Genomic DNA, 57671 nt, shown 5'->3' on the forward strand with positions numbered 1-57671 from the left:
CGGGTGCACCAGCACCTCGACATCGGTCAGGGCGAGGTCGACTGGGACGAGTTCTTCGCAACCCTCGGCGACCTGAAGTTCGGCGACCGTGACGACAACATCATGACCGTCTGCGTCTTCGCCTGGGAAGAACGCGCCCGCGAGTCTGCCGTGTTCATGCGCGAGCAGATCGCGAAGCACACCTCCACCTGGTGACCTGGCCCTCCGCACCCGCCCGGACACCGGTAACTCCTTCGAGCACAACGAAAGGCCTGCCATGAAGCTCGGCGTCTACAACGCGATCCTCCACGACCGACCGTTGCCGGAGGCCCTCGAGGTCGTTGCAGGTCTCGGCCTGACCGGCATCGAGATCAACTCCGGTGGCTTCCTCCCGCCGGTGCACATCCCCAGCTTCGACGACATTCTCATCTCCGACGCCGCCCGCGACGACTACCTCGCCGTCTTCGACGGCACCGGTGTCTCGATCGCCGGCCTCAACTGCAACGGCAACCCGCTCCACCCCAACCCCGTCATCGGTGACAAGCACGCCGAGGACGTCCGACGCTCCATCCGGCTCGCCTCCCGGCTCGGCCAGCACCGGGTCGTCACCATGTCCGGCCTCCCCGGCGGCGAGCCCGGCGCCACCCGCCCGAACTGGATCGTCAACGCGTGGAACTCCGCGGCGCTCGACGTCCTGGACTACCAGTGGTCCGTCGCCGCACCGTTCTGGGCCGACATCGACAAGCTCGCCCGCGACCACGACGTCAAGGTCGCTCTCGAACTGCACCCGCAGAACCTCGTGTTCAACACCGCCGACATCCTCAAGCTCGTCGAGCTCACCGACGCCACGAACGTCGGCGTCGAGCTCGACGCCTCCCACCTGTTCTGGCAGCAGATGGACCCGGTCGCCGTCGTCCGCAGGCTCGGCCCCCTCGTCTTCCACGCCGCCGCCAAGGACGTCCGGGTCAACCCTGAGCACGCCGCCGTCTACGGTGTCCTCGACAACAGCTTCCGCCGCCTCGACCCGTCCGAGAACCGGGTCAACCTCGGCGGCGACGAGTGGGCCAACGAGTGGCCACGTGAGTCGGCGTGGGACTTCGTCGCCCTCGGCAAGGGCCACGACGTCGCCTTCTGGACCGAGTGGCTGCGCGCCCTCCACGACGTGGACCCCGACATGCTCGTCAACATCGAGCACGAGGACACGGAGCTCGGCCGGCTCGAAGGGCTCGAGGTCGCCGCCGCCGTCCTCAAGGACGCCGACGCCAATCTCACCCGCGGCCTCACGACTGTCTGACGGGCACCGCCGGACGACCGCGGCCGATGTGTGGGAGCACGCGCAGGGGGATGTCATGCGGCTGCCGGGCCGCCACCCCAAGAGGCTTATCGGCAGACGGGTCTGAAGAACTCAGGTCGGCCCGGAGGGCGACCACCGCGTGCCGCCCGACCGGTGGAAGGCAGCTGTCGCGACAGGCAAGGCCGCGCGCCCTCGGATTCGGTCGGAGATCTTCTCGGCCATCATGACGATGGGTGCGTTGAGGTTGCCGGTGACGCTCTTGGGCATGATCGAGGCGTCGACGACGCGCAGCCCGGTGATGCCGTGGACGCGGCCCTCGTCGTCGACGACGGAGTCCTCGCCGGTGCCCATCCGGCAGGCGCTCGATGGGTGGTACGACGTGCCGACCCGCCGCCGCAGGTAGGCCAAGAGGTCAGCGTCGGTGACGGCGTCTGCTCCAGGGCTGAGCTCACCGGTGGTGACGCGGGCGAACGCCGGCTGCCGGGCGATCTCTCGGGCCAGCCTGACGCCGTCGAGAAGGTCGCGGGCGTCGCGGGGGTCGGCGAGGTGGTTGAAGACGATGGACGGCGCGTCGGCCGGGTTCGCCGACCGGAGGCTGACCTGCCCTCTGCTCTCGGGGCGGGACAGGTCCATCCAGAACTGGAACCCCGGGACCGGGACGACCTTGCCGCCGCGCAGCTGCCGGGTGAGGGGGAGGAACTCGTACTGCATGGTGGGGAAGTCGGCGTCGTCCCGGGTGCGCAGGAAGGCGCCGGCCTCGAAGAGGTTCGAGGCGCCGAGACCTCGGTGGGTGAGCAGCCAGCGCGCGCCGAGCACCGCGCGGCCGACGAGGCCGATCTGCGAGGTGAGGGAGTCGGCGTGCCGGGTGCCGAACTGGACGTCGACGCCGGGGTGGTTCTCGAGATGGCGGCCGACGGCGGGCACGTGCGCGGCGACGTCGATGCCGTGGCCGTGCAGGTCGTCGGCGTCGCCGATCCCGGACAGCAGGAGCAGTTTGGGGGAGTTGAACGGGCCCGCGGAGAGGACGATTTCACGGCTCGCGTGGACGGTGCGACGTCCGTGCGGGCCGCTGACGACGATGCCGGTGGCCCGCCCACCCTCGACGACCACCTTCTCCACGAGGGCGTGGGTCAGCAGCTGCAGGTTCGGGCGTTCGAGGGCGGGCCGCAGGTAGCCGCGGGCGGCGTTCCAGCGGATCCCGTTGTGCACGAACGCCTGCGCGATGTGCAGGCCCTCCTGCTTGTACCCGTTGTGGTCGGTGGCGACCTCGAACCCGGCCTGCTCGCCGGCGCGCAGGAAGGTCTCGAAGAGCGGGTGCTCCGCGCGGCAGCGGCTGACGTGCAGCGGGCCGTCGCCGCCGCGCCAGTCGTCGGCGCCCTCCTCCCAGGTCTCCATCTTCTTGAAGTACGGCAGCACGTGCGCGTAGGACCAGTCCGGCAGGCCGAGGGCCGCCCACCCGTCGTAGTCCATCGGGTTGCCGCGGTTGAAGATCATGGCGTTGATCGCTGACGAGCCACCGACGACCTTGCCGGTCTTCTCGTCGATGGTGCGGCCGTCGAGGTGCGGCTCGGGACCGGCCTGGTACCCCCACTGGATGCGGGTGCTCTGGTAGGTGAAGGGCAGGGCGGCGGGCATATCGAGCAGGAAGCTGCGGGGTCGGCCGCCTGCTTCGACCAGCAGGACCCGGACGCCCGGGTCCTCGGCGAGGCGGGAGGCGACGACGCTGCCGGCCGGGCCGGCGCCGACGACGAGGTAGTCGTACTCGTCAGGAGTGGTCATCGTGCGGCGCTCCTCAGATGATCCCGCGCTCGGGCAGCGGAGTGCCGTCGGCGATCCGCTGCCAGCCGAACCGGGTCAGGTCGATGGTCTCGTACCCGCCGGTGAGGAGGAGCTCGGCCATCGCGCGGCCGCAGCCGGGGGCGTGCATCAGGCCGTGCCCGGAGAAGCCGGCGAGCAGGTGGAAGTTGCCGTAGCCCGCGACCGGGCCGATGACGACGTTCCCGTCGAGGTCGTTCTGGTCGTAGAGGCCGGGCAGGGTGCTGAGGCACTTCGTGCGCTCGAACTGCGGGAACCGATGCGCGAGCGCCGGCCACACGACGTCCTCGAAGTAGCGGCGGTCGACGAAGAAGTCGACGCCCCGGGGCTGGTCGAGGGTGGGGACGCCGCCGGAGTAGCCGGTGCCTTCGGGCCGGAACGCGAGCCGCTGGGTGTCCTTGAGGTAGGGCAGCGGCTCGATCGGTTCCTGGGCCTCGAAGTAGTGCTCGTACCGCTTGAGCGGGGTGATCGGCACGTCGACGCCGGCCATCGCGCAGATGTCGGCGGCCCAGGCGCCGGCCGCGTTGACGACGTGGCTCGCGGTCACCGTCGTCCCGGACGCGAGCCGGGCGCCGGTCACGGCGTGCCCGGCGACGTCGAGCCCGACGACTTCGTCGGCGACGAAGCGCGCGCCGAGGGAGCGGGCCTTGTTCCGGTAGCCCATGAGGACGGCGTGCGGGTCGAGCCAGCCGTCGTCGGGGGAGAGCACCGCAGCCCCGAGGTCGCCGACGTACATCGACGGGAACCGGTCCTTGACCTCGTCGGGCGTCAGCCACCGGACGTCGCAGCCGAGCGAGAGCTGGGTGTCGTGGTTGGCGCGGAGCATGTCGGTGCTCTCCGGCGGGACGATGAAGATGTAGCCGTTGCGCTTCCAGCCGATCTCGGCCGGGACGCCGTCGACGGCCATGAGGTCGGCGAAGCCGGCGAAGACGTCGATCGAGTACTTCGACAGCTCGATGTTCTCCGGCAGCGAGAACAGGCGCCGGACGCCGCCGGAAGCGCGCGGCGTCGAGGCCCGCTCGTACGTCGGGTCGCGCTCGACGACGGTGACGGACACGGACGGGTCCGCAAGCCGCAGGTAGTAGGCGACGGCGGCGCCGACGGCACCGCCGCCGACGACGAGGACGTCGGTGCTGCTCGGGACATCGGTGCTGTTCGGGACATCGGTGCTGTTCGGGACGTCGGGGCTCGGCATCAGATCATCACCTCGGGGGACGGGACCCGGCCCGCGAACCGGGCCAGGGCGAAGGGGCTGAGGTCGTGGCCCGGGGGCCGGTCGAGCGTGAGGTCGGCGGCGGCCTCGCCGAGGGCGGGCGCGACGGCGAGACCGTGACCGTTGAGGCCGGCGACGACGACGAGCCCGTCGGCCCCGCAGCGGCCGTCGACGACGGGCAGCCCGTCGGGGCTGAGGTCGACGACGCCGCCCCAGGACCGTTGCGTGACAGCACCGGCTGCGGCGGGGAAGACCTCGGCGAGCGCGCGCAGTGCCGCGTCGAGGGACGCCCTGTCGCAGAACGGCTCCGGCGACATGTCGGGGACGAGCGCCGGGTCGAGGGCACGTCCGCGGCGCAGCTCGCGCAGCACCTGCCGGCCGTCGACGCGAAGCTGCAGGTGGGCGCGGAAGGCCGCCGCCCGCGGCAGCCAGAACCGTAGGCCGTGCAGGTCGGCCAAGGACGCGCGGCGGGTGACGCGCGCGCCGAGCCCGGCGCTGACGACGAGCCGGCCGTCCGGCCGCTGCCGGGCCCCGAACCCGGCGGCGCGCACCGTCGGGCCGAGCAGGGGCGGCAGCGGTGCGGTCTCGACCTCGGACAGGACGACCGGCATCAGGGGCAGCCGCACGCCCGCGCCGGCGAGCAGGTGCGCCGCCCAGGCCCCGGCCGCGACGACCACGCGGTCCGCCTCGACGTCCGCGTCCGCCGTCCGGACACCGGTGACCCGCCCGCCCGCCGTCCGTACCGCGGTGACCTTGCTCCCGTAGACGAACCGGGCACCGAGGCGGGCCGCACGCCGGACCCACACCCGGGTCGCGGCGTCCGGCTGCGCCTGCGCGTCGTAGGGGCTGACCATCGCGCCCAGCACCGGGCCGGTCGCGGCGGGCAGGAGCGCGCGCACCTCGTCGGCGCCGACCCAGCGCACGGCGTCGAGCCCCACCGCCCGCGCCTGCTCGGCGAGCGCCCGCAACCGATCCGGCTCGTCGGCGCGCGTTGCGAGGTAGACGTTCCCGCGGGTCTCGAGTTCGGCGTCCGCGGCGTCCGGGTCCTCGGCGACGGCCTGCCGCCACAGCCGCAACGCCTCGACCGCGAGCGGCAGTTCCGCCGGATGCCGGCCCTGGACCCGCAGCGACCCTTGCGCGCGGCCGGACCCCTCACGGGCCGGGCCAGGCTCCTTGTCGAGGACGACGACCCGCGCGCCACGGGCGGCGAGCGCCGACGCGGTGGCCGCACCGACGACGCCTGCGCCCACGACGACGACGTCCGCGGCGCGCGGCAGGTCGTCGGGTGTCGTCACAGGACCAGCCTGATGACCGGTTCATCCTGCTACCAGCCGCTTGTTATCGTAGGACTGTGAGTCCCACTCTCGAGGGCGACGGGCGACGGCTCCGTGAGCTCGCCGAGTTCCTCCGCCTGCGCCGCGCCCGCCTCGACCCAGCCGCCGTCGGCCTGCCCGTGCGGGCCCGCCGCCGCACACCCGGGCTGCGCCGCGAAGACGTCGCGGAGCGCGCCGGGGTGAGCGTCGCCTGGTACACGAGCCTCGAGCAGGGTCGGCCGGTCAGCCCTTCGCTGCGCGTCGTCGTCGCCCTCGCCGATGCGCTGCAGCTGTCCGACGCCGACCGACAGCACCTGCACACGCTCACCGGGCACCCGCCGCCGCAGCCGACGGACGGGTCCGCCGACACGGTGCTGCTCCAGCAGCTCGTCGACCATCTCGACGTCCCCGCCTACTGCACCGACGCGCTGACCAACGTCATCGCCTGGAACCCGCTCGCCGCCGAGGTCTTCGGCGACTACGGCCGCTGGCCGGCGGGGCGGCGGACCCTGCTGCGCCTGCTCTTCGAGGAGCCGGCGTTCGCGGGCCGGCTCGTCGACCGCGACGAGTACGCCGCACGCGTCGTGCAGACCTTCCGTGGCCGCTCCGGCGCCTACCTCGAGGACCCGGTCGCCATTGCGCTCGTCGACGACCTCGTCCGAGAGCATCCCCGCTTCGCCCGGCTCTGGGGCGCGCACACCGTGCGCCGCACCGACTCCGACACCCTCGAGGTCGACCACCCCGTGGGCCGGCTGACCCTGACGCTGGTCAACCTCCAGGGCGTCGCGACGCCGGGCACGCGGTTCAACGCCTACCTGCCCGCGGACGGCGTCACGGCGTCCCGGCTGCGGGCCGCGCTGCCCCCGCGGGTCGGGACTGACGCAGCCTCAGGGTCATGAGACCCGTCGCAGCGTCGACCTTGGCGTGCCAGCGACGCAGCGCGGCCGCCTCGTCGTGCGCGCGGAGGTGCTGCACCAGGGCGATGTCGTCCTGGCACATGTCGGGGATCGGGTAGGAGTAGCTCAGCCCGATGACGGCGACGTACAGCTTGATCTGCGCCGTCGTCGTGCGGAACATCGGGGCCGCGCTGCGCAGGCCGGTGACCCCGGCGAGGACGTCCTGCAGGTCGAGGTCGGCGTCGCCGGTGAGGTAGGAGTCGCTCGTCGTGCGGGCGACACGGAGCATCCGCTCCAGCGCCTGCTCGACGGGGGCGAGCGTGCTGGCCGGCATCTGTGCGGCGTGCCGGACCACGATGGCGCCGAGCGCCCGCCGGACGGCGTAGGTCTCGAGGATGTCGCTCACCAGGGGGCTGGGCACGAACGCGCCCCGGTGCGGCTCGAGGTCGACGAGGCCGTCGGAGGCGAGTGTTCGGAGGGCATCGCGCACGTGCAGCCGCGACGTGCGCAGAACCCGGGCGAGGTCCGCCTCGGTGAGCCGGGACCCGGCGCGCAACCGGCCCTCGACGAGCCGGCGGACGATGAGCCGGAACATCTCGTCAGCCACAGCCCGGGCCGTCGGCGGCGGACCCTGCATCGGCGGTCTCGGCTCGTAGGGTGCTTCGGCGTCGAGCCACTCGAAGCGCTGCGCCCCGCCGCGTGCCCACTGCATGAGCTGGTGCTGCAGACCGGTCAGGACCGGCAGCGCGGGTTCAGCGCACTGCCGGACGAGGGCCTCGAGCAGGCGCTGCCAGTCGGCGTCCCCGGCGACGACGATGTGAGTGCAGCCGTCATCCAGGGCGGGCAGCGCGCGCCGGCTGACGACGAGAACCTGTGCACCGGTGTCGACGACCGAGCGTGCGTTCCCGGCCAGTGCGGCGTCACGGGCCGGGCCGCCCGGGTCGACCGCGGCGCCGCTGGTGGCGTCGAAGCGCAGGTCGGATGCGAGGACGGTCTGCAGGGCCGGCCGTCGGACCGACCGCATGAACGTCCGCGGGCCCCCCGGGACGTGCGTCCCGGACGACGTCGTCGACGTGAGCACGAGCATGCTGTTCTCGGGCGAGACGGCGACCGCGAGCAGGCGCAGCGGCCCCGGTGGGAGCGGGCCGGCTCCTCGTGCGTAGCACCTCGCCCACACCCGGGCGACGTCCGACTGGCTCGTGCCGGTGAAGGCGGCCACCGATCGCGACGACCAGCGGGGCGTCGGCAGGTGCAGCGGTGCCGCGAGCACCGCCCGGTCGCGCTCGGCAAGCAGCTCGGGCGGAGGGTCTCGGCGCACCGGTCGAGTCTACGACGCAATGACTCATTGACTCATGGCTCGTGCCCGATCGGTCTGCTCACTCGGCAGGGCGCAGGTTCTGCTCCATCGTTTCCCCACCTGACACGACGGCGAGTCGTCAGTTCAGGGCTGTGGAACCCGCTGGTGGACAGGTGAAACTGATCCGCACGAGATGGAGCGCGGTGTGACCGTCGATCCTCTGCTGACGCCCTTCGAGCTGAAAGGGCTGACTCTGCGCAACCGCATTGTCAGCACTTCTCACGAGCCGGCGTACAGCGAGGATGGCCTGCCGAAGGACCGCTACCGGGCGTACCACGTGGAGAAGGCCAAGGGCGGCGTCGGCCTGACGATGATCGGCGGCAGCGCCATCGTCAGCCGGGGGAGCACGCCCGCCTTCGGCAACCTCCTGCTGTGGAAGGACGAGTCGGTGCCGTGGTTGCGCCGGCTCGCCGACGAGGTGCACGACCACGGTGCGGCCGTGATGACCCAGCTGACCCACATGGGGCACCGCACCCATAGCCACACCCACGACTGGCTGCCCGCGGTGTCTGCGAGCGCCGTCCGCGAGCCCACCCACCGCGCCTTCGCGAAGGAGGCCGAGGTCTGGGACCTGGAGCGGATCAGGGCCGACTTCGTCGCCGCCGCGCAGCGCTGCGCAGAGGCGGGCCTCGACGGCGTCGAGCTCATGATGTACGGCCACTTCCTCGACGCGTTCATCACGCCCTACTGGAACCACCGCGACGACGAGTACGGCGGCTCCTACGCGAACCGGATGCGCTACCCCCTCGAGGTCGTCCGGGCCGTCCGCGCGGCCGTCCCGGCGGGCTTCCTCGTCGGTGCCCGGCTCAGCTTCGACGAGGGCCGCGACCCCGGCGTGACCGTCGAGGAGTCGGTGACCGTCGCGCACGACCTCATCGACGCCGGCATCGACTTCGTCAGCGCGCTCACCGGCTCGATCGAGCTCGAGGCGAGCGTCGCCAAGCAGATCATCCCCCCGATGGGGACACCGTCGGCGCCCGCGCTCGCGTTCATCGGTGAGGTGAAGCGCAAGCTGTCCGTGCCCGTCATGCACGCGGCCCGGATCGCGGACGTCGCGACGGCCCGGTACGCGATCGAGGCGGGACTGCTCGACCTCGTCGGGATGACCCGCGCGCTGCTCGCCGACCCGTACCTGCCGCTCAAGGTCGCCCAGGGCCAGGAGGACCGGATCCGCCCGTGCGTCGGCGCGAGCCAGTGCATCGACAGCATCTACACGACCGGTGCGGCGTACTGCATCCACAACCCCTCCACCGGCCGCGAGCTCGAGCTGCCGCACGTCGTCGGGCCCGCCCCGGCGCGACGGAAGGTCGCCGTCGTCGGCGGCGGGCCCGCCGGCCTCGAGGCCGCCCGCCTGCTCGGCGAACGCGGCCACGACGTCACGCTGTTCGAGGCCGGCCCGCGGCTCGGCGGCCAGCTCGTCCTCGCCTCGGGGTCCCCGCGCCGGCGCGACCTCCTCGGTGTCGTCGACTGGCGGGCGCAGGAGCTCGCCCGTCTCGGCGTCACGGTGCGCTGCAACGCCTACGTCGAGGCCGGCGACCTGGCGGCCGGCGGCTGGGACGTCGTCGTCGTCGCGACCGGTGGTCTGCCCGCCGGGCTCCGGGTCCCCGGCGCCGAGCTCGCGGTCGACGGCTGGGACGTGCTGTCCGGCGCCCGGAGGGTCTCGGGCCGGGTGCTCGTCTACGACGACCACGGCGGCAACCAGGCACTCGACGTCGTCGAGGCGGTCCTGCGCGGTGGCGCGAAGGTCGAGCTGGCCACGCCGGAGCGCACGGTCGCGCCCGACGTCGGCGGGCTCGTCGCGTCGGGCTACTTCGCCGCTCTCGCCGAGAATGACGTCGCCCTGTCGGTGCTGCGTCGGATCCTCGCGCTGCGACGCGGACCGGACAGCGTCGTCGTCACCTTCGGCGTCGACGGCACCGACTGGACGCAGGAGCGCACGTTCGACGCCGTCGTCGTCGAGGCGGGGACGGCACCCGTCGGGGACGTCTACGACGGGCTCCTCCCAGGGTCGCGCAACGGCGGCGCGACCGACCTGGACGACCTGCTCGCGCTGCGGCCCCAGACGCAGGTCCGCAACCCCGACGGCGCTTACCAGGTCTTCCGGATCGGCGACGCCGTCGCGAGCCGCGGCGTGCACGCGGCGATGCTCGACGCCGCCCGCCTGTGCAGGGCGATCTGACGGCGGCCCGTGCCGGCGACCTGCCGGACGCAGTTCGCACGACCCGGGAGCGGTCCGCGCCCCCGGTCCACCCCAGGAGGGACACGCAATGAACCGAACGGTCAGGGTGGGCGCCGTCATCGCGCTCACATCACTCGCGCTGGCCGCGTGCGGCGGCGGCTCGTCGGCGTCGGACGCCGGTGGCGACGGCAAGACCCTCTACATCGGCACCGACCTGCCCTTGCAGGGTGCGCCGAAGGACGCGTCGGACGCCACGAACAAGCTCATCCAGCTCTACCTGGACAAGATCGGCAGCAAGGCCGGTGCCTACACGATCAAGCTGCGCATCTACGACGACTCGACGGCCGCGAAGGGCTCGTGGGACGACGCGCAGTGCGCCAAGAACGGCGCTGCCCACGTCGCCGCGACCGACGAGATCGCCGTCATGGGTGCGTTCAACTCCGGGTGCGCGAAGATCCTGGTCCCGATCCTCAACCAGGACCCGACCGGCCCGATGCTCATGGTGTCGCACGCGAACACCAACCCGGGCCTGACGAAGACGTGGGAGCCGGGCGAGCCGGAGAAGTACGCGCCGAGCGGCAAGCGCAGCTTCGGCCGGGTCATCCTCAGCGACGACTTCCAGGGCTCGGCGACCGCGAAGTACGCCAGCGAGAAGCTCGGCGTCAAGAAGATCTACGTCCTCAACGACAACCAGACCTACGGCCAGGGCGTCGCGAAGTCGCTCGTCGACGCGGCGCCGAAGTACGGCATCGAGGTCGTGGGCAACGAGGCGTGGGACGGCAAGCAGAGCAACTACACCGCGCTCTTCAACAAGATCAAGGCCACCAACCCGGACATGGTCTACCTGTCGGGGATCTACGACAACAACGGCGGCCAGCTCGTCAAGGACAAGGTCTCGGTCCTGGGTGACAACACCAAGGTCAAGCTCATGGCCCCCGACGGCTTCTCCGGCTTCCCGGAGATGGACAAGCTGCCCCAGGGCGAAGGCATGTACCTGACCTTCGCCGGCCAGCCGACCGACGCCGCGGTGGCCGCGGGCGGCGCCGCCGCCGACCTGCTCAACGAGTACAAGGCCAAGTACGGCGCCTACCCCGCGTCGAGCTACGCCTTGTACGGAGTCGCCGCGATGCAGGTGCTCCTCGCCGCCGTCGAGAAGTCCGACGGCACCCGCAAGGGCGCCACCGACGCGGTGTTCTCCGGCACGGGCATCACCATCCCTGCCGACACGTCGATCCTCGGCGACGAGATCAAGATCGACCCGGCGTCCGGTGACCCGATCGGCGGCAAGGTGTCCTACCTGCAGCTCACCGGCGGCACGGAGAAGTTCCTCGAGGCCCAGACCGTCTCGGCGTCCTGACCCGAGTGACGGCGTCCGGGCGGGCCGTCCCGCCCGGACGCCGTCCACACGGGTCGGCAGGACACGAACACCAGGAGGCATCGTGCGCAGCTCGCGGGTCGTCCACGCGATCGACACCCACACCGAGGGCATGCCCACTCGGGTCGTCACCGGCGGTGTCCCGCCGGTCCCCGGTGCGACCATGGCCGAACGCCGGTCATGGGCCAAGGAGAACCTCGAGGACCTGCGCGGGCTGCTCATGCGGGAACCCCACGGCCATGCCGCGATGTCCGGAGCCATCCTCCAGCCGCCCACGTCGCCCGACGGGCACTGGGGTGTGCTCTACATCGAGACGACGGGCTTCCTGCCGATGTGCGGGCACGGCACCATCGGCGTCGCCACCGCGCTCGTCGAGACCGGGCTCGTGCCCGTCACCGAACCGGTCACCGAGATCCGGCTCGACACCCCGGCCGGGCGGGTCATCGCATCGGTCGACGTCGAAGACGGTCGCGCTCGTTCGGTCTCCCTCACGAACGTTCCGGCCTTCGTCCTCGAGGACGAGGCCGTCGTCGACGTCGAGGGCCTCGGCGAGGTCCGCTACGCGATGGTCTACGGCGGCAACTTCTACCCGGTGGTCGACGCAGCCGCCCTCGGCGTCGAGCTCGACCTCGTGCGCAAGGACCAGATCCTCGCCCTCGGACTGCGCATCATCGACGCCGTCAACGAACAGCGCCCGCCCGTGCATCCGGGTGACCCGGCGATCCGAGGCATCCACCACGCCCAGTTCGTACAGCCCGGCACCGGCGGCGCGGACACCCGCAACGCCGTCCTCAACGTGCCCGGCTACTTCGACCGGTCGCCCTGCGGCACCGGCACGTCCGCGATCATGGCGCTGCGCTGTCACCGCGGCGAGCTCTCCGTCGGCGGCCGGCACGTGAACGAGTCCATGCTCGGCACCCGGTTCACCGGCGAGGTGCTCACCATGACCGACGTGGCGGGCCGCCCGGCCATCGTCCCCCGGATCACCGGCCGCGCCTGGGTGACCGGCTTCAGCCAGCACCTGCTCGACCCCGCCGACCCGTTCCCGGCCGGCTTCACCGTCTGAAGCCTCTGTCGCACAAGGAGTTCCTCGTGGACCGCAGCTCTGTGTCCTGGCGCGGGTACATCCCTGCCTCACCCACCCCCTTCACCGCGGGCGGCGCCGCCGTGGACGAAGAGGCCCTCGCTGCGCTCATGGAGCACTACGTCGCGGCCGGCGTCCACGGCGTCATGCTCAACGGGACGGCGGGGGAGTGGTGGACCCAGTCGGACGCCGAGCGCCGCCGCGTCGCCGAGATCGGGATCGCAGCGGTGGCCGGCCGGGTCCCGGTCATCGTCGGCTGCTCCTCGTTCACCGCCGCGGGCGTCGTCGCGCTCGCCCACCACGCACAGACCGCCGGCGCAGACGGCGTCATGTTCACCCCGCCCCCGTACGCGCACCCTTCGCAGCAGGAGATCCTCAACCACTACCGGCTCGCCGATGCCGAGATCGGCCTGCCGATCCTGGCCTACAACTGGCCGCGCGGGACCGGCGTCGAGATCGACGTCGAGACCGCCGCGGCCGTCGCGGACCTCGACCACGTCGTGGCGCTCAAGTGCAGCACCGCGAACACGGACGTCGTCCTCGACTACATCGAGAAGCTCTCGGACCGGGTCCGCGTCTTCGCCGCCCTCATCAGCCCGCGCGGCCTCGCGGTGCTGTCCGGCCTCGGCGGTGACGGCTACATCGACGGCGGCGGTATCGGCGCGCCGTTCGCCGTCCCCTACTTCGAGGCACTCTGGGCCGGCGACCTCGACACCGCCCGAGGGCACGGCCGCCGCTGGGCCGACCTCACAGGCGCGTGGGTGACACCGGACTTCGGCGGCCGGTTCGGCTCGCCGGCCGGACAGCTCAAGGCCGCGATGCGGATGCTCGGCCACCCCGGTGGCGACGTCCGCCAGCCCCAGCTGCCCGTCACCGACCCCGCGAAGCTCTCCGGGCTCGAGGCGGTCCTGAGGTCCGCCGGGCTCCTGGTGTGACCCCGGCCGTCCCGCCCGGCGGCACCGTCCTCGTCGTCGGGGGCGGAGTCGTCGGCGCCAGCGCGGCCTATGCCCTGACCGCGGCGGGGTACGGGGTCACGCTCGTGACCGCCGGCCGGGTCGGTGACGGTGCGAGCGCCGGCAACGCCGGCCTGCTCGTGCCGGCCGACTCCGTGGTGTGGCCCGGGCCGGAGAACGCCAGGGCCATACCGGCAACCCTGCTGGGCCGCAGCGGAACCATCAGCGTCAACCTCGGTAACCCGGCCACCGCAGGCTGGGGGCTGCGCTTCCTGGCAGCCTCCGGGCGGCGCCGATACGACGCGTCGTGCAGGGCGGCGCACACCCTCAGCGCCCACAGCCTCGCGGTGACGCAGACGTGGGCGGCGCAGCTGTCGGTGCCGTTGTACAACACAGGAATGCTGTTCCTCGTCGGGTCCGACAATGCGGTTGCCGCGGCGCGCCACGCCCGAGCGCCGCTCCGGGAGACCTACACCGAGCTGGGGCCGGAGGCGCTGGCAGCTCTCGACCCTGCCTATCAGGGCCTCCCGCCGCACCTGCGGGTGCTCTACGCGCCGCACGCGGCGCAGGGCGACAGCCACGCCTTCGCCCAAGCGCTCGCCGGCGAGCTGCGAATCTCGGGCGCGCAAGTGCTCGAGAACGAGCCCGTGACGGCGCTGTCCCTGCGCAGTGACACCGTCGTCGGTGCCGGCACCGCGACGCGCAGCCTGCGGGCCGACGCCGTCGTGCTGGCAGCAGGCGCGGCCTCGTACCGCCTGGCGCGCAGCGCGGGCGTCACGGCACGCGTGCTGCCCGTCAAGGGGTACAGCGCCACCGTGCCGCTGGCCCACCCTGCAGCCGGCCCGCGGATCGGAGGCGTCCTGGAGCCGTTCCACGTCGCCTTCTCCCGGTTGGAGGACCGGCTGCGGTTGTCGACCGGAGCAGAGATCGGTCGGGACGACCACCTCGTCGACCCCGCCGCCGTCGCGACCATCCGGCGGGCCGCCGAACTCCTGTTCCCCGACGCGCTCGAGTGGAAGAACGCCGAGTACCGAGCCGAGCACCGACCCATGACCCCGCACGGACTGCCGCTCGTCGGGGCGACCCGGCGGCGTGGGCTGTTCCTCGACACCGGTCACGGGTCGCTCGGCTGGACCCAGGCAGCCGGCTCTGCGGACCTGCTCGTCGATCTGGTCCGCGGAACGACGCCAGCGGTCGACCCTGCGCCGTTCCGGCCGGGGTAGACCGGAAGAGCCCTCCGGGACGGGGCCGACGAGTGGGTTCCAGGACCTGTCCCGCCTTCGCCCGTCTTGCGTTGTTGGGGCGGCCTGACGCGTGGATGACCGAGCCGCTGCTGTAGGCGCTCTATGGGCGGGATCTTGACCGTGTCCGCCGTCCGGCCTGTTTCGGCTGGCCACGGTCGGCGTGGACGGCACGGGCGGCCACATGCGACGAAGATCTTTGACCTGCGAAGAATAGGTTTCGTCTCCGCAGGTCAGCGGCCCTCTCCCGGCGGCCAGGGGCGGGGATGGGCCGCGACGTGTCAGTGCAGACGCAGAACCGATGCTCGCCCCGTTGGGGTGGGTGGTCGTAGGTGGGGTCCGGATGGGTGTTCGTGCTGGTCAGAGGCCAGATGACGTAGGAACGGCTCCGGTCTTGGAGGGTCGCTGCGGAAGGACGTAGTGACCACCAAAGTGACCACCGGCGAGAGCAGTGCTCTGGACGCTGGAGGGGTCGTTCCGTTCCCCGTCAACCGGCCCGCTCGCCGACCTGGACGTCGGCTTGGTGCGGGCTTGATGTCTGGAGCCTCGGACGTGATGACTCTTTCAGCATCCCCACAGATCGTAGGTCACGAAGAAGACGGTGCGTCGCTGGCGGTGCCGGCGTCAGCCGAATGCGGCGTCGGTGTCGGCGCTGTCGGCTCGGACGCCGATGAGGCGGGCGACACCGTCGTCGGTGCCGAGCGCGATCTGTTGGTCGTGGAGGGCCGGTTCGCGATCGTCCCGGAGTGGTTGCTCGACGCAGACGTCTCCGACGTCGCGGTCCGGTTGTACGCGGTGCTGCTGCGGTACGGGCAGACGTCGGGGGCGAGGATGCCGAGCCGGCGGCTGCTTGCGCAGCGGCTGCGCAAGCGGTCCACTGACACCGTCGACCGCGCGATGAAGGAGCTCGTGGCGGTCGGGGCGGTGGTGGTCGAGCGGCGCCGGCGGGGGCCGGTCAACCTGACCAACCGGTACGTCGTCCGGACCGACGTGCCCGGCTCGAGCGCCGGCGCGCCGGCAGGGGCACCAGGTGGGCGGGTAGGAGGAACCGCGTGCTCCGGTCTGCGAGGTGGTGGGGGAGGGGGTGGCCGCAGATCTGCGGCCACCCCCCTCCGAACCGGCGGTCGTCCATACGGCCTCGACCACGCGACCTCGCGCGGGTGTGGATGGGGGTGGCCGCATTCCTGCGGCCAGGGGTAGCCGCATTTCTGCGGCGAGGGTGGCCGCAAGATTGCGGCCCAACCCAGAGTTCTTGACCCAGAGGAAGCACCCTCCTCCCCGCCCCTCCACACCGTCGACGGCCGGCGGTCGCCGGCCGTGGCGTTCGAGCGAGCAGGCCGAGCAGCAGCGCGCCGCGGCTCTGGACGCCCTCGGACACCCCGACCTCGCCGAGTTGGCCGCCCGGTGTCACGACCTGCGTGCACAGCTCGGGCTACCCGCCCGGCTGTGGACCGAGACCACCCTCCTCAACGTCCTGACCGACGCCGTCCTCGAGCACGGCATGACCGCGAGCATCGCCGTCCCGGCACTGCTCGCGTTGGCCGCCGACCCGGCCACCCGCAGCCCAGCCCGCCTGACCTGCCCCGGCCCCTGGTGGGAACTACCGACCATAGACCGGCTTCGCGACGGAACGGACGACGCGTCGGGTGCTGAGCTGGCAGCGCTGGAGGCGCGGCTGGCGGAGGCCGACGGCGACCGGGTGCGGCTGCAACGGCTCGCGCGCGAGCAGCTCCGGGAGGAACGTCACCCGGTCACGCGGCTGGCGGTGGCACGCCGCGCCTGCGCCCTGCTCACGCGACCCTGCGAACGCCCTTGGGCACCGGCCTAAGGCCACAACGAACACGTCGCGAAGCGCTTGGTCCGTCGCCCACGGACTCCGGTGGTCGACATGGCGAGCCCGACCCCCGTCGGGTTCGGCGATCCGCGGGGTGCCTCGGCCGCCTATGAGTTGTCGGGTGGCCCCGGTGTCAACCTCGCAGGGAGCGCACTGCTACCTCGAGCAGTCCGCTAGCGACGGTGCTCGTGCCGTCTCCGCGGGCCAGCTCGACCAAGTCGACACCGCTGCTCCCAAGCCACGTCCCTATGCATAGGTCGATGAAGTATGTGTCGAGACCGACCGCTGCATGGCGTACCTGCGTGTAGTTGACGATGATTGTCTTCTGGTCGCTCGCAGCCCTCGCCTGCCTGATTGCATCCAGCAACTTCGCTGGAACGACGAGAACCGTGCCGTCATGGCACATCAGCCAGTATGCCGATGTTGGACTCTTGGCGAGCAGTCCGTGTAGTTGCAAAAGGTCAATCTTCCACCGGTCGTTCGGAGGCGGTGCCGTGGTGGCCCCGTTGTAGAGGGTCTTCTTGACCTGAACGAGATCGGCAACCTTGGTGCGCAGTTCGCCGAGGATGTCGATGTCGACGACGATCGCGAGGTCGGCGTAGACGGTCGCCTCTTCCGACTTAGGGATCCTCCTGTAGTCGCACCGGACGTCGACCGGCGTGGCGCCTGTTTCCAGCTCAGTCGTTGTGGCCGCCTGGCGGAGAGCAAGCTTGATGTGAGTGATGAGAGAGCCCAAATGACCCTCTTCCTCAGACCTCGCCTGGGCCGGAAAGTCCTGCGCCCACTCGCTGCGGGCAACGTTGAGGGCGCCGCGCAGGCGCGCCTCCACGTCCAAGCTCGACATCCACGTACTTGTAGGAGAGGCGAGTGGGCGCGGAAAGGCGTCGAGTAGGCTCCTGTCATAGTTGCGCGCGATCGCATTCAAAAGAGCGTCATCCGAGTCGCGGCCGCGCAGGGTATCCAGCAGTTGAGTTGCCCGGTCCGCGGCCGGGTTTATGGCGGCATGCTCAGTTGCGAGCAAGGCAGGTGTTGCGTCAACCTCCTGGCCGTGCGCCCATGTGATTGTTTCGACGAGGGTCCGCTCGTCCGTGCTCAACTGGAGTGCCCAAGGAACGAGCAGCAGCCAGTCCTCGGGGTTGGACTCGATGAGGGCCCGAAGTCGCTTTCTGCATGCCGCTTGAAGTGCGCCGTGCCCCCGCGCGAGCTGCATAGCTCTGAAATTGCTGATCATTGAGGCGCACGTGTTGGAGAGCTGCGGCGGGACTCTTCCTGCGATCATGCCGGACTTGACTTGTACCTCGGCGTGCTCCAAGCCGTCGGCCACCGCTGCTGCCATCTGAAGGGCGGCGGGCAAGGGGTCGGGGTTGTACCTTCGCCAAGTGGTGATGACGTAGTGGCCGGCAGCACGCGGGTTTGCCAGTGCGTCGCTGATCAGTATCTGTAGTCCCTCGCTCACCAATACTGGCCTTATCTGGCCGAGTCTTCGAAACGCTCTCGGATACTGTTGCACGCCAGTACCCATAATCTTGGCTTCGCCTGTCACCTCTGCAGCAAAAGCATCTATTTCAGCATCTTCTGCTCGGCCAAGAAAGTCCTCGTAGTCAGAGTCTCGGGGAACGAATAGGCTATCGTAAGGATTGTTCACGTGGGGATGCTTCTCGTTCGCGGGGCGCCGGTGATCGATTGCTCGACCATTCTCATCACATTTCCCGAGACGGGTCCATGACTTCCTGGGGACCGGGTCGCTCCACGAGTGCCGATCAAAGACCATGTGTAAGGAATCGCTCCTAGGTCGATGGCTTTCATGCTTCTGCTGATTGTGTCGGTGTCGGACGTCGGCATTCTAGCGATGTATGTGCCTGGCGATGCGTGGAGCGCAAGTAGCAGCGTGCCTCTGTAATCCTTGTTGGTGGCGGGTTCACCGGCTATCGAGATACCTTAGAAACATGCTCTGAGTGCTGAGAGGTGTCTCTATGGGCTCGCCTCGGGATCAACTCCGCCAGGACCGGCGCCCGGTTGCGCGCCTGGCAGCGGCCCGCCGCGCCTGCGCGCTGTTGCCCTGAGTGGGCGAGGCCGAGAGCGCCGGGCCACGACGGCAGGTGTGTGTCTCGTGGCGGCTCAGCGGCTCCGCGCAGGTCCAACGGTTGATGAGTTCAATTGAGTGGCGTCAGGACGCATCAACTCCTGAACGGCGGACAACGGAGCGCATCGGACGGCCCTGCCACTGCCCTCGTTGGCGCACCCTCGCCTCGCCACTTGAAGGCAACACTGGTCCCCCTTGTCGCCGAGCATGTGCATCGGACGGCCGGTCGTGAGGATGGGCGTCGGCTGCGTGGGGTGCACATCGGAAGCCGTCACCACTGGCGCGACGCCGCGCCGAAGCAGGCTTTCCTGATGGATCATGACGTTTGTCCACACGCCTCGACTACTTCAGGTAGCGTTCCAGGCACTGACAGTCAGAGGAGATCGAGCGTTGACGCCTGGAACCGCTGTCCCGATCGATTTGAGCACCGTCTACCTCGGAGCGCCGAGCGCTGAACGTGACATTCACAGTGGACTCGAGCACTACTTCGTGGAGAGTGAAGCGTTCCGTCGCGTCGCCTCAGGCCAGAAGACTGTCATCTTAGGGAACCGTGGCTCGGGCAAGAGCGCAATCTTCCAGATGCTGGGCCGTCAGGCCCAATCGCGCAACGATGTCGTAATCGAACTTGCGCCTGAAGACTACTCGTACGAGCTTCTTCAGAGCGCGCTGGCCAAGGAGTCTGACGGAGCATGGGCGAAACTTGGCGCCTACTCCGTAGCTTGGAAGTTTCTCATTTATGTTCTGGTCATGAAGGAACTCGTTTCCCGCAGTGGGGGCCGCCCTGGGCGCGGGCCGCTCGCGAAGATCACAGCTTATGTTCGCGACAATCACCCAAACACTGAGATGAGCAAGCTGTCCGCCCTGATTGGCTACATGAAGCGCCTTGAAGGAGTGAAGGTGGGCGGGGTGGAGGCCGCACTCAAGACTCGCGAACTTGAAAAGCTCTATAAGTTGGAGGAGATCCATGCAGTCTTGCCTGCGCTAAGGGAAGTCCTTGAGAAGCAGCGTGTTTACGTGTTTGTTGACGAGCTCGACAGAGGCTGGGACGCCAGTGAGGATGCTCAAGCGTTTGTCGCGGGCCTCTTCCAGGCTTGTATGTCCATCAACAACCTTTCGCGCGGCCTCACTGTCTACATGTCGCTTCGACAGGAGCTTTACGAGAATATCCCCGCCCTGTACGACGACGCGCAGAAGTTCCGGGATGTGATCGAGACGGTCTCCTGGTCGGAACCGGGGCTTCGTCAACTGATTGCCCGCAGGCTCAGGTACAACGTACGGGAGTTGAAGGATGCTGACGATGAGGGTTGTTGGAACTCAGTGTTCGCCGAGACGTTGAGTTACAGGCAGAACAAGTCGTTCAACTACATGGTTGATAGGACCCTCTTTCGCCCTCGTGAACTAATCCAATTCTGTGCGACGGCGATTGAAGGCGCCCAAGACAGTAGAATTGATCCCGCGCTCGACTATGGTGTCATTCTGAATGCCGAGACCACATATTCCGAGGCGCGTACGAAAGATATCGCCGCCGAGTATCGTTTTCAGTATCCTTCGCTTCTGAGTGTGTTCGAAGCGTTTCGCGGTCGGGTCTATTCATTTGATAGAGACGACCTTGAGTCTATCTGCATGGATCTGATACTTGGCGGACTGGTAATCGATGCCGAAGCCCAGGATTGGGTGACCAAACTTGGTGACCCGAGTGACCTCATCACCATCCTATGGCAGGTGGGATTTCTGAGAGCCCGCGCGCAGGGCGGGATCAAGGCGCAGCGAAGAAGTGGCAGTTCATACCTCGGCCCTCACCAAGTCTCGAACTTGCGCCTAGACAATATCTCGAGATTTCAGATACATCAGATGTTCCGAAGCTATCTAGGCCTGCGTGAACCGAAGAAGAGCGCCTCGGCGGACGACGAGTAGATGCGAGCGAAACGGCGCAGTGGACGGGGAGGCTTCCTCGACCCCGCAGCGAGCCTCGAGTCCGACACGCCGGTGAGCTACCCGAGCCCTTCCGCGAACCGCGCGACGGCCGCAGCGAGCGTCTGCTCAATGACGGCGTCGATCTCGGCCAGCCGTGGGGCGAGCGTCTCTTCGCTGACGAGAGTGACGGAGTCGGTGCTATCGGGAGTGAGCAGGGGGACAGCGACCGGTGCCTCAGGAGCGCCGTCTGCAGGGGCGTCACCGGGCGCTTGGCGGCCTGAGGCCGCCTGGAGCGACTCCGCGAAGACAGTTAGGGCCAGGACGCCAGTCTCGCCGTGGCCGACCTTCTGCACAACGGTTACGAAGCGTAGGTTCTGCCCGAGCGCGGTTAGCCGCAGGTGCGTCCACCAGGTCCCCTCGGAGATGTTCGCGAAGAAGCCGCCGTGCCTTGCGGCTCGAACGATCTGTGCGCGCCACCAACGAGCTGCTGGCTCTGGAGGACGCGCTGTGAAGACCACGGCAGTGGCATCTGGATCGACCGCGCGGAACTGGGTCGCAAGGTCACGCCCGACGGACTCCAACGCCGTCTCGACATGTCTGTGGATCTCGTCAGCGAGGCCTAGGGCCCTGGAGGCACGTTGTGTGGCGTCCTCGTCGCGCATCGCCCGCAACCGCTCCACATACGCCCGCGCCACGTCCACGGCGCCTGCGCCGACCGCAGGGGCTGCAGCGACGGCAAGGGGACGCTCGATCTCCGCGCGGAGAGCGACGACTTCGAGACGGGCGAACAAGCGCGTTAGCGCCCGTAGGTCGCCGTCGTTGGCGTTCTCCAGGGCCAGCAGGTAGTCCTCGCGCGAGTAGCGGTCCACGACCAACGGGGCATATCTGCTGCGTAGCAGAACGAGCAACGCCAAGGCACGCGCCACACGGCCGTTGCCGTCGTCGAAGGGGTGGATCGCCACGAAAGCATGGTGCAGCCAGGCCGCTGCGACGACGGGGTGGAGCTCAGATGCCTGGGGGTAGAAGGCGACCAGGCGATCGATCTCGGCGTCGACCTGGTCTGGGGGCGCGAAGAGGAGCACCCCACCGGATCGCATGTGGGCCTGGTTCGGTGACTGCTTCCACGAGCCGTGGCGAAGCGGTCGCTCCGTGACCCGGCCGAACTGGTCGACAGCCTTGAACGTCGACTGGGACCGGCAGAGTGCGGTGTGCAGCTCGCGGATGAAGTGGGCAGATAGGTCCCGGCCGTTCCCTGCCGCATCGGCGAGGAAGGTCAGCGCCTCGAACTGGGACCGGATCGTCTCCAGGGCACCCTCATCGATTCCTCCCTCACGAGCGGCTACTTCAGCGCTGAGCCCTTCGGCTACGAGCGCCTCGGTGACACCCCAGTCCACGTCGTAGAGCCGTTCGATGATGCCGGTTTCAATCGCATGCCGCCGCAGGTTTCGCTGGCGTGACTCTCGGAACTCGGCAGACGACTCGTCTCTTACCACGTCGGCCCAGGCTCGCTGGAGTGCGTCGACGGACGCCAGGACCTGCGCCAGATCGCCGTTCAGCGCCGCCGGCGGGCGGACTCGCCACCACGGCTCCGCATCGCTCTCCACGGGTGAAGACTAGCCGCCCTCATCCGGTGAGGTTCGGAGGTGCAGCACGCCCGGTGTCGGCGATTGCGGTCCCTCGATGTGGCCGTGTCCGGGCAGTGGTCACCCAAGTTGCGGGCTGTCCTGCGACTTGGAGGAGACGACGTTGCCATCGGCGTCCGTTTCCTGCTGTGTGGTCGTGGTGTTGCTGGTCTTCGCGCCGACCAGGTAGCCGGCGATGGTCCCGAGCAGCGTGTAGAAGGCTGCCACCGTCTCACTCTTGATCGCCAGGGCGAGGCCGAGGCCGAGTAGGCCCAGGACGGCGATGGCGATGAGGCCGATCAGACGAGCGAAGGTGGCGTCTACCTGACGAATGCCGACGAGGCGACCATCGTCGCCCTTCTGTCGAGAGTTGATGTACTGGCGGTTCAGCTGCCAGGCCACCAGAACCAGGACTCCAAACGCGGCGGCGATGGAGCCGACGACCAGGGCGACCCGCTCCGCCGAGACCGTCCCAGCATCAGCACTCGTGATGGCTGTAGTGAAGATCATGAGTGGTCGTCCTCCGTAGCTCAGGAGCATGGATCTGCTGTTGGATCGCATTCATGTCGCGAGCGGCACATGTCACCGCGTCGAGTACGCATCGCGGGAAGCAGGCGTTACTGTCGCCGAGACTGAGGACCGTCCGTGACGGTCGGGCGGGCCGAGCACACGGCGCAGCTTGGCCGGCAGCCCGCGCGAGTGCACCACGACCAGTTCCCGGTTAGCCCGTGTCAGGCTGGTGTACAGCGGCCCTTCCTTGTCGACGCTCCGCGGGAACAGCCCCGGATCCACGACCACGACGCCGTCGAACTCGAGGCCCCGCACATCACGCGGAACGAGCAGGCGAACTCGGGCGTCGTCAAGCACCCACTCGTCGCTCCCGCCGGGGACTGTCCGATCAAGGGATGCTTCTATGTTCGTCAACCGGTCCGGGCGAGCAGGAGCAGTGGGTGGAGCTCGCGGGCGATGTAGCGCTTGAGACATCGCAGGATCTCGGTGCGTGCGAGTCCTTCGCGGGTGCGTCGTTCGACGTACTGGCGTGTACGAGGGTCACTGCGCATGCGCACGACGGCGACGGTGTGCAGGGCGGAGTTCGCTTGCCTGTCGCCTCCTCGGTTGAGGCGGTGTCGGCGAGTCTTGCCCGAGGACGCAGGTAGCGGGCTGACGCCGCAGAGGGCCGCGAAGCCTGGTTCGGCCAGGAGTCGTTCCTGGTGGCCGCCGGCGGTGATGAGCAGCGCTGCGGCGACATCGGGACCGACTCCGAATTGGGCGAGGAGCTGGGGTGCTGCTTCCGCGGTGATCACCTTGATCGGCTCGTCCAGGTCACGGATCTCGGCGTCCAGGTGCTGCCATCGACGAGCCGCGGAACGCAGAGCGGTCTTGGTGGCGGTGCTGGCATCAGTACCGCGGCCGGGGCGCAGCGCGGCGCAGCGTGTGACGCGTTCACGGAGCGTGCCGGTGTCGAGGTTGGCGCGTAGATCTGCGGGGGCGGTGACCAGGAGGGCCTGGAGCAGGTTGGCTGCCTGGGTACGCGCCTTGATCGCGGATCGCCTGGCGGCACGGAGCTGGCGCAACGCCTCGGAGGCACCGATCCCTTGCCTGGGACTGCCGGAGGATTCGCCGGCAAGGAGTGCCCGGGCGGCCGCCTCGGCGTCGAGCTGGTCGGACTTGCCGCGCTCACGGCGAAGTCGCCGGCCCGGCCGGGAGACCTCCAGAACGGCCTCGCCCTGCTGGCGCAGGTAGCGGGTCAAGCCGGCGCCGTAGCTTCCAGGACCCTCGAGCCCCCACTGCCTGGCCGGTCCGAGCGCCCGCGCCCACGCCAGGAGTGTCTTCAGGCCGGCGCCGGTGGTCGGGACGCTGAGGTCACCCAGGCGGCGTCCCAGCCTGTCTATGGCGACGGCGACGTGGACGTCCTTGTGGGTGTCGACGCCGACGATGACGTCGTTCGCTGATTGGGCGGTCGTGGTGCCGGTGCTGGTCATTGTGAGGGTGCCACCTTCGCGAGCAGGGCCATGGTGGCGATCTGAGCGGGCCTGGTCGACAACACAGTGATGAGGGCTCGTGCGCCCAGGCTTCTATTAGGTCAGGCCCGGCCCGCTCAGAACGCGAGGCCCCGGACCGGTCGACGGATCCCTTGCAGGACAGTCCAGAGGACGTCGGTGTAACTGAGAGTCAGACCGGTCCGGAGCCATCGCCCATTCTCACTGTGTAACTGATCTTGCCTGACACGCCGAGCCTGCGGGCTTGGCGGGGAGGTATGGATCATGAGCGACACCATCGAGCCCGTGGCGAAGACCCGGGGATCGAAGCAGCAGCGTGAGCAGGATCAGGCGTTGGCGAGTGAGCTCGTCGAGCGGGCCCGCGCCGAGGGGGTGGAACTCATCGGCCCGGGCGGTCTGCTGACCGGGCTGACCAAGACGGTCCTGGAGACCGCGCTCGAGGTCGAGCTGAGCGACCATCTCGGCTACGACAAGCACGACCCCGCCGGCCGGAACGGGGAGAACTCCCGCAACGGGACCCGCCCCAAGACGGTGCTCACCGAACTCGGCCCGGTCGAGATCGACGTCCCTCGGGACCGAGCCGGAACCTTCGAGCCGGTCATCGTGAAGAAGCGGCAGCGCCGACTGGACTCGATCGACCAGATCGTCTTGTCGTTGAGCGCCCGTGGTCTGACGACCGGTGAGATCAGCGCTCACTTCGCCGAGGTCTACGGCGCCTCCGTCAGCAAGGACACCGTCTCCCGGATCACCGACGCGGTGCTGGAGGAGATGACCGAGTGGTCGACCCGGCCGCTGGACCGGGTCTACCCGGTGGTCTTCATCGACGCGATCGTGGTCAAGGTCCGCGACGGGCAGGTCGTCAACCGGCCGGTCTACGCCGCCATTGGTGTCACCGTGACCGGCGAACGCGACATCCTCGGTCTGTGGGCCGGTGACGGCGGCGAGGGCGCGAAGTTCTGGCTGTCGGTGCTGACCGAGGTCAAGAACCGCGGGGTCCAGGACGTCTGCATCCTGGTCTGCGACGGCCTCAAGGGCCTGCCCGACGCGGTGAACACCGCCTGGCCGCTGGCGCTGGTCCAGACGTGCATCATTCACCTGCTGCGCAACAGCTTCCGGTACGCCGGCCGGCAGGACTGGGAGAAGATCGCCCGCGCCCTTCGGCCGGTCTACACCGCCCCGACCGAGGCCGCTGCCAAGGAACGGTTCACCGAGTTCGCCGCCGAGTGGGGCGAGAAGTACCGGGCCATCGTGCAGCTGTGGGAGAACGCTTGGACCGAGTTCGTGCCGTTCCTCGACTACGACGTCGAGATCCGCCGGATCATCTGCACCACCAACGCGATCGAGTCCCTGAACGCCCGCTACCGACGCGCCGTCCGCGCCCGAGGCCACTTCCCCACCGAGCAGGCCGCGCTCAAGTGCCTCTACCTGGTCACCCGGTCCCTGGACCCGACCGGCAGGGGTAGGGCACGCTGGGCCATCCGCTGGAAGCCCGCCCTGAACGCCTTCGCCATCACCTTCGAAGGCCGCCTCAACCCGAGCACCACCAACTGACCGAGCGAGAGTCAGTTACACCGAAGATCGGACAGTCCCCTCAGACGGGCATGCGCGCGTGGTGGTCCTGGAGCAGGTCGTGGGCGTCGTCCAGCGTGGCGGTCTCGTAGACGGCGAATCCCCATGCCCGGCCGTGCTGCTGCCAGCGTTGGGTGCCCATCCTGGTGTGGGCGTCGCGGGGCAGGACCGTGACGATGGCGGCGAGGCCGCCTGCGCGGTAGCGGGGGTAGACGAACCGGTTGACGTAGTCGTGGTCGCGGGCGGACGGGGAGCCGGTGGCGGCCTGGACGTCGACGACGATGAAGCGGGCCCGGCCCGCCTCGACCAGGTCGGCCTGCGCATCGAGGCTGTCCCGGAACGTGGTGTGGTCACCGAACCGGGTCCAGCGCACCACGATCTCTGCGGGGTTCGCGTCGAACCAGACGCTGACCTCCCCGGGTGCCTCGTACACAACCGTCGCCGTCATGGTGGTGGTCCTGCTCCGTGTCCGCCTCATTCGCCGATGGTGGTCACCGGCTCTGACTGAAGGATGGAGCACAATGGTTCGGCGCGCATCGCCCACGAGAGTGAGGAACGGTGGCGTTCGGGTAGCGACGCCGCTGGGCCTTTCGAGTAGCTGAAACGGGCCCTGCGGGACGCGGTCGTCACCCAGCTCCTTCCGGTTACTACGAGCCCGACCAGAGCGGTCGGCGGGGGCCGAAGGCCGCTGTACGGGTCGCTGAAGATGTGGGGGCACCTGCGCCGTCTGGCCATCAAAGGGGTGTCGCGCTGCCAGGTCGAGCGGCCGATGCGGGCAACGGGCGCCGAGTCCACCGACGAGCGCATGCGGGATGTACGGCGGGCACCGTCGGACGGCAGACCCATGGACCGGAGATGATGGCGGGGCACGAGGGGACGGGTGCAGACCTCCTCGCGGTCGTCCGAAGGATCGGCGATTGCCGGATCGCGGCTATCGTGAGGTCATGTCGCAGTTGATGGCTGTCGTGGCAGCCCGCGACGCCGGTTCGGGCAACGCGACCCGTCCGCGGGGATCGGGTCCTCGACGGTGACCGTGTTGTGGGTCCTGTTCGGGGCCGGTTGGCTCGTCAGCGGTACGTCGATTCTCGTCCGTGAGGGTCGGCTGCTGCATCGCCGTCGGGGTTGTCGGCCCGCGGTCGGCCAGGTCCTGGCGGTGCGCAAGGACCGATCGACCGGGCAGTGGCTCTTTCGCCCGACCGTCAGCGTTCTCGACGCTCACGGTGCGACGGTGACGGTCGAGACCTTGAACCCGTCGCACCGCCCTGACATGGCACCGGGTGACTTCGTCAACCTGCTGGTCGACCCGATCAACGGCACCGCAGTGCAATTGGCGGACAGGACCGTGCAGATCATCAACATGGCCCTCGGCGCTGCTGCGGTGATGATCGGTGCCGGCATGCTCGCGGTCGTCACGGTGTGGGGTCTGCGGCGCTGAGACCCGTTCCCGCGGGCCGCGGGTGCTCAGCACGTCCGGTCTGTGCTGAACCTGCAGAGTGCTGCTGACACGCCGTCCGCGACCTGTTGCACGAGTTGCGCGGGGACGTCGCCGTCGCCGACGAACACCCGGGTCACCGACACCACCGTTCCGACCTGCTGCACGACGACGGCCCTGACCGCGGAGCCCTGCCCCGTCGCCTCACGCAGCGCGACGCCGTGGGGCACCGTCACGTCGGACCGCTCGGCCGGGGTGTCGCAGCCGGCGAAGGCACGCAGGTCCTTGACCCAGGAGGCCGCGCCGTCGGCCGAGTCGAAGCGCAGGAGCTGCTGGCGGGTCCCGGCCGGCAGCGTCGCGGCCGAGTCGATCAGCGCACCGGCGAGAGCCTGGCTCGGCGTCGGACGGGCGCCTGCCGGGAAGCAGGGGAGGTAGGCGAGAACCGGGTCCTGCGGAGGCGGGACGGCGGAGTCGGTCGTCCAGTCCGGTCCGAGGGCCGAACCGGGCATCAGGTCCGTGGTTCGCAGGCTCGTCGCAGCCGGGCCGGTGGGCAGGGTGCGACCCGTGGCGCGTTCGAGCAGCCGCGCACCGACGCGGACCGCGACGGCGTCCTGCTCGACGCTCTCACCGAAGGACGCCGTCGCCTCGATCCCTGTCGTCCCGGCCTGAACCGCGAACCGGTAGGTGGCCCAGGGCGTCTCGGCCTTGGCGGGATCGCCGTTGCGTCGCTGGAGCAGCAGGCCGGCGCTGTCCGTCAGAGTCGTCCATGTCGGCCCGGTGCACCGGCTCTCGGGCCGCAACCGGTCCGAGACCACCTCCTGGACCACGGGACCCTCGGTCGGCACAGGCCGGCCGTCGGCCCCGACCTCGACCAGCTGGACGACTTCGTCCGGGCCGCCTGCACTGCAGGTCATCGCAAGCGTGGCGTTCCCGATCATCTCCGGCGTGTACCTCGGTGTCGCCGAGGCCGCGTACACGGCAGCGCTGAGCATCGCCAGGGGCCGGGCCGAGGATCCGTTGCTGCAGCGCACGATCGGGCTCATGCGACACAGGCTGCAGGTCGCGCAGTGGTCGCTGGACGGCGCGCTGGCCGTCGTCGGGGACGACCCTGCCCCCTCCGCCGAGTGCTTCCTGGCGGCGATGGCGGCGAAGGCCGAGGTGGCCTCTGCGGGGGCGGACGTCTGCAGCTTGGCGATGGACGTCGCCGGCGGCCAGGCGTACTTCAAGGGGTCGGTCATAGAACGTGCCTACCGCGACATCCGCGCTGCGCCGTTCCACCCGCTGACGCCGGAGGTCACGCACGTCGAGGCGGGGCGGCACGCGCTCGGGGCGCCGGGACTACTTCGGTAGCGCCTGAAGGGCGGTGGCGTCCGGGCTCGTTCAACCCCGCGGCTCCGGATCGGCGCACACTCAGGCGAGCCGCCGGGCGGGACCGGTGTGCACCTGCCGTCCGACGAGGCCACGCCGGGGACGGCGCCCTGCGCGGTAGTTGGTCACGGGGAGCCATGGTCGCGCCATCGGCTTCGGACGTCGGTGATCGCGGCGTTCAGGACGTCACTGCCGTCGCGATCGCTCGAGCGCGCAGCAGGGTCTGCGCAGTAGTGCGCGTAATGTACGAGTACGTCGATCTGATCGTGTGGCCAGCACGAGTCGATGCCGGTGCGCACTGCGTCGAAGACGGAGCCGACGGTCCAGCCCGGTCTGCGGTCCGCGAGGATGATGACGAACTCTCCGCTGCTGAGGCGAGCGACGGCAGCGGCGTCAGGGACGGCGTCCGTCAGGGCCTTCGCGGTGTCCTTGAGAAGCCGGTCGCCCCGAGGCCGCCCCAAGGTGGCGTTGACGGTCTCGATCGCGAGGTCGCAGACAATGACGATGACGTGCCGGTCCGGCGGGCAGCTCAGCAGGATCTGGTGCAGCGCGGTCTCGAGTCCGAGCCGGTTGCGCAACCCGGTCAACGGGTCCCGGCGCGCGGCCAGCTCGGCGGAGTTCCGTTGCTGCTGCAGGCGTTCGCGTTCGCGCTCCTCGGCTGTGACGTCCCGGCAGATCACCGCGATCCGGCCGCCGGCAGTGGGGGAGGCGGTCACCAACATGACGACGTCCCGAGGAGGTTCTCCACCGGAGTCGGCTGGTGACCTCGTCGTCAGCCGGGCCTGGTGGCGCTGTCGTGAACGGGCCACGGTGCCGACCAGGGTGAGCAGCTCGCTCCTGCATGAGGCCGGGACCACGTGCTCCAAGGGAGCCCCGGCTGCATGCGACTCGTCGATATCGAGGAAGCCGGCCGCCGCCTGGTTGATGAACACGCATGTCGGGCCGTGCTGCCCGAGAGGGCTGTCCGACGTCGCGGCAGGGGGCCGGTGGTCGTGCCCGTCACTGCGGGCGTCGGAGCCATCGACGAGCAGGACCGGGTCCGGTAGTGACGCCAGGATGTCGTGCAAGAGGTCCCATGCGGTCTGCGCGCGGGCGTATGCGTCCATGAGGACGCCCTCGGCCTGCACCTGCGTGGAGATGTCCCGCCACGTCACGACGACCCGCGTCGGGTCCAGGCGGGCGGCGACGACATCCAGGATGCTCTCCCAGCCCGGCAGCTCGACCACGATCCGGCGTCGGTGCAGGCCGGGGCCGGCGCTCGACCTCGTGACCAGGTCCCGCAGCGGGATCGCGACCTCGGGCGGAGCCATCTCCTCGAGCGACCGTCCGCGCAGCAGCGGAGGGTCGATCTGGTACGCCGTGGCACCCACCTTGTTGATCATCTGCAGTGTGATCGACTGTTCTGTGGCCGGCTCGGGGCCGCGGCGATGGACCCTGAAGATCGCGAAGCCGTCCGGACTGGCGTCCAGTGCAGCCGGCAGCCACCGCCAGTCGGCGTCCTCGTCGAGGGTGTCCGACCTGTCGCTTCCGTCTGCGTGGCGGTCGTTCGAGGCATCGTGCAGTCGCAGCAAGGTCGCAGGTCGGCCGTTGTTGCCCGCATGCTGGCCTAGGACGACGCCCTCGACCCACCGATACTCACCATCGCTGCAGAGTAGTCTTCGCCGCTTGAACCGCCGTGGCGGCCCGGTCGATGGTGACGGTGGATCGACGAGCAGGGCGTCCGCGGGATGCACCAGCGACGCCACGGGGCGCCCGAGGAGCTGGCTGGCAGTCCATCCGAGCAGCCCCGACACCGATGGGGAGACCCATGTGATCGCCTCGGCCTCGACTACGACGAGGACTCCGACTGAGAGCACGGTGTCCGTCACCCATGGCGGGGCGCTCCGGGCGGCAATCGGTGAGCTCGACACTGTCGACCACCCTGCCTCTCGTGCAGTAGCGCCAGTCATGTATCGCTGCGGCGGCCGCCGCTCCGAAGCAAGGTAACGGTCACGCGCGCCTAACTTGCGGCGACACGGTCGTCACCACCATGATCGACTGTCGCCGGGGCGCGGCCATCAGTGCACCCGAGGTCGACGGGTCTCCGTCGAGCGTCCGTGAGCGTCTCTGCGACCCAGTCGCAGCCGTGGTGGCGGCCGGCTGCACGGCCGCCGGGCCGCCGCGCTCGCTGCCCGAAGGTGCACCATGAGGCAGCGGTCGCCGGCGGTGCTGAGCCGGGTCAGCGACCCGGGGGCGGCATCGAAACCGGTGGCGAAGATCATGGTGAACGGGGCGGCAGCAGCGTGAACCACCGCGGCGAGGTGTCCGCCCGCGGCTGTCCGTTCACCAGGCTCGGGAGCCTTGACGGTATGTGCTGGCGCGGAGCAGCCTCCTAGCATCGGCTGGTGCGGCTCCTTGAACGGGACCAGCAGGTCGCGGCGGTGCACGGCTACCTCGCCGAGGCCGCGGACAGTCATGGCCGGATGGTCTTCGTCGCCGGGGAGGCGGGGGTCGGCAAGACCTCGTTCGTGGGCCGAGTCGTGCAGGAGGCGGCAGACATGGCCCGCGTCGCCGTCGGTGGTTGCGACGGGTCCTCGACGCCGGCGCCGCTGGGCCCGCTGATCGAGATGCTGCCGCGGCTACCGGCGCAGGTGTGGCCTCCGGGGGCGACCAGGCACGAGGTCTTCGCCCGGCTGGTCACCGCTCTGAGGGAGCCCGGTCTCGGTGAGCCGTTCCTCCTGGTGGTGGAGGACGCGCACTGGGCGGACGAGGCGACGCTGGACCTGGTCCGCCATCTCGCCCGCCGCGTCCATGCATGCCGGGCGCTGGTGCTCGTCACGTACCGCCCGGAGGACGTCGTGACGGGGCACCCGTTGCGTGTGGTCCTCGGGGACGCCGCGACAGCGGCTGGTGCCCGGCGTCTGGATCTTCCGGGTCTGTCGCGCTCGGCGGTGGGGCACCTCGCACGGGAGTACGCCCTCGCGAACCCGGACGCCGCTCCGGCGGATGTCGACCGCCTGCACCGGGTGAGCGGGGGTAACCCGTTCTTCGTCACCGAGGTGCTCTCGGCCGGTACCGGTGCGGTTCCGCCGACCGTCCGGGATGCCGTCCAGGCCCGGGTGTCCCGGCTGACCCCGCCGGCCCGCGCCGCGCTGGACGCCGTGGCCCTGTGCGGGGCGCAGGCGGACATGCATCTGCTGGAGCACGTTCTGGACGACGGCCCGGAAGTGCTCGACGAGCCCCTTCAGCGCGGACTTCTCACCGCTTCCTCCGGCCAGGTGGCGTTCCGGCACGAACTGGCACGCTTGGCTGTGGCCGAGCCGATGCCGGCGTTCCGGCGCGTCGCGATCCACCGCCGGATCCTGGCCGCCCTGTTGGAGCGCGCGGCAGACGGCGCGCTCGATCACGCGCGCGTCGCGCACCACGCCGAGGCCGCCGGCGACACCGCGGCCGTGCTGAAGCACGCTCCTCTGGCGGCCGCACGAGCAGCAGACCTGGGGGCGCACCGCGAAGCGGTCCATCAGTACCGCCGCACCCTGCGATGCGCCCACGGTCCGGCGGACGGTCGCCGCGCGGACCTGCTGTGGGCGCTGGGCTACGAGTGCTACCTCACCGACCAGGTCGAGGATGCACTGCGCGCGATCCAGGAGGCTCTGGAGATCTGGGCGGCGTCCGGTGACACGGTCAGGGTCGGCGACGCCCATCGCTGCCTGTCCCGTCTGCACTGGTTCGCAGGGCGCAACGACGTGTCCGAACGGCAGGCAGAGCTTGCAGTGCAGGCGCTCGAGGGGTCGGGCACCGTCGAGCTCGCCATGGCCTACAGCAACGTCGCGCAGCTTCGGATGCTGTCGTCGGACGTGCACGGAACCAGGCTCTGGGGACGGCGTGCCCTGGCCGCGCTGGACGACCTGCCGGACGGGCGGAAGCGGGCCGAGGTCCGGGTGCACGCGTTGAACAACCTCGGAACGGCGGAGGTCGTGTCCGGCGACTTCGACGCGGGCATCCGGATGCTCACCACGAGCCTGGAGCAGGCCCGGGTGGCCGACCTGCACGAGCACGCCGCGCGCGCCTACTGCAACCTCGTGTCCTGTGCCGTCGCCCAGCGCAGGCACACCGACGCCGCGGAGCGGTTGGAGGCAGGGCTGGAGTACTGCATCGACCGCGACCTGGACGCCTGGACGCTCTACCTGCAGGGCCTGCAGGCGCAGCTCCTGCTCAACCGCGGGCAGACGACCGCGGCTCGGGACTGCGCCGAGAAGGTGCTGCAGCGCACCGAGTCCGCGCCGACCAGCCAGGTCGAACCGCTGGTCGTCCAGGCGCTGTCCCTGGCCCGGAGCGGCGACCACCGATGGCAGCAGCCGATGGAGCGTGCGGTCCGGCTGGCCGACGGGATCGGGGAGATCCAGCGTCTCGGGCCCGTCACCGCCGCCCGCTGCGAGATCGCCTGGTTGTCCGGTGACGCCGAGAGTGCGCGACGGTACGCCGCCGAGACCTGGCCGAAGGCGACAGCGGCCGACTGCCCGTGGAACAGGGGATCGGTCGCCACCTGGCTCGGCGACCCGACGGCCGGTGACGGCGCTGCGCTGGCTCCGCCGTACGCCCTCGAGGTGGCCGGTCGCTGGGGCGAGGCCGCGCAGCGGTGGAAGCAGCTGGGATGCCCCTACGAGCACGCCCTGGCGCTGGCGCGCAGCGGTGAGCGCGCGGCGATGACCGAGGCGGTCGAGTGCTTCGACGCGTTGTCCGCGACCGGGGCGGCCGCCCGGACCCGGGCGCTTCTGCGAGCCAACGGCTGGTCGGTTCCCCGCGTTCCGCGGGCCTGCGACCAGCCGCACCCCGACGGGCTCAGCGCCCGCGAGGCTCAGGTGCTGGAGCTGTTGGCGGAGGGCCTGCCGGACGCTGTGATCGCCGAGAGGCTCGTCCTGTCACGACGGACCGTCGAGCACCACGTCGCTTCCGTCCTGCGCAAGCTCGGGGTGCGGTCCCGTCGCGAGGCCGCCTCGCGCTCGCAAGCCCGACCCGGTCACCCCTGAGCCCGGGGCTGCAGCGGCTGTCACGCTCCTCGGTAGGTACCGCGGGCGGTCCGGATGGGTAGTCCTCACGGATGTGGCGCCGTCCCGTCGATCGGTAGACCAGAGGCAGGCGACCAGCGGTGCGTCCGCGCCGCGCCGCCACGAGGAAGGACCGCGAGATGCCTCTGTTCATGGACGTCCACCACCTCGGCGACGGAGTCACGATGGACGCCGTCGCCAAGGCCCATCAGGCCGACCTCGCCACCCAGGAGGGCCACGACGTGCGCTACCTGCGGTACTGGGTCGACGAGTCCGGCGGTCAGGTCTTCTGCCTGGTCGAGGCCCCGGACGCCGACGCGGCGAACCTGGTGCACCGCGAGGCGCACGGACTGGTCGCCGACGCGATCTACCAGGTGCGGGAAGGGGCCTGACCCATGCCCGCTCGCCGCACGATCACGCTCACCGGCGTCACCGCCGTCCTCGCCACCGCTGCCGCACTGACCGGCGGCCTGGTCCCCGGCATCGCAGCTGTCGGGGGCTCCGACCCGCTCGGCCAGGTCCGCCAGGCCACCCGGGCCTACCGCGACGTCGACCGGGCGGTCGCCGCCGGCTACGTGCAGTTCTTCGGCTGCGTGCACGAACCGCTGGCCGGCGCGATGGGCACGCACTTCGTCAACCAGGCGCTGGTCGGCGACGGAACGATCGAGGCCACCCGGCCCGAGGCGCTGATGTACGACGTCCGCCCCGACGGCCGGCTCGAGCTGCTGGGCGCCGAGTACGTCGTCTTCAAGGACGCGTGGGACGCAAGACACAGCGCACCACCACGCCTCTTCGGGCAGACCTTCGTCACTGTCGCGACGCCGAACCGCTACGGACTGCCCGCCTTCTACGAACTGCACGCATGGGCCTGGAAGACCAACCCGACCGGGGCGACCAAGGACTGGAACCCCAGGGTCCTGTGTGTCAGCACCGAGGGCCACACGACATGACCCAGCGAGCAGCCGGGCCGCTGCCGCGTGGACCGGGTCCCGTGCAGGAGGACGTCGGCAGGGGTACCGAGCGTGGGTGCATGCCTGCGTCGACTCCGGCGAGGACCCGGAGCCCGTGCTCCCGTAGCCGGCTGAGGAAGGCGAGGCGGGCGCCGTACAGCTTGTCGAGGGGCGCTGGGCCGACCCTGCCATGAGCGCGGCCAAGGGACGGTGGTGGTGGATCGGGCGCAGGCGCTGCGGGCTCTCAGCGGTGAGTGGAGCGTACGACAAGGCCGGCTCGATGTGCCGTGTCAGCCTTTGTGCGGATCTCGTTGCGGTGAACCGAGGGCCGGTCTGGTCGCTGCCGGGGTCGCGAACCCGCCGGAAGCCATCAACCGTCAAGACGTCGACACCGTGGCGGACATGTTCCTCGACCGCGGCTCGGGAGTCGCCGGCAACTTCTGCTCCGACGTCGTGGCGCTGCCCTCCGCAAGTGGTCAGCGGTGGGCCCGCCGCCACGACGCGCGGAAGACCCGGGCGGTCTCGGAAGTCCAGCACTCGGCAGTTGAGGTCGTCGAGGTCGCGGACGGTCGTGACGCCGGCGTGGGCATGCAGCGGAGACGTGCCGATTCAACGCGCACACAGGACGTGCAGGTTCACCCTGTTGAGGGCTTGGCTTCGGTGATCTTCGGTCGACGGTAGCTGTGTGAGCAGGGTCGAACTGGCGAGGGGGTACCACCGAGCACGGTCGTCAGCGGCGATCGTGCTCGTGGTGCTCCTCGTTGCGCTGGCCGCCTGGGGGACGTTGCGGCTGAAGCACTCCGGGGAGGCGGCGGTAGCTGCGGAGCGGGATCTGCAGTCCGCGTTCACCGAGCTGTATCGCCAGGACGCTCTGGAGTGGCGGATGGTGAGCGGGCGCGTGGATCCGCGGGACATCGCGGTCGGTCTGGAACAGTCACGAGACCGCCTGGCCGCGCTGGTCGAGACCGCCGAAGACTCGCAATCTGATCCGGATGGGGACGTGCGCCGCGTGGCGGCGCTGCAGCGCACGTATGCGGAAGCGGTCGACAGGGAGCTCGCCCTGTACGCCGCGGGGAAGGATCGGGAAGCGGAGGAGTTCGACGAAGACGCTGTTGATCCGGCGTTCGACGCTCTGGCGGACGCGATGGCTTCCGAGGGGCGGGAGCAGGCTGCCTACGGGCGGACGGCACGCCGTCTGAGTGACGTGGGGCTGGTCATCGGTGTTGTCCTCGCGCTGCTGGCCGTGGGGCTGCTGCTACGGCGTCAGCGTCGCTTGGACATTCACCGAGAGGCAGAGCGTCGTGGAGAGAGCCGGTACCAGGCGCTGATCGACCAGTCCGCCGATCTGGTGGTGGTCACCGATCGTGCCGGCCGGGTGCTCTTCCGCAGCCCTGCCGCCGAGCGTGCGACACCCAAGGGCCAGGAGACCGACAACCTGCTCGACGTCATCGTGGTCGAGGACCGCGGGTGTGCCAGGAACGCAGTGGCCGAGGTCGGCACGGCAGGTCCGGTCGCGCTGCAGTCACGTGTGGACACCGCAGCCGGCCACCGGGTGATCGACTGGACGCTGCGTGATCTGACCCACGAGCCGCAGGTCGCGGGGATCGTATGGACCGGGCACGACGTCAGTGAGCGACACCTCTTGCAGGCCGAGCTCGAGCACCGTGCGTTGCACGACGCGCTGACCGGGCTGCCCAACCGGGCTCTGCTGGCCGACCGGTTCGAGCAGGCGCTGGGCGCCGGCGCCGAGTCGGGGATGAGGACCGGCCTCCTGCTGATCGACTTGGATCGGTTCAAGGAGGTGAACGACACCCTCGGACACCACGTCGGTGACGAGCTGCTGATCCAGGTCAGCCGCCGCCTGGCGTCCACGGTCCGCGCCGGTGACACCGTTGCGCGGCTCGGTGGCGACGAGTTCGCCGTGCTGCTGCCGGCGATCGGCGACGCGAACTCGGCGCTCGGTGTGGCTGAGTCGCTGCACGAGGCCCTGACCGCGCCATTCGTCGTCACCGGCGCCGATCTGGACGTCGATGCCAGCATCGGAGTGGTCTTGTCCGGTCGTGACGGCAACGACGCCTCGGTCCTGCTGCAGCGCGCCGACATCGCCATGTACGCGGCCAAGCACTCCGGTCTACCGGTTGCGGTCTACGACCCAGGCGCGGACCACAACAGTCCGCAGAGACTGTCCATGCTCGCAGACCTGCGGCGGGCCCTCGCCGGTGACGACGAACTGTGCCTGGTCTACCAGCCCAAGATCGACCTGCGGACCGGTGATGTCTGCGGTGTGGAGGCCCTTCTCAGGTGGCAACATCCGACACACGGGTCCATCTCGCCGGAGGCGTTCATCCCGCTCGCCGAGAACACCGGCCTGATCGGTCTCGTTGCAGCCACCGTTCTTCGACTCGCCGTCGCTCAAGCCGCGCGTTGGGCGGCCGCCGGTCAGCCGCTGCAGATCGCCGTCAACCTCTCTGCTCGCAACCTGCTCGACGAACGGCTCGTCCCCCTGGTCGAAGATCTGCTCGCCAGCGAGCACGTCTCTGCCGGCCTCCTGAAGCTCGAGGTCACCGAGACCGCGATCATGGCCGACCCCGAGCGTGCCAGGTCCACCCTCGGACGACTGAGCAGCTTGGGGATTGCGTTGTCGATCGACGACTTCGGGGTCGGGTACACGAGCTTGGCCCAGCTCAAGCGACTACCCATCAGCGAACTCAAGATCGACCGTACCTTCGTGCAGGCCATGGCCACCGAAACCAGTGACCGGATGATCGTCCGCAGCGTCGTCGAACTCGGCCACAACCTCGGCCTCACCTGCGTGGCCGAAGGTGTCGAGTCCGAGGAGGCTCTGCGCACGTTGATCGGCTACTCCTGCGACGTCGCACAGGGGTATCACCTCTGCCACCCTCTCGCCGCCTCGGCCTTCGATGTCTGGCGAACGCAATGGCCCGGCATCCGCGACCGCTCGCTCTCCGACAGCACGGCCAGCACTTTGCTGCCCCGTCCCAGGACCGAACGAGCGCCGACGATCACGCATGACCTCGACTCGGGCCGAGCCTGAACTGGCATTCCGAGTCCAAGGCCGCGTCCCGGCTGGTTGATACGCGGGGCAAGCCCCGCGACGCAGCCGCCGGAAACCCCCTCGGGTTTAGATCGACGGACGCGGCGCAGGTTGAGGCGGTCTGAGGCAGGTGCGGGCAGCGGATGCTGCAGTGAGCCCCAGCTGGGCAGCACGCGCAGGGCGTGGGACGTTCGTCAGTCGCCGCCCTGCGTCCGTTCGCCACAAAATGTCTGTATATGCCGCCTCGGTGGTGGAGGTGTGTCATGGTCGGTCCAGCGCCGTTGAGGACGGTTCGCCCGGCGGGCGAGGATGTGTCGAGGCGTCCGAACGCCACGTGGCGGACCGTTCAATGGCTCGGCGTGCTCGCCGCGATCATGGGCGTGGAGCACGGGATCGGCGAGGTGACCCAGGGGTGGCAGCGGCTTCCGGAGCCGATGTTCACGGCCTGGGGGGATGCGGAGGCGTTCCACCTCGTGGGCGGCGAGCCGGCGCTGTCCGTCCTGCCGAGCTACACGGTGTCCGGCTTGGCCAGCATCGCGGTTGCCTGTGCCCTCGGGGTCTGGTGTACCACGCAGCTGCACCGTCGCAGGGCGGGCGAAGAGATCATCTTGTTGTCGGTCGTGCTACTCGTGGTCGGGGGAGGTTTCGGGCCACCGGTCATCGGTGTGCTCGTGGGGGCCTTCGCGACCAGGATCGGCGCTGCAACGCCAGGGACTTGGAGCGGCCCCGAACGGATAGCTTCTCTTCGACTGTGGCGGTGGGCCCTGGCTGCCGCCGTCGCCGGGTTCCTGGCGCTGGTGCCGGGCCTGGTCCTGCTCGCCCTAGTCGTGCGGACAGGCAGTCCGTCCATCGTTCTGGCCGTCACATCGTTCGCATTCGCCGCGACGGCGGCTGCGATGACCGCGGCCCGCGCCCACGACCGTCACGGTTGACTGGCCTCGTGGCGGCGCTGGCCGGTGACGAAGCCCGTTGCTCTTGGGCGTCGCGTGCCGGTGTCGGCGGTCTCGGGACCGTCAATGTTGTGGCGCGTTCTGCTCCAAAGCGCGCAGAGGGGCCTCGCGGACCCTGAATGGCAGATCGATGTACTCGCCCAACGTGCCGATGCTTCCCGCTTCCACCGTCGCTGAGCAGCGCGGCGAGCCGGCCGGTGCCCTCCCCTCAGCCACCAGCTCCCTGGGGCGCGGTCTACGACCTCGACGATTCGGCTTGAGGCCGCCTCGGGGTCAGAGCCCAATGATGCTGTGGATCGTGTGCAGCTCGTCCGAGGTGAGGTCAGTGAATCGAATGCCGACCTCTGCCTCCACATCGCTGGTGGTACGGGCGATGCAGCCTCTGATGCGCAAGGCGCGGCCGTCGATGACGAGTGCTGCCGTGAGCGGTGTCCCCGGGGGTGGGGCGGGCGTGTGCGGCTCGCTGTCGTCGAGGCGGCAACGCAGACCTGTGGTGCTCATGTCGATGAGTCGGGCTGGCAATTGGCGGCCGTCGATGTCGATGGTGGCGGTGCCGGTGACGCTGTGGCGCTCTGCGGCGCGGCGTTCCAGGCGTTCGGTGAGGGTGCCCATCTCGTGGACGCGGGTGATGGCGGTGGCTAGGGCATCGTCGAGGTGAGCGACGGCTTCGAACTGTTCGGCGGCAACCTGAGTGAGTGCGGCCGTGGCGTCGTCGAGGGTTCCGATGTTGGTGCCGACAGTACTGATGGCCAGCCCGACGCGGCCGGCGTCCGCCTCGAGGGCTGCCAGCGTGGTGCTGATGCGTTCGGTGGAGGAGGCGGCCGTCGTGGCCAAGCTCTTCACCTCGGTAGCAACGACGCTGAATCCTTGGCCAGCGGTCCCTGCGCGAGCGGCCTCGATGGTTGCGTTGAGTGCGAGCAGCTTTGTCTGCTCGGCGACGCTTCCGATGAGTGTCGCCATCGAAGCGACCTCGCGGAGGCTGTTGCCGAGGGAAGCGACGTCCTGGTCGGCGGCGCGAGTGTCCGCGACGACGCCCCGGGTGACGATGTCTGTCGCTGCGACCCGGGACTCGATGGCACCGGCTGCGCGGCGAACGGCGTCGACGTGTTCGGCGAGCGTCGACAGCTCGGTCAGGACTCCGGCCGCAGTGTCGTCGATGATCGCCTGGGCGCGCATGCGGACGAACTGCTCTGCGGCGCGTTGGTGCTCGAAGCCGGCGGCCATCTGGGCCTCGCGGTCGGCGTGCGCTGCGGAGATCTCGGCGTCCCGTGCCCGAAGGGAATCGAGCATGTTGTTGAATGCCCGCGCCACAGCGGCCAGCTCCTCGTCGCCCGATTCGGGAAGGCGATCGTGGCGGCCGGTCGCCGTGTCGGGCCCGGTGTCAGTTCCGTTGCGGGTCCCGGGTCCGGTCGTGGCGCCTGTGTGGGCGATCGCCAGCACACGGGCTCGCAAGAGCCGCAGCGGGCCAAGGACGGCGAACCGTGTCCCGAGAGCCAGGGCTGCGACCAGAAGCGTGCCCACGACCACCGAGCCGATGGCGAGCAGCCGCACCCGGGTCTGGCGCTCGTCGAGGTCGGCCAGGTCCTGCGTGGCAGACTCGGTCGCGGCGTCACGGGCCTGGTCCAGCGCGGCCATCAGGGTGTTCGACGCTTCCAGGTTGTCCCGGGTCGCTACCCGCACCGCGCCGTGCAGGTCACCGCTGCCGACCAGGCGCAGCGTCTGGTCGGCGTAGCCGTCGAACGCGGCCAGGGCGTCGTCCACTGCGGTCAGGGCGGCTGGCAGAGGGCCGGGATGATCCGTGATGGTGGCCAGCTGTCGGGCGGTCGCCAGGTCGCTGTGGAGCGCAGCACGTGCTGCCTGGGCCTGGACACGGGTCTCGGACGCGAGTTCGTCGATGCGGCCGTCCCGGTTGGCCTCTGCATCGAGCATCACGGCGACGTACATGTTCATCTGGTCGTCGTAGGCGTAGAACTCCGCTCGCATCGAAGCGACCCGAGTCTCGAGCGCCGCGGTGACCGAGCGGTACTCCTTGAGGTGCTGCGAGGTCCTGTCCGCCTGGTGGAACACCAGCCCCGACACCGCGACGGTGCTCAGGAACACGACGGAGAACCCGGTGTACGCCTTCCGTGCCAGTCCCACTCCTGCTCCTCCGCCTCGGTGACCCCCAGGCCGCGTCGCCGCGGTCACGGAGAAGATCTCGGCCGGAGGACGAGTGACCTTGACGTTCACACGCTCATGGCTCAAGGAGATCGTCCTGTATGGCGATGATCTCCCGTGTCCCCCGGTCGTGGAGCAGGATGGCGCCGGACGGCGGCTGTCCTCGGCGCTGCCGCCATGACCTTGTCGCTGTCTGCCCTGTCCGGGACGTCGGCGGTCTTCTCGGGGGTCACCGACGCCGGCGTGAGCAGTTTCACCGTCGGCTACTTCGCCTTCGACACCGCGGTGATCAGCACTTGGGCCGGCACGGGGGTCTCCGGCTACGCGGGCGACGGGGGGATCGCCACCTCGGCGAAGTTCCTTCAGCCGAGCCAGATCGCAGTGGACGCCGGGGGCAACCTCTATGTCGCGGACATCAGCAACAACCGTGTCCGCAAGATCACTGCAGCCGGCGTCATCAGCACGATCGCCGGCACCGGCGCGGCGGGCTACTCCGGAGACGGAGGCGCTGCGACCAGCGCGCAGCTCGACGCCCCGCGCGGCGTCGCGCTGGATGCCGCAGGCGCTCTGTACATCACGGATGGCGGCAACCACCGTATCCGCAAGGTCAGCCCCGCAGGCACGATCACCACCGTGGCCGGCAACGGAACGGCAGGCTTCTCCGGTGACGGCGGACCCGCCTCCGCGGCCATGGTCAACCTGCCCCGCGGCATCGCGAGCGACACCAGCCACGACGTCGTCTACTTCGTCGACAGCCTCAACTTTCGCGTCCGGAAGATCGATGCGAGCGGCAGCATCAGCACCGTCGCCGGCGTCGGGACCAGCGGCTTCTCCGGTGACGGTGGCCCGGCGACAGCGGCGCAGATCAGCGAGTCCTACGACCTGACCCTCGGCGGCAGCGGCTGCTTGTACCTGCCCGACACAGGCAATCATCGGCTGAGGACCTTCTGCCCCGGTGGGACCATCAGCACCGTCGCCGGCTCCGGTCTTGCGGGCTCAACCGGAGACGGGGGACCCGCGATCTCCGCCCGACTCAATGGTCCCTCCGGCGCGGCCGTCGACTCGGCCGGCGTCATCTACCTCGCGGATCGCTACAACAACCGGCTCCGGAAGATCACTCCAGCCGGGGTGATCACTACCGTCACCGGCAACGGGGCTGCCAGCTCGACCGGGGACGGCGGACCAGCCAGCTCCGCGACGGTCTACGGCCCGAGGTCGATCGTTCTCTACGGCACGTACCTGTACCTCGTCGAGCAGGACGGACAGCGGGTCCGCAGACTCGCGTAGAACCCGCGGTGCCGCGCGGTATCCCGGTCTCAAGAACTCGGGCCGCCCGTTCGATAACGATCACAGGGGTGTTGATCGGCTCACCGGCAGAGGAATGGAGCTGTGACCTACAGGGCACGGGTGCGCGGCAGGACGTCGATGCTGCGTCGGTGCGCCTCCCGGCAACGGTCAGGTGCATCGAGTCGCAAGGAGCGGTGGCAGACCAGTACCGGCCGGCACGTCCTCTGCGAACAGCCGACGGCCGCCGCGTGGCGTCGGATCGTCGCTGACAACCGCACAGCGTTCGGCGTGGGCGCCCTGGTCAGCCTCGGGCTCATCTGGGGCGGCACGACTGCGGCCTTCACGTCCTCGACGCCGTCCGGGAACAACTCCTGGACAACCGGGACGGTGACCCTCTCGGACGACGACGCAGGCACCGCCCTGTTCACCGCCACCGGTCTGGTGCCCGGCTCCGCAGGATCCAACTGCATCACCGTGAGTTACAGCGGCAGTGTCGCGGCGACCGTGCGGTTCTACGCCTCCGCTTCCACCGACGCCGCGGCCGTGGCCGCCTACCTCGACCTGACCATCCAGGAAGGAACCGGGGGAGGCTTCGGCACCTGTACCGGATTCACGCCGACCTCGACGCCCTACACCGGCACCCTCGCGACGTTCATCACCACGAAGGCCTCGTACGGCACCGGGGTCGGAGCATGGAATGCCACCTCGGGTACCGCACGCGTGTACAAGGTCACGTATGCGCTGAACGCGGCCACTCCCAACACCAAGCAGGGTGCGACCACCACCGCCACGCTGCAATGGGAGGCTCAGACGTGAACGCCCGAAAGGCCGTTCGAAAGCTCCTGATCGTCTACGTCAGTGCCATCTACGTCCTCCTGGCGGCGGCCAATGCTCCGCGGCTCATCGGCTGGACCCCGACCGTCGTGCTCTCCGGATCCATGCGTCCGTCCATCCACGCGGGCGACGTCGTCGTCCTCGAACCGGTCCGCAGGGGCGACGTCGTCTCCGTCGGAGACGTCATCACCGTGAGCGCACCGGACACGCCCGGAGGCACGTACCTGCATCGCGTCGTCGCCACATCCGTCACAGGAACGCTCGTGACCCGTGGGGACGCAAACCGCCAGGACGACTTCCCAGCCGTTGACCGGGGACTCGTCAGAGGCCGCACACGTCTGGTGCTGCCCTTCGTCGGCGCCCCCTACCTCGCGCTCCGCGACGGTGACCCCGCACCGCTGGTCGCTACGGCTGCCCCGCTCCTGCTTCTCGCCCGAGTACGTCCACCCTCACGCAGGCGACCGCGGACTGCGCAGTCACGGCGTCGTGCGGTCGGCATCGGCGATCGAGCGGCCAACGTGAGCGTCGCCGACCGAGGGGAAGCGCAGACACCCTCTAGGGCTTTGGTCCCGGGACGGCGGCCGGCTGGGACTACTGCGCACGACTCGGGCAACCTCCTGGTGAGCGTCACCATTCAAGCGCGCGACGCGTGGGGTCGAATGCTCACTGTGGATCGGAACCAGCCTGGCAAGGGGCCGCGATGACGCGCACGCGGAGAGCGGCCGCTCGAACAGACGCGCTGCTGACGGCCATCTCGACGATCACGGCCGTGGCCGGATCGATCGCGAACGGAGACCTTGAAGCGAGGATCCCGCCGTTGGGTCTCGCCGAGACCGACGCGGACGTCGAGCGTGCACTTCGCACCGCGGTCAACGGCATGCTCGATGTCGTCGATGCGTACATGCGCGAGACCGCGGCCGCGATCGTCGCCGCGAGCCAGCAGCAGTTCCACCGTCGACTTCTCGAGGAAGGACTTCGGGGAGCCTTCCTCGACGGTGCACGGATCATCGAGAGCGGTCGTGTGGCCATGGAAGCAGCCCACGACGCCGCAGTGTCCGCTGCCGAGTCCCGTCGAGATCTCGCACAGCAACTGGAGACGACACTGCTCTCCTTGACGGACGAGATGTCCTCGGCCGCGACTTCGATGGGCACGACCGCTACCGGGGTCGCAGCGTTCGCCGGGGAGGCACGCTGCGAGGCGCAACAGGCCCTCAGCACCGTGGAGTCGCTGCGTTCGAGCACCGACGACATCCGTTCCGCGGTCGACCTGATCACCCAGATCGCGGCGCAGACGCGTCTGCTCGCGCTCAACGCCACCATCGAGGCTGCCCGCGCCGGCGACCACGGACGTGGATTCGCCGTCGTCGCCACCGAGGTCAAGGCCCTCGCCGACGAGTCGACCGACTCCTCCCAGACCATCATCGACGGCGTTACCGCAGTCAGAGGAGCCGCAGAGTCCACCATCGGCGTCCTGGAGACCGTCACGAACCGGATCACCGACATGAGCCACCAGGTCGAGGAGATCGCCGCCGCCGTTCAAGGGGACGGCAACGGCGAAGGCCTCGTCCCCGTCGCCCAACGCCTGGCCACCCAGGTCGCCGGCTTCGTGGAGGCGATTCGGGCCGCCGAGCGGCGCGGTGCCCGCCGAGCGACCGTACGAAGCCCTGTCCAGGTTCACCTCGGTGACCGCAAGGTCAACGGGATCCTGAACAACCTCAGCCTGACCGGTGCGGCATTCGAACTGCCCGCGACCGCGGGCCCGCAGGCGGGCGCCAAGGCTCGCCTCACCCTCGACACCCCCGCCGGGCCGCTGGACTTCACCTGCGTCGTCCTGCGTGTGGAAGCGAGTGACCCTGACCAGGTCAGCGTCGCTGCCCGCATCGTCTACAAACGCCCACCCTACGAACAGGCGCTGTCAGCGCTCATGGGCGGGTGACGTGGGCCCATCCAGCAGGCAGAGGTCGGCTCCCGGACAAACCGGAGCCCGCCCTCAAGTAGGACCGGCGAGCGATCGATAACACATTCAGTGCGCCGGACCATGACGAGCCTGCGCAGGTCCGAGGGAGGGCCCAATGACCGGCGTGAATCTAGAGCAACTCTCAGTCGCACTGATCCTGTCCTGCGCCAACAGCGACACGAATGGATCAGCAGCTCTGCTCGTCTCTATGTCCCGTGACGAGCTCATGGCGGTCGCCACCTACTGTGCGCAGTTCGCGGTCGGTATGTCTCGACAACTGAGCAGCGTCATCGACGATGACCTTCACGCTGAGCTCGGGAGATACGCACTGAGACTGGCGTCCGCCGGTTGCCCGGACGGCCAGAACAGCCGGCCGTCGAACAGGTGAGAAGCGACCGATGCTGGTCCTCGCGCCGTCGACATCACTGGCGTCGATCGGAGCTGACCTGCCGTGCGGCCCAAGTCGGTGGCGCATCGGGGCGGCGAAGGCGTCATTCTCATCGGGGGTTGCAGCGCCCGGCTCGAGACTTGATCCAGACGGAGGTCGTGTGTGCTGTCGACTCCTGGTCGGGATGGTCAGTGTCAGTCATGTCACCGACTCGAGCGTGTGAATAGCTGGGTCGGCAGGAGAGAACGCGACCGGAGATCCCAGATTGTTGTGGTTGTGAACGTCGTCGACGGGCATGTCGCATAGCCTCCATGGGCTGATCCGGTTAGCCCATGGCGGTGATGATCGAAATGTCGGATTCATGTTCGGACTGTTCGAGCCGACATGCAGTTGAGAACGAGTGTGACGGCTGATCCAGCGTTGGCAGAGGCGGAGGTGCATCGCGTGCGGAGCGGACCCGTGCGTCAACGCGGCGTGACCTTCGGTAGCACCTGGTCGCTCTCTGCTGTGAGGGCCATCTCCTGGGCAGTCCCGTGCGCGGGGGTGGGGTGGATCCGCTTCTCGCCGCCGACAACTGGGCCCGAAGTTTCGAGCACAGTCGCCGTCGCGGTCGTCGGAGTTCTGTTCCTTCTGCTCATCGGCCGGGTGACGGTGACCGCGGCCCGCCGCCGCGCTGCAGGTGCCCCGTTGTGGGCACTGGCGTTCGGGCTCGTTCTATGGGCCGGTGGATCGGCTGTGCTCAACTCGACGGCCCAGCCCGAGACCGTGTCGTTCCCGGCGCCGGGAGAGTGGCTGTTCCTCGCCGCGTACATCGGGTTCTCCGCGTTCTTGGTCTTGGACCGCGCCGGCGCGACACAGGCCGCGGGCGGCGGATGGCTCGACGGACTGATCATCGTCGGAGGGACGGCCTGCGTCGCGCTCGTGGCGGTTCTGACTCCCTTCGCGGCCGATCCCGGTGGCGCCCTGCCGCTGCTCGTGGCGTTGATCTACCCGCTGCTGGACGTCACGCTGCTGCTTCTGGTGGTTGCGCAGATGGCGTTGCGGCAGCGGCCTGTGGGCGGGCGTGGCCTAGTGCTGGCGGCAGCGTTCGTCGTCCTCGGCATCGCCGACACCAGCCTTGTGGCGAGTGCCCGATCGGGGTCGTACCAGTCCGGTGAACTCTTCGACGTCACCTGGTGCGTGGGCTTCCTGCTGCTCGTCGAAGCGGCCTGTCACCGCGCGGGCAGAACCGTGCCGGACGACGTGACGCAGCCCAAGCCGGGGGCGATCCCGATCATCCTCGCGGCCACGGTTGCGTTGGTGACGCTGCTGCCTCAGCAGGCCACCGGTATCCGTCTCGTCGTGGTGGCCCCCGCACTGGTCACTCTGCTCGCGGCGGGGCTGCGGTTGGGGCTGGCGCTTCGCCAGGCCCAGCAGCTGAACGAGGCGTTGCTTCTGTCCAGGACCGACGACCTGACCGGGCTGCCGAACCGACGCGCGTTGAACGACCTGCTGGGCAGCGACCGCGACTCGGGCGGGCACGGTCTGCTGCTCCTCGATCTGGACGGGTTCAAGGAGATCAACGACACCCTCGGGCATGCGGCCGGCGACGCTGTCCTGAGAGCGATCGGCAGTCGGATCCGGGCCGCGGTCGACGCGTCCGCGCTGGTCGTGAGGCTCGGCGGTGACGAATTCGCCGTAGCAGTGCCCCAAGACGACCCGGTCCGGCTCACGGAGCTGGCCTTCCGGCTGCGGGACGCGGTCCGCAAGCCGGTGCGCGTGGACGGGCTCGAGGTCTGTCTCGACGTATCGATCGGCATCGCCGTCCGTGACGATGGCACCGCCGGAGTCGGTGGCCTCCTGCGTCGTGCTGATGTCGCGATGTACCAGGCGAAGACCGGCCGCGCCGGCGTTCTGGTCTACGACGCCGCGCGCGACGACTTCTCCCGGGAGCGGCTGCGGATCGCAGAGGAGCTGCGGCGCGGAATCGACTCCGGCGAGATCGTTGTCTGGTACCAGCCGAAGGTCGACGCAACCACAGGAGCGCCGACAGGCGTCGAGGCGCTCGTCCGCTGGTCGCACCCCAAGGACGGGCTCCTCCCACCGGCGGCGTTCCTCCCGGCCGCTCGTCGCACCGGTCTCATGCCTGCCCTGACCCGGGCGGTGCTCGCCCAGGTGATCAGCGACCTCGCGCGCTGGCGATCGGACGGCCTCGACATGCACGCGGCGGTCAACGTCGCCCCTGCCGAGCTGCTCGCGCCGGCCGTGATGTCCGACCTCTTCGGCATGATCGCTCGCGCGGGCCTCGGCGACGGGAGTCTGGTCATCGAGGTCACCGAGGACTCATTCCTCGCGGACCCGGACCGCGCCCGCGAGGTGATCGAGGCGATCGGAGCACGAGGCATCGAAGTGGCCATCGACGACTTCGGGACCGGCTACTCCTCCCTGGCCTACCTCAGGGACCTCCCCGTCCAAGAGCTGAAGATCGACCGATCCTTCGTATCGGACATCCTCACCAACCCTCGCAACGAGATGATCGTCAGGACCACCCTCGAGCTCGGGCGCGGTCTCGGTATGCGGACGGTTGCGGAAGGGGTCGAGGACGAAGTCATCGCAGAGCGACTGCGCGAGCTGGGCGTCGATGAACTGCAGGGTTACCACTTCGCGCGTCCCATGCCACCGGCACACCTGGCGACATGGCTCGTGGAGCGAACGGCCCGCACGGTCACACGTTCTTGACCTCCGACGATGAGCTCTCAGCGGCGCTGAGGTCGACGACATCGCGAGTGTCCAGGGCAAGGCCTTCGTCATCTGGTAGCAGAACGTCCGTCAGGCCGTGCCCCAGCGTGATCAGGCGATGTGCCTCAGGGTCCGATGCGCGCTGCATGTCGACAAGGGTCGGCATATGGGCATACACCGGCGCGCACGCCGGTGACCCCATGTACAGCTCGGGCGCCGTCCCCGGGATGGCGTGCAGCGGCAGACCCACCATGGACAGCAGGGATCGCGCGCGCCGGTCGATGATCGCGACGATCCATGAGCAGTCGTTGACCCGGGTGCCATTGATGAGCCCGTAGTACAAGGCGCCGGCGACGACGCGCCCGGCCGCTCCGAGCTCCCGACGCACCGTGATCGTCGCGATGTCCCAGGTGTGGTCAGGATCCAGTCCCGCGGCGGAGACGGCGCGAGGTGCGTCCACGGACCACGGCGGGGATCCGATGTCTGCCAGCGTCTTCAGCCCGCGCCCGCCCGGGATGATCACGCGGCTGACTCCGACCACCAATCCGTCGTCGCGCTCGACCGCCAAGAAGGCCGTCTGGTCGGCGTAGCCTCCGTAGGCCTCGTCCAGCAACTGCTCGGTGTCGCCGTACCAATGGGCAAGGACGTCCAGTTCGCAGCGACGGACCGATGCGTCCGCGGACCGCCCCATCGTCAGGCGGTACATGGGAGAGGGCTGAATGGGAGAGGGCTGAATGGGAGAGGGCTGCATGGGAGAGGGCTGCATGGGGCTCCGTTCAGGCCGGTTGGCGTGGCCAGTGTCCAGGCGGTGCAGAGACCGGGGACCACGGCTCGGGCGAGCAAGGTCAGGAGTGCGTGCGCCCTAGCCATCCGCGAGTCGTTCTGCCGTTGCGACGATGGTGGCCACGGCCCTGAGCAGGTGATCTTCGTGCGTGTAGGCGGATCCGATGGCCGCGCGTAACGTGACACGTCCCTGCAGGACGGTGGTCGTGACGTAGACCTGGCCGGACTGCTGGAGGCGGCGAGCCAGCTCCTGGTTGAAGGAGTCGCCGTCGATTCCGGCGGGGGCGGCACGGTAGGTCGCCACGGTGAGGTCCGGAATCGGGCCGACCCGGAACAGCCGGTGCTCCGCGAGCGCAGCGTGGAAGCTGCGGGCCAGGTTCAGCTTCTCGCTGAGAGCGTCCCGGAACGCTTGCACGCCTGACAGTTGCAGGGGCAACCACAGGCCGAGCGCTCGGAAGGGCCGTGTGAGCTCCATGCCCAGGTCGGCCGGCGACGGTACGGCCCCCGGACCGTCCTGAGCATCGGCACCGCAACCATGTGAGAGCGGGGGTCTGGCCGGGAGGTAGCTCGCGTCGTGCGAGAAGGTCGACGTCAGGACCTGAGGGTCACGCACCAGGATGGCGCCAGTCCCGTACGGCAGGAACAGAGTCTTGTGAGGGTCGACGGTCACACTGTCGGCATCACCGAGACCGCGCAGTCGCGGGCGGGCTTCGGGAGCGAGCGCGAACAGGCCTCCGTACGCAGCGTCCACGTGCACCCAGGCCCCGGCGTCGCGTGCGGCCGACACCACGTCGTCGAGCGGGTCGATGCTACCGCTGCCGGTGGTGCCGGCAGTGGCCACCACCAACCAGGGCCGTAGTCCGCTCGTGGCGTCGACCGAGAGGAGGCGGCGCAGCGCCACCGAGTCCATCCGATGATTCCCGTCGGACGGCACGACGCGGACGGGACAGCCTCCGAGCCCCGCGAAGCGAAGCGCCCGGTCCACGCTGTGGTGCCGGTGCTCACCCACGTACACTGAACATGCCCCGGCGTCCTGCGGTTGGACACCCATCCAGTCACGAGCGGCGACGACGGCAGTGAGCGTCGCGCTGCTCCCGCCCGAGGTGAGCGTGCCCGACGATCCGACGGGCAGGCCCACCGCCTCGCACAGCCACTGAACGACCACCTGTTCGAGTTCTGCCGCACCCGGCGAGATGGACTCCATCGCGCTGTACGGGTTGAGGACCGACCCCAGGAAGTCACCGAGCGCCGCCGCGTACAGTCCGCCCGCCGGAAGGTAGCCCAGATAGCCCGGAGATCGGGTGTTCACCCCTGACTGCCAGACCCGGCGGGTCAGCACGTCCAGCGTGCTGCTGATGTCGCGTGGGCTCTCCGTGACGCCCAGCTCCCTCGACGACGGCGGCTGGGAAGTTCGATCTTGCGTGGCGTCCGGGGTCTCAGGGCCATCACGGAGGACCACTCCTGCCGGCGTCGCGTGGACCTCTGGGTCTGAGGGCCAGACGGTGGGTGCCGACCGGCTCGTCACCAGCACGTGCTGAGCGAAGGCACCGACGGCTGCTGTCAGCGCGCTCACCTCGGTCGATCCCGGTTCGAGCAGGGCCGCCGCCTCGACAAGAACGGGGGGTTCGCGGAGGTCGACCGGCTGCGCATCCAGGCTGGGGCCTCTGCCTTCGACGTCGGTCATCGATCCCCCCGAGGTGGGCAAGAGGTGAGCGGGTGTCAACGAGGCGTCGGGCCTTGTGCGGGCGTCTCAGGAGTATCACATTGAGTGGTGTATTTCCTACCCTTGGTTACTGCAATCCTTGCATGTACTAGACCGCCGACACGGGTCGATGCGCGCTTGGTCGCCTCCCTCCGCGGGGTGGGGATCTCGGCCCGGCGGTCGGTGCCGCCGCGGCGCACCGGGCGGAGAGCGCCGTCGCAGGTCGAGCCAGCCGTGTTCGCCGGACTGCCTTGCGTCTGAGGATCAAGGTTCCCGAGATTCTGCCGAGAACCTTGTCACCGTGAAGGTTCACATGTCGGAGGAGTGGTCGATGGGCGTTGTCAGGCCTTCTGATGCTCCCGCCGGACGGCCCGGAGCTGCGCTGTCGAGGGCTGGTTCTCTCCCTGAGCGGGCCGCCATGGCCGGGGCAGTCCTCAGCACCGTCGTCTTCGCGGTGCTGACGCATCGAGAGAACTCGACGCTGATGCTGTGGCGGGACGCTGGCCTGTACCCCCTGGTCTTCGGCCTCGCTGCCGTGGCCGCCGGCCTGAGGGCCGCACGTCGCGGTCCCGTGCTGCCGTGGGCCGCACTCGCTGCGGGGCTTGCTGCGAGTACGGCTGCCAACGTCTACTACACCCTGGTTCTGGCACCTATGGCGACGCCGCCGTATCCGTCGTGGTCCGACGCCGGGTACCTGGTCTTCTTTCCCTGTGTCTACGTCACAGTCCTGGCCCTGCTGCGGCAGCGGATGCCCCGCTGGCACGCCAGTCTGGGCCTGGACGGCGCGTTGGCGGCGACTGTCGCCGCGGCCGGCTGCGCAGGATTCGTCCTTGCCCCAGTCCTGGACATCAGCGGGGACCGACCTGCGGTCGCCATCACGAACCTTGCCTATCCGATCGGGGACCTGCTACTCCTCGCCGTTCTCACAGCAGGCAGCCTGGTCATCGGCGGCCGGTTCGACCTCGAGCTCGCGCTAGTCCTGCTCGGTCTCACCTTCATGTCCATCGGCGACTTCGTCTACACGGTCGTGGACACCGCAGGCACCTACACCGAAGGTGGCTACCTGGACCTCACCTGGCTGGTCGGTGTCTGCCTGCTTGCAGCGGCTGCGACGGCCCGGAGTCGTTGCGGCTCAGCCGAGGGAAGACAAGACCGGCAGCCCACAACGGTGACGTCGTCCCCGTCCGCCGGTGTCCCCGAACATGCCTGGCAGTCCGACGCTTTCGGCGCGTGGTGGCGACTGCTGACCATGCCTGCGGTCGGCACGCTGTCGGCCCTGGCACTGCTGTCACCACCAGTGGCGGGCGTCATCAACGCGCCCGCGCGATGGCTGGCCATCGCCGCTCTGCTCGTAGCGTCGCTGCGGACAGCGCTGACCTATCGAGACCTGTACGCGTTGCAGGACGCCCGTCGCCAGGCTCACACTGACGACCTCACCGGCCTGACGAATCGCCGCGGGTTCATGGCAGCCGCCCAGATGCAGCTGTCGAGCGACACCCGGCCAACGGCGCTGCTGCTCCTGGACCTCGACGGGTTCAAGGAGGTGAACGACAGCCTGGGGCACAGCGCCGGTGACGCCCTTCTGGTCGTGATTGCCGGCCGGCTGGCGCGCGCCCTCGCCCCGCCGAACGTCCCGGGCTCATGCGCGCTGGGCCGTCTCGGCGGCGACGAGTTCGCCGTGCTCGTGACAGGAGCGGACACGCACATGGCGGAAGCCGCGGCCCAGCTGCTGCGCAACTCGCTGCTCGAACCATTGACGATCGATGGCGTGAAGGTCCATGTCACGGGCAGCGTCGGGGTGGCCGTCGCGGGCGACCCGAGCCACAGTTCCGCCGACGGGCTGCAGCGCGACGCTTCGCACCTGCTGCGTCGTGCCGACATAGCGATGTATCGCGCGAAGACCACACGCACGGGCGTGGCCGTCGATGCCGGTGACCCCGACGACGACAGCGAGTCCCGACTCGAGCGCATCGCCGCCCTGCGTGAGGGGCTGCAGCACGGACAGTTCGTCCTCCACTACCAACCCAAGATCCAGCTCGGGAGCGGCGACGTCACGGGGGTGGAAGCTCTCGTCCGCTGGAACCACCCGCAGCAGGGACTTGTCGCTCCCGGATCCTTTCTGCCGCTCGTCGAGTCCGCCGGTCTCATGCCTGAGCTCACCCGGCAGGTGCTCGAGCAAGCCATCGCGCAGGCCGGGTTCTGGCAGGCAGTCGGCCTTGACCTGACGGTGGCGGTGAACCTCCCCAGTTCCGTCGTCGTCGACGAAGACCTCCCCGAGAAGATCCGCTCGATTCTCGAGGCACACGGTGTGGCACCAGAGCGCCTCCAGATCGAGATCACCGAGGAGACGCTGCTGAGTGACCGACAACGGGCGCGGCAGGTCTTGGCTGCTCTTCGCACCCGGGGCGTGCGCGTGGCCATCGACGACTACGGTGTGGGCTACTCCAGCCTCGCCTACCTGCGCGAGCTACCTGTCGACGAGCTCAAGCTCGATCGGTCCTTCGTCGCACCTATGACGCAGGACCCGCGGGCCGCCGCCATTGTGCGGTCAACCGTCGACCTGGCCCACTCTCTCGGCCTGCACATCGTCGCCGAGGGGGTCGAGCATCTGGAAGCCGCTCAAGCGCTGGCAGACTTCGGTTGCGACTCGGCTCAGGGCTTTCATTTCGCCCGACCGCTCACCGCGGCGGACCTGACTGTCTGGCTGAGGGCGCGTCAGTCGAACGTGGTGGCTCGATAGGTTCGTGCAGGCACGCTTGTGCTGGCGGCACGGGGCAGTTGCACGGGGTGGCTGCCGGGGAGCCTCCGCGTCCAGGGCCCTCGACTCGTCCAGGTGCGAGAGCGCGTCCGCACCGGACAGCATGATGCGTGCCGGCCGGCCGCGGTGCAGGGACCGCCTGGTCGCCGTGCCGACACGATCATCGGCCGGCTTACGAGTCGATACGTTTGGGCCGTGACCGATCGATGGACGTGGCCGCCGGACTCGGCAGGCGCCGTCTGGGACGCGGTTCCGACCATTCTGGTTCTGGTGAGTCGGACAGGGGCCATCCGTTCGGTGAACAACGCGTTCGTCCAGACCTGTGTCATGGGCGTGGACGAGGTGGTCGGCAAGCCTGTGTGGGAGGTGCTCCCGGTTGAGGTCGGCGTCGCAGCGCTTGCACTGTGGGAAACGGCGATCATCGGATCGGTGAACGTGCCGGAGCAGGTGCTCACCGACCAGAATGGCGCCGTGCGCCGCATCTCCTGGTCGCTGACAAGAGTCGTGCTCGGGAGGATGGAGCCGCACTTGCTCGTGACCGGTGTCGACCTCACCGCAGAGCGCAGCGCCCAGGCCCGGCTCTTGGACCGTGTGGAACGAGATCCCCTCACAGGGATGGGGAACCGGCTGTACGTCCGCAGGGTCCTGACGGAATGGCTGGATGCTGTTCACGGCAGCGAGGTCGCGATCTTCTACTGCGACCTCGAGCGGTTCAAGGCTGTGAATGACCAACACGGACATCGTGCCGGAGATGTGGTGCTGCGATCCGCCGCAACCAGGCTCGCCGAGGCGCTCGGGCCCGAGGGGGTCGTTGCTCGGCTGGGTGGAGACGAGTTCGTCGCTCTGGTCCGTGCACGGGACTCCGCGGACCTGCGGCGCCTCACGCACGAGCTGCGCAACCGGGTAGCGATCCCGATCGACATCGGGCCGTCGACGGTCAAGGTCGGGCTCAGCGTGGGGTTGCACGTGGCCCAGAGAGGGGCGGATACCGATCAGGCGCTGCAGTGCGCCGACGAGGCTATGTACCGGAGCAAGCGTCCTTGGCGGTTTCGCCGTCGCAGATAGGCCCACTCACTCGATCCTGGGTGACATCGCCCCGTACGAGCCGAGGGGTGGCGTCCGCGCTTCTGCGCGGGCCTCAGGCGAGCGCGGTATGCGGCCGAATCAGATAGGTGCACGTCGGGTGGCCCATGGCTTGGCACTCCGTCTCCACGCCCTGCATGGTTCTGCCGTTGATGGCTTGAAGGGCTCCCACGAACACTCCCAGCGTGAAGACGCACATCGGCTCGTCGGTCTGAGCGAGGTAGGTGCACGCACCTTCGACGAGTTGCACGGTGTAGCCGCCACTTCCGTCCGACTCGACCCTGGTCACGGTGCACAGACGCGTTCCTTCGATCCCGAAGACCTCGAGGAACAGGGCGTGCAGCTTGTCGTCGGCCAGAGGAGAGTTGGCAAGACCGCGGTCTTGGATGACGGCCTGCCCACGCAACCTGCCTGCGCCCAAGATGGGCCCTCGGCCGGCGATGTCTTCGGTGTAGAGGCGCAACTGCTGAAGACACACGGCGGAGACCATCGGCCCCAGCGTAAGGCGCTCGTTGACAGCCATGGCGTACTCCTGGCGATTGGACGTTTTGGTGGACGGACGTTCCTTCGGCAGCCGGTCTTGCGGCTCAGCGTGCGCGGTCGGGGCTGACCGGCTTCTGCCGGCCAGCCCCGACCTCATCGAGCGGCCAGACCAAGCTCTGTGCGGGACTTGGCCAGCTCGGACTCGACCTCCTGGTCACGGAGCCTGCGCAAGAGACCCTCGGGCATTCCAGCGACCGAGTAGAGGGCCGACACGACGGCCTGGTCGTATCCGTAGGTGATGATCGAAGCCACTGTGGCGCACAGGCGCCGCACCGCGTCGACCAGGTCTGCTGCTGCGTCTGGCGGCATCGCCGACGCGTGGATCTTCGCGGTAGCCGTGCTGGAGACGAACTCCACCATCGGCAGCATCATCGGGTTGGTCACGTTCCGCACGACGTGGACGAGTCCGACCATGGCCATCCAGGCGAAGTAGTCCTCGTCGAGCGGGCCGTTCACCGTTCGTCGCCACCAACCGCTCAGGGTCTCCTCGCGGGAGGGGCGCTCGTCGATGCCCAGCACCTGCGCCGTTGGCGGGTGGGCGTAGAGCGTGTCGTAGAACCCCTTGATGAGGTCCGGCTCGATGGAGAGCAACAGGTCGCGGTGTTCTGTGATGGCGGCGGCGTCCTGCGGACGGAACCGTCGTTCGGCAGGGATGAGTCCGATCGCCTCGAGGGCGGTCTCGTGCATCGTCTTCATCTGCACGCGCCTTCGGCTCTCGCTCGACGGCTGGTCGTCACCGCAGGACCTGTGAGATCTGCGCAGACGCGGTCCGCGCCTCGATGCGCATCAGTCCCAGGTTGGAGTCGGTGGGACCAGACATGACCAGGACGGCGGAGGAACCTGCGCCGTACACGACGAGGTAGCCGTTGTCGCCGCGGACCACCGTCTCCTGCATCCCGCCGAGCGATGTGCGCTCGGTGATCCGCTGACCGAGGCCCAGCGCGGTCGCCGCCATCGCCGCGACACGCTCCGCCTCCGCTTCCGGGAAGTCGGACGCGATCGCCATCCCGTCCGTCGTCGCGATCATGACCCCGTGGAGCTCGGGGATCGAGCGCCGGGTCGTGGTGATCACCTGGGCGAGCTCTTCTTGCTTGCTCATCGGCTGTACTTCTCCTGTCTTGGCGGCGACTGGTGGTTGGGGCACTTGCGGTCCGGCGGGATCCCCGGGCTTCTGATCGTCCGTTGACCGTGGACGGGGCCTGCGGCTTGCGGTGGTTCCACGAGCAGTGGTGCCGATTCCGGGAAGGCCGGAGAGGGCTGCGTGGCTGCCCGCAGATCCAGCAGACACGTCCTGCCCTGGCGAGCCAGCCCCGCTGGCCGGCGTCGGGCGTCGGTCGAGCTCTGGATCAGGCGGCTTCTCAGGCGTGCCGGGCTCGTGGCGACGACGACCGAACAACCGGCTGCGGCGCGCAGGCTCAGACGGCTGTCCCTCGTTCCCCGATCGGGTCACGCCGGTGCGACCTCCCGTCCCCGAGCCGGGGCCGCACCCGAGAGGCGGCTGCGGCCAGGTACTGGCTCGTCCGCTCGGTGGTCGTGCGGATCAAGCCGCTGCGACGATATCGGCGTCCGCGGCGCGCGTGCACCAGAATCGTTGAGTCGTCACTCCTTCTGGGGCACCGGCGGATTCAGAGTGGCGATGCGTGCGCACTCGCGCACCTCGTGTGACCAGCCGGGTGTCACGTGCCGCTCCACCTCGTCGTGGTACCGAGTCAGTCGGCCAACATCGCTGTCAGCCTCGTGGACGCCTGCCGGACAGCGAGATGGAGCAGGGCGACGTTTGCGACCTCGCGGCTGTACACGAGCAAGATGCCTGTGCCCAGCAGAGGATGGACGGCGACGCATCCCCCCGCGGCTTGGATCACCGTGGTTGTCGACGCGCCGAAGCCCAGGCAGGCAGCGAACTGTGCACTCAGACCGGACGTCGCCGAGCACATCGCCGCGAGCGTGTCCGCCTCAGCCCCGGACACCGATCCTGCGAGCAACAGCCCGTCCGTCGTCGCCAGCAGCGCGCCGTCGATGCCGATCGCATCGCTGAGAATGGCGCGCAGTTCGTCGGCGAGGATGCGATTCATGGTGTCCTCCGCTTCATGGTGCCGCCGCGTCGGCGTCGTGCTCGCCGGCCGTGTGGGCTGCCGCGAGGATGGAACCGCTCGCTCTCCGTCCGGCGCCCGAGGCGCCGGGAACCCGCCGTGCGAGTGTGCCTTCGGGGCGTCCTGTGGCAGCGGGCGGGTGCGCGGTCGCGGGGGCAGGTCGCGGTTTCAGCAGCTCCTTGAGCGTGGACCAGTCCACCGCGGGCGACGCGTCGGCGCTCGTCGGTGCCGAGGGTCCTCGTGTCGCGGTCTTCTTGACCCGGGTCTTCCTTCGGTCGTTCATTCGCCTGCCTTCAGCTTCTGCAGGATGTGCGTCAGGACGGTGACGTCGGTCAGGGCGACGGGGGGGACGTTCGGCTGTGCCGCGTCCCAGGGCCGCGCCTGTGCGGTTCGGCGTGGGAGAAGACCAGGCGCACCGGCCGGGAGATGCTCGTCGTCCTCGGAGCCTGCGTGCTGTGCCAGAGGACCAGGGGTGCCCGCAGCAGCTGCAGCTTCGACACGGTCCGTGGCCGCCGGTTCGCCGTGTGTCGCCAGGAGCGACGACGTCTCGACCGGCGTCGGGCGGGGCGGCAGCTGCCCCTGCGCGGGCTCGGAAGGACGCGGGGAAGCCGGACGGCACAGGTCGGCAGCAAGAAGTCCGGCCGCGGCCCGGATGGCGTCGACAAGGGACAGGCCAGTCCGCCATGCCAGCTGACGCACCGTCTGGTCGCCGTCCAGGCCCCATCTCAGGAGCCACTCGGTGTGGGAGAGCACCACGGCACCAGCGGGGTCCTGCGGCACCAGGACGTCGTCCGTCGTCACGCGGCGCTGCAGCGCTGAGACCGCGGCGGCGGCTGCCTCGTCGACGACCGTGTCGATGTCCAGACGC

At 69.4% G+C, this 57671-nt stretch carries 46 protein-coding genes and 1 pseudogene (1 of these 47 running past the window's edge); 27 read left to right on the forward strand and 20 right to left on the reverse strand.

Annotated features, from left to right (window positions below; translation table 11 throughout):
• Nucleotides 1-195 (forward strand): annotated as a pseudogene (locus ECOMGDLI_RS00640) (sugar phosphate isomerase/epimerase); the annotation flags it as partial.
• Nucleotides 196-256: 61 nt separating this feature from the next.
• Complete coding sequence (locus ECOMGDLI_RS00645; protein WP_088312597.1) at nucleotides 257-1273, forward strand: sugar phosphate isomerase/epimerase; 1017 nt, start codon at nucleotides 257-259, stop codon at nucleotides 1271-1273.
• Nucleotides 1274-1384: 111 nt separating this feature from the next.
• Here ECOMGDLI_RS00645 and ECOMGDLI_RS00650 read toward each other — a convergent pair whose 3' ends face one another.
• From ECOMGDLI_RS00650 to ECOMGDLI_RS00660, 3 genes are read right to left on the reverse strand one after another with little or no spacing between them, the layout of a single operon-like run.
• On the reverse strand, nucleotides 1385-3052 hold the full coding sequence (locus tag ECOMGDLI_RS00650) for a choline dehydrogenase (RefSeq protein ID WP_088312599.1): 1668 nt from the start codon (nucleotides 3050-3052) through the stop codon (nucleotides 1385-1387).
• Nucleotides 3053-3065: 13 nt separating this feature from the next.
• Nucleotides 3066-4283 carry an FAD-binding oxidoreductase gene (locus ECOMGDLI_RS00655; protein WP_088312601.1) on the reverse strand — a complete coding sequence of 406 codons (1218 nt, stop codon included), beginning with the start codon at nucleotides 4281-4283 and terminating at the stop codon, nucleotides 3066-3068.
• Entirely contained in the window at nucleotides 4283-5596 is a 1314-nt protein-coding gene (locus ECOMGDLI_RS00660) for an FAD-binding oxidoreductase (protein WP_088312603.1), read from the reverse strand. The genes ECOMGDLI_RS00655 and ECOMGDLI_RS00660 overlap by 1 nt, the downstream gene beginning before the upstream one ends.
• A gap of 56 nt (nucleotides 5597-5652) precedes the next feature.
• Between ECOMGDLI_RS00660 and ECOMGDLI_RS34255 the strand changes: the two genes are divergently transcribed.
• Nucleotides 5653-6513 carry a helix-turn-helix transcriptional regulator gene (locus ECOMGDLI_RS34255; protein WP_158220809.1) on the forward strand — a complete coding sequence of 287 codons (861 nt, stop codon included), beginning with the start codon at nucleotides 5653-5655 and terminating at the stop codon, nucleotides 6511-6513.
• Here the strand turns inward: ECOMGDLI_RS34255 and ECOMGDLI_RS00670 are convergent.
• Nucleotides 6446-7828 carry a GntR family transcriptional regulator gene (locus tag ECOMGDLI_RS00670; protein WP_088312605.1) on the reverse strand — a complete coding sequence of 461 codons (1383 nt, stop codon included), beginning with the start codon at nucleotides 7826-7828 and terminating at the stop codon, nucleotides 6446-6448. The genes ECOMGDLI_RS34255 and ECOMGDLI_RS00670 overlap by 68 nt on opposite strands.
• 172 nt (nucleotides 7829-8000) lie before the next feature.
• Between ECOMGDLI_RS00670 and ECOMGDLI_RS00675 the strand changes: the two genes are divergently transcribed.
• The 6 genes from ECOMGDLI_RS00675 to ECOMGDLI_RS33500 all read left to right on the forward strand — a co-directional run bounded on the left by ECOMGDLI_RS00675 (nucleotide 8001) and on the right by ECOMGDLI_RS33500 (nucleotide 16527).
• Nucleotides 8001-10046, forward strand: coding sequence for an FAD-dependent oxidoreductase (locus tag ECOMGDLI_RS00675; protein ID WP_088312607.1), 2046 nt, complete (start codon nucleotides 8001-8003; stop codon nucleotides 10044-10046).
• Nucleotides 10047-10134: 88 nt separating this feature from the next.
• Nucleotides 10135-11403 (forward strand): branched-chain amino acid ABC transporter substrate-binding protein, encoded by a 1269-nt coding sequence (locus ECOMGDLI_RS00680; RefSeq protein ID WP_088312608.1) that lies wholly within the window; start codon nucleotides 10135-10137, stop codon nucleotides 11401-11403.
• Between the two features lie 82 nt (nucleotides 11404-11485).
• A complete protein-coding gene (locus ECOMGDLI_RS00685; RefSeq protein WP_088312610.1) occupies nucleotides 11486-12487 on the forward strand; it encodes a proline racemase family protein in 1002 nt (333 codons plus the stop codon).
• A 26-nt stretch (nucleotides 12488-12513) separates the two neighbouring features.
• Nucleotides 12514-13440, forward strand: coding sequence for a dihydrodipicolinate synthase family protein (locus ECOMGDLI_RS00690; protein ID WP_088312612.1), 927 nt, complete (start codon nucleotides 12514-12516; stop codon nucleotides 13438-13440).
• A complete protein-coding gene (locus ECOMGDLI_RS00695; protein ID WP_088312614.1) occupies nucleotides 13437-14681 on the forward strand; it encodes an FAD-dependent oxidoreductase in 1245 nt (414 codons plus the stop codon). Before ECOMGDLI_RS00690 ends, ECOMGDLI_RS00695 begins: the two co-directional genes overlap by 4 nt.
• 1519 nt (nucleotides 14682-16200) lie before the next feature.
• On the forward strand, nucleotides 16201-16527 hold the full coding sequence (locus ECOMGDLI_RS33500) for a hypothetical protein (protein ID WP_143447391.1): 327 nt from the start codon (nucleotides 16201-16203) through the stop codon (nucleotides 16525-16527).
• A 139-nt stretch (nucleotides 16528-16666) separates the two neighbouring features.
• Here ECOMGDLI_RS33500 and ECOMGDLI_RS00710 read toward each other — a convergent pair whose 3' ends face one another.
• Nucleotides 16667-18178, reverse strand: a complete 1512-nt coding sequence (locus ECOMGDLI_RS00710; RefSeq protein ID WP_143447392.1) for a hypothetical protein — start codon at nucleotides 18176-18178, stop codon at nucleotides 16667-16669.
• A gap of 828 nt (nucleotides 18179-19006) precedes the next feature.
• Between ECOMGDLI_RS00710 and ECOMGDLI_RS00715 the strand changes: the two genes are divergently transcribed.
• Nucleotides 19007-20530: a P-loop ATPase, Sll1717 family gene (locus ECOMGDLI_RS00715; RefSeq protein ID WP_088312622.1), complete on the forward strand. Its 1524-nt coding sequence runs from the start codon at nucleotides 19007-19009 to the stop codon at nucleotides 20528-20530.
• Between the two features lie 77 nt (nucleotides 20531-20607).
• On the opposite strand, the gene ECOMGDLI_RS00720 is transcribed toward ECOMGDLI_RS00715, so the two are convergent.
• The 4 genes from ECOMGDLI_RS00720 to ECOMGDLI_RS00735 all read right to left on the reverse strand — a co-directional run bounded on the left by ECOMGDLI_RS00720 (nucleotide 20608) and on the right by ECOMGDLI_RS00735 (nucleotide 24134).
• Nucleotides 20608-22134, reverse strand: coding sequence for a Fic family protein (locus ECOMGDLI_RS00720; RefSeq protein WP_088312624.1), 1527 nt, complete (start codon nucleotides 22132-22134; stop codon nucleotides 20608-20610).
• Between the two features lie 99 nt (nucleotides 22135-22233).
• Nucleotides 22234-22662 carry a hypothetical protein gene (locus ECOMGDLI_RS00725; RefSeq protein ID WP_088312626.1) on the reverse strand — a complete coding sequence of 143 codons (429 nt, stop codon included), beginning with the start codon at nucleotides 22660-22662 and terminating at the stop codon, nucleotides 22234-22236.
• A 72-nt stretch (nucleotides 22663-22734) separates the two neighbouring features.
• Complete coding sequence (locus ECOMGDLI_RS33505) at nucleotides 22735-23019, reverse strand: hypothetical protein (protein ID WP_143447393.1); 285 nt, start codon at nucleotides 23017-23019, stop codon at nucleotides 22735-22737.
• 53 nt (nucleotides 23020-23072) lie between these two features.
• On the reverse strand, nucleotides 23073-24134 hold the full coding sequence (locus ECOMGDLI_RS00735; RefSeq protein ID WP_088312629.1) for an IS110 family transposase: 1062 nt from the start codon (nucleotides 24132-24134) through the stop codon (nucleotides 23073-23075).
• A 282-nt stretch (nucleotides 24135-24416) separates the two neighbouring features.
• Here ECOMGDLI_RS00735 and ECOMGDLI_RS00740 point away from each other — a divergent pair, with 282 nt between their 5' ends.
• Complete coding sequence (locus tag ECOMGDLI_RS00740; protein WP_088312631.1) at nucleotides 24417-25703, forward strand: IS256 family transposase; 1287 nt, start codon at nucleotides 24417-24419, stop codon at nucleotides 25701-25703.
• 40 nt (nucleotides 25704-25743) lie between these two features.
• On the opposite strand, the gene ECOMGDLI_RS00745 is transcribed toward ECOMGDLI_RS00740, so the two are convergent.
• Nucleotides 25744-26169: a hypothetical protein gene (locus ECOMGDLI_RS00745; RefSeq protein WP_088312633.1), complete on the reverse strand. Its 426-nt coding sequence runs from the start codon at nucleotides 26167-26169 to the stop codon at nucleotides 25744-25746.
• Between the two features lie 579 nt (nucleotides 26170-26748).
• On the opposite strand from ECOMGDLI_RS00745, the gene ECOMGDLI_RS00750 reads away from it, so the two are divergent.
• The gene (locus ECOMGDLI_RS00750; protein WP_088312635.1) at nucleotides 26749-27156 is read left to right on the forward strand and encodes a DUF3592 domain-containing protein; all 408 of its coding nucleotides are present in this window, start codon (nucleotides 26749-26751) and stop codon (nucleotides 27154-27156) included.
• 26 nt (nucleotides 27157-27182) lie between these two features.
• On the opposite strand, the gene ECOMGDLI_RS35160 is transcribed toward ECOMGDLI_RS00750, so the two are convergent.
• A complete protein-coding gene (locus tag ECOMGDLI_RS35160; RefSeq protein ID WP_233153247.1) occupies nucleotides 27183-28067 on the reverse strand; it encodes a hypothetical protein in 885 nt (294 codons plus the stop codon).
• Between the two features lie 7 nt (nucleotides 28068-28074).
• Between ECOMGDLI_RS35160 and ECOMGDLI_RS35165 the strand changes: the two genes are divergently transcribed.
• Nucleotides 28075-28503 carry an acyl-CoA dehydrogenase family protein gene (locus ECOMGDLI_RS35165; protein ID WP_198954410.1) on the forward strand — a complete coding sequence of 143 codons (429 nt, stop codon included), beginning with the start codon at nucleotides 28075-28077 and terminating at the stop codon, nucleotides 28501-28503.
• Nucleotides 28504-28646: 143 nt separating this feature from the next.
• Here the strand turns inward: ECOMGDLI_RS35165 and ECOMGDLI_RS00765 are convergent, their stop codons facing one another.
• Entirely contained in the window at nucleotides 28647-30470 is a 1824-nt protein-coding gene (locus tag ECOMGDLI_RS00765) for a PAS domain-containing protein (protein WP_088312641.1), read from the reverse strand.
• A gap of 435 nt (nucleotides 30471-30905) precedes the next feature.
• On the opposite strand from ECOMGDLI_RS00765, the gene ECOMGDLI_RS00770 reads away from it, so the two are divergent.
• The 6 genes from ECOMGDLI_RS00770 to ECOMGDLI_RS00795 all read left to right on the forward strand — a co-directional run bounded on the left by ECOMGDLI_RS00770 (nucleotide 30906) and on the right by ECOMGDLI_RS00795 (nucleotide 38485).
• Nucleotides 30906-33530 (forward strand): AAA family ATPase, encoded by a 2625-nt coding sequence (locus ECOMGDLI_RS00770; protein ID WP_198954411.1) that lies wholly within the window; start codon nucleotides 30906-30908, stop codon nucleotides 33528-33530.
• Between the two features lie 158 nt (nucleotides 33531-33688).
• Entirely contained in the window at nucleotides 33689-33940 is a 252-nt protein-coding gene (locus ECOMGDLI_RS00775) for a DUF4242 domain-containing protein (RefSeq protein WP_088312643.1), read from the forward strand.
• Between the two features lie 3 nt (nucleotides 33941-33943).
• Nucleotides 33944-34498, forward strand: a complete 555-nt coding sequence (locus ECOMGDLI_RS00780; RefSeq protein ID WP_088312645.1) for a hypothetical protein — start codon at nucleotides 33944-33946, stop codon at nucleotides 34496-34498.
• Nucleotides 34499-34900: 402 nt separating this feature from the next.
• Complete coding sequence (locus ECOMGDLI_RS00785; RefSeq protein ID WP_143447394.1) at nucleotides 34901-35179, forward strand: hypothetical protein; 279 nt, start codon at nucleotides 34901-34903, stop codon at nucleotides 35177-35179.
• A gap of 61 nt (nucleotides 35180-35240) precedes the next feature.
• Nucleotides 35241-37553 carry a bifunctional diguanylate cyclase/phosphodiesterase gene (locus ECOMGDLI_RS00790; protein WP_143447395.1) on the forward strand — a complete coding sequence of 771 codons (2313 nt, stop codon included), beginning with the start codon at nucleotides 35241-35243 and terminating at the stop codon, nucleotides 37551-37553.
• 359 nt (nucleotides 37554-37912) lie between these two features.
• Nucleotides 37913-38485: a hypothetical protein gene (locus tag ECOMGDLI_RS00795; protein WP_088312651.1), complete on the forward strand. Its 573-nt coding sequence runs from the start codon at nucleotides 37913-37915 to the stop codon at nucleotides 38483-38485.
• A 291-nt stretch (nucleotides 38486-38776) separates the two neighbouring features.
• On the opposite strand, the gene ECOMGDLI_RS00800 is transcribed toward ECOMGDLI_RS00795, so the two are convergent.
• The gene (locus ECOMGDLI_RS00800; protein ID WP_088312653.1) at nucleotides 38777-40642 is read right to left on the reverse strand and encodes a methyl-accepting chemotaxis protein; all 1866 of its coding nucleotides are present in this window, start codon (nucleotides 40640-40642) and stop codon (nucleotides 38777-38779) included.
• A gap of 195 nt (nucleotides 40643-40837) precedes the next feature.
• Between ECOMGDLI_RS00800 and ECOMGDLI_RS00805 the strand changes: the two genes are divergently transcribed.
• From ECOMGDLI_RS00805 to ECOMGDLI_RS00830, 6 genes are all read left to right on the forward strand, one after another.
• Nucleotides 40838-41947: an NHL repeat-containing protein gene (locus ECOMGDLI_RS00805; protein ID WP_088312655.1), complete on the forward strand. Its 1110-nt coding sequence runs from the start codon at nucleotides 40838-40840 to the stop codon at nucleotides 41945-41947.
• Between the two features lie 288 nt (nucleotides 41948-42235).
• Nucleotides 42236-42763 carry a hypothetical protein gene (locus ECOMGDLI_RS00810; RefSeq protein ID WP_198954412.1) on the forward strand — a complete coding sequence of 176 codons (528 nt, stop codon included), beginning with the start codon at nucleotides 42236-42238 and terminating at the stop codon, nucleotides 42761-42763.
• Nucleotides 42745-43485 carry a signal peptidase I gene (locus ECOMGDLI_RS36555; RefSeq protein ID WP_369812691.1) on the forward strand — a complete coding sequence of 247 codons (741 nt, stop codon included), beginning with the start codon at nucleotides 42745-42747 and terminating at the stop codon, nucleotides 43483-43485. Before ECOMGDLI_RS00810 ends, ECOMGDLI_RS36555 begins: the two co-directional genes overlap by 19 nt.
• A complete protein-coding gene (locus ECOMGDLI_RS00820; RefSeq protein ID WP_088312659.1) occupies nucleotides 43482-44717 on the forward strand; it encodes a methyl-accepting chemotaxis protein in 1236 nt (411 codons plus the stop codon). The genes ECOMGDLI_RS36555 and ECOMGDLI_RS00820 overlap by 4 nt, the downstream gene beginning before the upstream one ends.
• 136 nt (nucleotides 44718-44853) lie before the next feature.
• A complete protein-coding gene (locus ECOMGDLI_RS34260; protein ID WP_088312661.1) occupies nucleotides 44854-45126 on the forward strand; it encodes a hypothetical protein in 273 nt (90 codons plus the stop codon).
• A gap of 735 nt (nucleotides 45127-45861) precedes the next feature.
• A complete protein-coding gene (locus ECOMGDLI_RS00830; RefSeq protein WP_158220812.1) occupies nucleotides 45862-47844 on the forward strand; it encodes a bifunctional diguanylate cyclase/phosphodiesterase in 1983 nt (660 codons plus the stop codon).
• On the opposite strand, the gene ECOMGDLI_RS00835 is transcribed toward ECOMGDLI_RS00830, so the two are convergent.
• On the reverse strand, nucleotides 47831-48550 hold the full coding sequence (locus ECOMGDLI_RS00835) for a hypothetical protein (RefSeq protein WP_143447396.1): 720 nt from the start codon (nucleotides 48548-48550) through the stop codon (nucleotides 47831-47833). The genes ECOMGDLI_RS00830 and ECOMGDLI_RS00835 overlap by 14 nt on opposite strands.
• Before the next feature lie 156 nt (nucleotides 48551-48706).
• Nucleotides 48707-50311 (reverse strand): aminotransferase class V-fold PLP-dependent enzyme, encoded by a 1605-nt coding sequence (locus tag ECOMGDLI_RS00840; RefSeq protein WP_088312666.1) that lies wholly within the window; start codon nucleotides 50309-50311, stop codon nucleotides 48707-48709.
• Between the two features lie 436 nt (nucleotides 50312-50747).
• On the opposite strand from ECOMGDLI_RS00840, the gene ECOMGDLI_RS00845 reads away from it, so the two are divergent.
• Both ECOMGDLI_RS00845 and ECOMGDLI_RS00850 read left to right on the forward strand, forming a co-directional pair.
• Nucleotides 50748-53069, forward strand: a complete 2322-nt coding sequence (locus ECOMGDLI_RS00845; protein WP_158220813.1) for a bifunctional diguanylate cyclase/phosphodiesterase — start codon at nucleotides 50748-50750, stop codon at nucleotides 53067-53069.
• Between the two features lie 213 nt (nucleotides 53070-53282).
• Nucleotides 53283-54152: a sensor domain-containing diguanylate cyclase gene (locus tag ECOMGDLI_RS00850; RefSeq protein ID WP_158220814.1), complete on the forward strand. Its 870-nt coding sequence runs from the start codon at nucleotides 53283-53285 to the stop codon at nucleotides 54150-54152.
• A 73-nt stretch (nucleotides 54153-54225) separates the two neighbouring features.
• Here the strand turns inward: ECOMGDLI_RS00850 and ECOMGDLI_RS00855 are convergent, their stop codons facing one another.
• From ECOMGDLI_RS00855 to ECOMGDLI_RS00875, 5 genes are all read right to left on the reverse strand, one after another.
• Nucleotides 54226-54693: a 4-vinyl reductase gene (locus ECOMGDLI_RS00855; protein ID WP_088312672.1), complete on the reverse strand. Its 468-nt coding sequence runs from the start codon at nucleotides 54691-54693 to the stop codon at nucleotides 54226-54228.
• A gap of 113 nt (nucleotides 54694-54806) precedes the next feature.
• Nucleotides 54807-55409, reverse strand: a complete 603-nt coding sequence (locus ECOMGDLI_RS00860; RefSeq protein WP_088312701.1) for a protoglobin domain-containing protein — start codon at nucleotides 55407-55409, stop codon at nucleotides 54807-54809.
• A 37-nt stretch (nucleotides 55410-55446) separates the two neighbouring features.
• On the reverse strand, nucleotides 55447-55812 hold the full coding sequence (locus ECOMGDLI_RS00865; RefSeq protein WP_088312674.1) for a roadblock/LC7 domain-containing protein: 366 nt from the start codon (nucleotides 55810-55812) through the stop codon (nucleotides 55447-55449).
• Nucleotides 55813-56422: 610 nt separating this feature from the next.
• Nucleotides 56423-56785 carry a roadblock/LC7 domain-containing protein gene (locus ECOMGDLI_RS00870; RefSeq protein ID WP_088312676.1) on the reverse strand — a complete coding sequence of 121 codons (363 nt, stop codon included), beginning with the start codon at nucleotides 56783-56785 and terminating at the stop codon, nucleotides 56423-56425.
• Nucleotides 56786-57082: 297 nt separating this feature from the next.
• Nucleotides 57083-57671, reverse strand: partial view of a hypothetical protein gene (locus ECOMGDLI_RS00875; RefSeq protein WP_088312677.1) — the 3' portion only. It continues 335 nt past the right edge of the window; only the last 589 of its 924 coding nucleotides appear in the window; its start codon lies beyond the right edge, outside the window; it ends in the stop codon at nucleotides 57083-57085.

This window comes from Kineosporia sp. R_H_3 (genome assembly GCF_002198675.1).
Lineage (GTDB): Bacteria > Actinomycetota > Actinomycetes > Actinomycetales > Kineosporiaceae > R-H-3.

What these genes read in the sequence shown, in the direction of transcription:
- ECOMGDLI_RS36555 (WP_369812691.1), top strand. Translation starts at nt 42,745, where the DNA reads ATGGGAGGCTCAGACGTGAACGCCCGAAAGGCCGTTCGAAAGCTCCTG.
- ECOMGDLI_RS00650 (WP_088312599.1), bottom strand. Translation starts at nt 3,052, where the DNA reads ATGACCACTCCTGACGAGTACGACTACCTCGTCGTCGGCGCCGGCCCG.
- ECOMGDLI_RS00765 (WP_088312641.1), bottom strand. Translation starts at nt 30,470, where the DNA reads ATGACTGGCGCTACTGCACGAGAGGCAGGGTGGTCGACAGTGTCGAGC.
- ECOMGDLI_RS00820 (WP_088312659.1), top strand. Translation starts at nt 43,482, where the DNA reads ATGACGCGCACGCGGAGAGCGGCCGCTCGAACAGACGCGCTGCTGACG.
- ECOMGDLI_RS00735 (WP_088312629.1), bottom strand. Translation starts at nt 24,134, where the DNA reads ATGACCAGCACCGGCACCACGACCGCCCAATCAGCGAACGACGTCATC.
- ECOMGDLI_RS00835 (WP_143447396.1), bottom strand. Translation starts at nt 48,550, where the DNA reads ATGTACCGCCTGACGATGGGGCGGTCCGCGGACGCATCGGTCCGTCGC.
- ECOMGDLI_RS00785 (WP_143447394.1), top strand. Translation starts at nt 34,901, where the DNA reads ATGTTCCTCGACCGCGGCTCGGGAGTCGCCGGCAACTTCTGCTCCGAC.
- ECOMGDLI_RS00725 (WP_088312626.1), bottom strand. Translation starts at nt 22,662, where the DNA reads ATGATCTTCACTACAGCCATCACGAGTGCTGATGCTGGGACGGTCTCG.
- ECOMGDLI_RS00860 (WP_088312701.1), bottom strand. Translation starts at nt 55,409, where the DNA reads ATGAAGACGATGCACGAGACCGCCCTCGAGGCGATCGGACTCATCCCT.
- ECOMGDLI_RS34260 (WP_088312661.1), top strand. Translation starts at nt 44,854, where the DNA reads ATGACCGGCGTGAATCTAGAGCAACTCTCAGTCGCACTGATCCTGTCC.
- ECOMGDLI_RS00780 (WP_088312645.1), top strand. Translation starts at nt 33,944, where the DNA reads ATGCCCGCTCGCCGCACGATCACGCTCACCGGCGTCACCGCCGTCCTC.
- ECOMGDLI_RS00845 (WP_158220813.1), top strand. Translation starts at nt 50,748, where the DNA reads ATGGCCGGGGCAGTCCTCAGCACCGTCGTCTTCGCGGTGCTGACGCAT.
- ECOMGDLI_RS00675 (WP_088312607.1), top strand. Translation starts at nt 8,001, where the DNA reads ATGGAGCGCGGTGTGACCGTCGATCCTCTGCTGACGCCCTTCGAGCTG.
- ECOMGDLI_RS35160 (WP_233153247.1), bottom strand. Translation starts at nt 28,067, where the DNA reads ATGACCTGCAGTGCAGGCGGCCCGGACGAAGTCGTCCAGCTGGTCGAG.
- ECOMGDLI_RS00805 (WP_088312655.1), top strand. Translation starts at nt 40,838, where the DNA reads ATGACCTTGTCGCTGTCTGCCCTGTCCGGGACGTCGGCGGTCTTCTCG.
- ECOMGDLI_RS00775 (WP_088312643.1), top strand. Translation starts at nt 33,689, where the DNA reads ATGCCTCTGTTCATGGACGTCCACCACCTCGGCGACGGAGTCACGATG.
- ECOMGDLI_RS00645 (WP_088312597.1), top strand. Translation starts at nt 257, where the DNA reads ATGAAGCTCGGCGTCTACAACGCGATCCTCCACGACCGACCGTTGCCG.
- ECOMGDLI_RS00655 (WP_088312601.1), bottom strand. Translation starts at nt 4,283, where the DNA reads ATGCCGAGCCCCGACGTCCCGAACAGCACCGATGTCCCGAACAGCACC.
- ECOMGDLI_RS00855 (WP_088312672.1), bottom strand. Translation starts at nt 54,693, where the DNA reads ATGGCTGTCAACGAGCGCCTTACGCTGGGGCCGATGGTCTCCGCCGTG.
- ECOMGDLI_RS00740 (WP_088312631.1), top strand. Translation starts at nt 24,417, where the DNA reads ATGAGCGACACCATCGAGCCCGTGGCGAAGACCCGGGGATCGAAGCAG.
- ECOMGDLI_RS00840 (WP_088312666.1), bottom strand. Translation starts at nt 50,311, where the DNA reads ATGACCGACGTCGAAGGCAGAGGCCCCAGCCTGGATGCGCAGCCGGTC.
- ECOMGDLI_RS00745 (WP_088312633.1), bottom strand. Translation starts at nt 26,169, where the DNA reads ATGACGGCGACGGTTGTGTACGAGGCACCCGGGGAGGTCAGCGTCTGG.
- ECOMGDLI_RS00870 (WP_088312676.1), bottom strand. Translation starts at nt 56,785, where the DNA reads ATGAATCGCATCCTCGCCGACGAACTGCGCGCCATTCTCAGCGATGCG.
- ECOMGDLI_RS00865 (WP_088312674.1), bottom strand. Translation starts at nt 55,812, where the DNA reads ATGAGCAAGCAAGAAGAGCTCGCCCAGGTGATCACCACGACCCGGCGC.
- ECOMGDLI_RS33500 (WP_143447391.1), top strand. Translation starts at nt 16,201, where the DNA reads ATGACCGCGAGCATCGCCGTCCCGGCACTGCTCGCGTTGGCCGCCGAC.
- ECOMGDLI_RS00680 (WP_088312608.1), top strand. Translation starts at nt 10,135, where the DNA reads ATGAACCGAACGGTCAGGGTGGGCGCCGTCATCGCGCTCACATCACTC.